At 57.9% G+C, this 55614-nt stretch carries 60 protein-coding genes (2 of these 60 cut by a window edge); 24 read left to right on the forward strand and 36 right to left on the reverse strand.

Annotated features, from left to right (window positions below):
* The 4 genes from ACR0AG_RS13625 to ACR0AG_RS13640 form a co-directional block, all read right to left on the reverse strand.
* Window positions 1-90: the 5' portion of a phage portal protein gene (locus ACR0AG_RS13625; protein ID WP_480839731.1), read on the reverse strand. It extends 1071 nt beyond the left edge of the window; only the first 90 of its 1161 coding nucleotides appear in the window; the start codon lies at window positions 88-90; its stop codon lies beyond the left edge, outside the window.
* Window positions 91-298: 208 nt separating this feature from the next.
* The gene (locus ACR0AG_RS13630) at window positions 299-874 is read right to left on the reverse strand and encodes a hypothetical protein (RefSeq protein WP_480839733.1); all 576 of its coding nucleotides are present in this window, start codon (window positions 872-874) and stop codon (window positions 299-301) included.
* A 122-nt stretch (window positions 875-996) separates the two neighbouring features.
* Complete coding sequence (locus ACR0AG_RS13635) at window positions 997-2367, reverse strand: DNA-packaging protein (protein WP_480839865.1); 1371 nt, start codon at window positions 2365-2367, stop codon at window positions 997-999.
* A gap of 433 nt (window positions 2368-2800) precedes the next feature.
* Entirely contained in the window at window positions 2801-2980 is a 180-nt protein-coding gene (locus ACR0AG_RS13640; RefSeq protein WP_480839735.1) for a hypothetical protein, read from the reverse strand.
* 132 nt (window positions 2981-3112) lie between these two features.
* Here ACR0AG_RS13640 and ACR0AG_RS13645 point away from each other — a divergent pair, with 132 nt between their 5' ends.
* Together ACR0AG_RS13645 and ACR0AG_RS13650 are read left to right on the forward strand one after the other, a co-directional pair.
* Window positions 3113-3355, forward strand: coding sequence for a hypothetical protein (locus ACR0AG_RS13645; RefSeq protein ID WP_480839737.1), 243 nt, complete (start codon window positions 3113-3115; stop codon window positions 3353-3355).
* A 242-nt stretch (window positions 3356-3597) separates the two neighbouring features.
* The gene (locus ACR0AG_RS13650) at window positions 3598-4860 is read left to right on the forward strand and encodes a DEAD/DEAH box helicase (RefSeq protein WP_480839739.1); all 1263 of its coding nucleotides are present in this window, start codon (window positions 3598-3600) and stop codon (window positions 4858-4860) included.
* 57 nt (window positions 4861-4917) lie between these two features.
* Here ACR0AG_RS13650 and mltG read toward each other — a convergent pair whose 3' ends face one another.
* The 7 genes from mltG to fabD all read right to left on the reverse strand — a co-directional run bounded on the left by mltG (window position 4918) and on the right by fabD (window position 11237).
* Window positions 4918-6075: an endolytic transglycosylase MltG gene (mltG, locus tag ACR0AG_RS13655; RefSeq protein ID WP_480839741.1), complete on the reverse strand. Its 1158-nt coding sequence runs from the start codon at window positions 6073-6075 to the stop codon at window positions 4918-4920.
* Window positions 6076-7341, reverse strand: coding sequence for a beta-ketoacyl-ACP synthase II (gene fabF, locus ACR0AG_RS13660; protein WP_480839743.1), 1266 nt, complete (start codon window positions 7339-7341; stop codon window positions 6076-6078).
* Window positions 7342-7524: 183 nt separating this feature from the next.
* Window positions 7525-8268, reverse strand: a complete 744-nt coding sequence (locus ACR0AG_RS13665; protein WP_480839745.1) for a 1-(5-phosphoribosyl)-5-[(5-phosphoribosylamino)methylideneamino]imidazole-4-carboxamide isomerase — start codon at window positions 8266-8268, stop codon at window positions 7525-7527.
* Window positions 8269-8391: 123 nt separating this feature from the next.
* Window positions 8392-8931, reverse strand: a complete 540-nt coding sequence (locus ACR0AG_RS13670; protein ID WP_480839747.1) for a GNAT family N-acetyltransferase — start codon at window positions 8929-8931, stop codon at window positions 8392-8394.
* A gap of 142 nt (window positions 8932-9073) precedes the next feature.
* Window positions 9074-9307 carry an acyl carrier protein gene (locus ACR0AG_RS13675; RefSeq protein ID WP_008756330.1) on the reverse strand — a complete coding sequence of 78 codons (234 nt, stop codon included), beginning with the start codon at window positions 9305-9307 and terminating at the stop codon, window positions 9074-9076.
* A gap of 211 nt (window positions 9308-9518) precedes the next feature.
* Window positions 9519-10256 (reverse strand): 3-oxoacyl-[acyl-carrier-protein] reductase, encoded by a 738-nt coding sequence (gene fabG / locus ACR0AG_RS13680; RefSeq protein WP_480839749.1) that lies wholly within the window; start codon window positions 10254-10256, stop codon window positions 9519-9521.
* Window positions 10257-10298: 42 nt separating this feature from the next.
* The gene (fabD, locus tag ACR0AG_RS13685) at window positions 10299-11237 is read right to left on the reverse strand and encodes an ACP S-malonyltransferase (RefSeq protein ID WP_480839751.1); all 939 of its coding nucleotides are present in this window, start codon (window positions 11235-11237) and stop codon (window positions 10299-10301) included.
* A gap of 170 nt (window positions 11238-11407) precedes the next feature.
* Between fabD and ACR0AG_RS13690 the strand changes: the two genes are divergently transcribed.
* On the forward strand, window positions 11408-12634 hold the full coding sequence (locus tag ACR0AG_RS13690; protein WP_480839753.1) for a cytochrome b/b6 domain-containing protein: 1227 nt from the start codon (window positions 11408-11410) through the stop codon (window positions 12632-12634).
* 67 nt (window positions 12635-12701) lie between these two features.
* Here the strand turns inward: ACR0AG_RS13690 and ACR0AG_RS13695 are convergent, their stop codons facing one another.
* Together ACR0AG_RS13695 and ACR0AG_RS13700 are read right to left on the reverse strand one after the other, a co-directional pair.
* The gene (locus tag ACR0AG_RS13695; protein ID WP_480839755.1) at window positions 12702-13274 is read right to left on the reverse strand and encodes a YceI family protein; all 573 of its coding nucleotides are present in this window, start codon (window positions 13272-13274) and stop codon (window positions 12702-12704) included.
* 127 nt (window positions 13275-13401) lie between these two features.
* Entirely contained in the window at window positions 13402-13911 is a 510-nt protein-coding gene (locus tag ACR0AG_RS13700) for a hypothetical protein (RefSeq protein WP_480839757.1), read from the reverse strand.
* Between the two features lie 276 nt (window positions 13912-14187).
* Between ACR0AG_RS13700 and rpsF the strand changes: the two genes are divergently transcribed.
* From rpsF to ACR0AG_RS13730, 6 genes are all read left to right on the forward strand, one after another.
* Window positions 14188-14541: a 30S ribosomal protein S6 gene (gene rpsF / locus ACR0AG_RS13705; RefSeq protein ID WP_480839759.1), complete on the forward strand. Its 354-nt coding sequence runs from the start codon at window positions 14188-14190 to the stop codon at window positions 14539-14541.
* A gap of 27 nt (window positions 14542-14568) precedes the next feature.
* A complete protein-coding gene (rpsR, locus tag ACR0AG_RS13710; RefSeq protein ID WP_005608650.1) occupies window positions 14569-14796 on the forward strand; it encodes a 30S ribosomal protein S18 in 228 nt (75 codons plus the stop codon).
* 12 nt (window positions 14797-14808) lie between these two features.
* Window positions 14809-15429, forward strand: a complete 621-nt coding sequence (gene rplI / locus ACR0AG_RS13715) for a 50S ribosomal protein L9 (protein WP_170793201.1) — start codon at window positions 14809-14811, stop codon at window positions 15427-15429.
* Between the two features lie 152 nt (window positions 15430-15581).
* Window positions 15582-16061, forward strand: a complete 480-nt coding sequence (locus ACR0AG_RS13720; RefSeq protein ID WP_480839762.1) for a transglycosylase SLT domain-containing protein — start codon at window positions 15582-15584, stop codon at window positions 16059-16061.
* Between the two features lie 269 nt (window positions 16062-16330).
* Window positions 16331-17032: an autoinducer binding domain-containing protein gene (locus ACR0AG_RS13725; RefSeq protein WP_480839764.1), complete on the forward strand. Its 702-nt coding sequence runs from the start codon at window positions 16331-16333 to the stop codon at window positions 17030-17032.
* A 97-nt stretch (window positions 17033-17129) separates the two neighbouring features.
* Window positions 17130-17984 (forward strand): acyl-homoserine-lactone synthase, encoded by an 855-nt coding sequence (locus tag ACR0AG_RS13730; protein WP_480839766.1) that lies wholly within the window; start codon window positions 17130-17132, stop codon window positions 17982-17984.
* A 98-nt stretch (window positions 17985-18082) separates the two neighbouring features.
* On the opposite strand, the gene tig is transcribed toward ACR0AG_RS13730, so the two are convergent.
* The 3 genes from tig to ACR0AG_RS13745 form a co-directional block, all read right to left on the reverse strand.
* Window positions 18083-19414 (reverse strand): trigger factor, encoded by a 1332-nt coding sequence (gene tig / locus ACR0AG_RS13735; protein ID WP_480839867.1) that lies wholly within the window; start codon window positions 19412-19414, stop codon window positions 18083-18085.
* Window positions 19415-19599: 185 nt separating this feature from the next.
* Complete coding sequence (locus ACR0AG_RS13740) at window positions 19600-20721, reverse strand: porin (protein ID WP_480839768.1); 1122 nt, start codon at window positions 20719-20721, stop codon at window positions 19600-19602.
* 273 nt (window positions 20722-20994) lie between these two features.
* Window positions 20995-22782, reverse strand: a complete 1788-nt coding sequence (locus ACR0AG_RS13745) for an NAD(P)H-hydrate dehydratase (RefSeq protein WP_480839770.1) — start codon at window positions 22780-22782, stop codon at window positions 20995-20997.
* A gap of 168 nt (window positions 22783-22950) precedes the next feature.
* On the opposite strand from ACR0AG_RS13745, the gene ACR0AG_RS13750 reads away from it, so the two are divergent.
* The 5 genes from ACR0AG_RS13750 to ACR0AG_RS13770 all read left to right on the forward strand — a co-directional run bounded on the left by ACR0AG_RS13750 (window position 22951) and on the right by ACR0AG_RS13770 (window position 27426).
* Entirely contained in the window at window positions 22951-23289 is a 339-nt protein-coding gene (locus ACR0AG_RS13750; protein ID WP_480839772.1) for a P-II family nitrogen regulator, read from the forward strand.
* 33 nt (window positions 23290-23322) lie between these two features.
* Window positions 23323-24729, forward strand: a complete 1407-nt coding sequence (glnA, locus tag ACR0AG_RS13755; RefSeq protein WP_480839774.1) for a type I glutamate--ammonia ligase — start codon at window positions 23323-23325, stop codon at window positions 24727-24729.
* Window positions 24730-24830: 101 nt separating this feature from the next.
* The gene (locus ACR0AG_RS13760) at window positions 24831-25475 is read left to right on the forward strand and encodes an MSMEG_1061 family FMN-dependent PPOX-type flavoprotein (protein ID WP_480839776.1); all 645 of its coding nucleotides are present in this window, start codon (window positions 24831-24833) and stop codon (window positions 25473-25475) included.
* Between the two features lie 66 nt (window positions 25476-25541).
* The gene (locus ACR0AG_RS13765) at window positions 25542-26330 is read left to right on the forward strand and encodes a lytic murein transglycosylase (RefSeq protein ID WP_480839778.1); all 789 of its coding nucleotides are present in this window, start codon (window positions 25542-25544) and stop codon (window positions 26328-26330) included.
* A 196-nt stretch (window positions 26331-26526) separates the two neighbouring features.
* Window positions 26527-27426, forward strand: coding sequence for a hypothetical protein (locus tag ACR0AG_RS13770; protein ID WP_480839781.1), 900 nt, complete (start codon window positions 26527-26529; stop codon window positions 27424-27426).
* A gap of 19 nt (window positions 27427-27445) precedes the next feature.
* Here ACR0AG_RS13770 and ACR0AG_RS13775 read toward each other — a convergent pair whose 3' ends face one another.
* Window positions 27446-28204, reverse strand: a complete 759-nt coding sequence (locus tag ACR0AG_RS13775) for a heme-dependent oxidative N-demethylase family protein (RefSeq protein ID WP_480839783.1) — start codon at window positions 28202-28204, stop codon at window positions 27446-27448.
* A 123-nt stretch (window positions 28205-28327) separates the two neighbouring features.
* Here ACR0AG_RS13775 and dddP point away from each other — a divergent pair, with 123 nt between their 5' ends.
* Window positions 28328-29671, forward strand: coding sequence for a dimethylsulfonioproprionate lyase DddP (dddP, locus tag ACR0AG_RS13780; protein ID WP_480839785.1), 1344 nt, complete (start codon window positions 28328-28330; stop codon window positions 29669-29671).
* 102 nt (window positions 29672-29773) lie between these two features.
* Window positions 29774-30991: a bifunctional alpha/beta hydrolase/OsmC family protein gene (locus ACR0AG_RS13785; RefSeq protein WP_480839787.1), complete on the forward strand. Its 1218-nt coding sequence runs from the start codon at window positions 29774-29776 to the stop codon at window positions 30989-30991.
* 13 nt (window positions 30992-31004) lie between these two features.
* Here the strand turns inward: ACR0AG_RS13785 and ACR0AG_RS13790 are convergent, their stop codons facing one another.
* The 5 genes from ACR0AG_RS13790 to ACR0AG_RS13810 all read right to left on the reverse strand — a co-directional run bounded on the left by ACR0AG_RS13790 (window position 31005) and on the right by ACR0AG_RS13810 (window position 33509).
* Window positions 31005-31391, reverse strand: coding sequence for a hypothetical protein (locus ACR0AG_RS13790; RefSeq protein ID WP_480839789.1), 387 nt, complete (start codon window positions 31389-31391; stop codon window positions 31005-31007).
* Window positions 31392-31401: 10 nt separating this feature from the next.
* Window positions 31402-31953, reverse strand: a complete 552-nt coding sequence (locus ACR0AG_RS13795; protein ID WP_480839791.1) for a hypothetical protein — start codon at window positions 31951-31953, stop codon at window positions 31402-31404.
* 140 nt (window positions 31954-32093) lie between these two features.
* Window positions 32094-32681: a biotin transporter BioY gene (locus ACR0AG_RS13800; RefSeq protein ID WP_480839793.1), complete on the reverse strand. Its 588-nt coding sequence runs from the start codon at window positions 32679-32681 to the stop codon at window positions 32094-32096.
* A gap of 76 nt (window positions 32682-32757) precedes the next feature.
* Window positions 32758-33180: a DUF6314 family protein gene (locus tag ACR0AG_RS13805; protein WP_480839795.1), complete on the reverse strand. Its 423-nt coding sequence runs from the start codon at window positions 33178-33180 to the stop codon at window positions 32758-32760.
* Window positions 33177-33509 carry a hypothetical protein gene (locus ACR0AG_RS13810; protein ID WP_480839797.1) on the reverse strand — a complete coding sequence of 111 codons (333 nt, stop codon included), beginning with the start codon at window positions 33507-33509 and terminating at the stop codon, window positions 33177-33179. Before ACR0AG_RS13810 ends, ACR0AG_RS13805 begins: the two co-directional genes overlap by 4 nt.
* Window positions 33510-33598: 89 nt before the next feature.
* On the opposite strand from ACR0AG_RS13810, the gene purB reads away from it, so the two are divergent.
* The 4 genes from purB to ACR0AG_RS13830 all read left to right on the forward strand — a co-directional run bounded on the left by purB (window position 33599) and on the right by ACR0AG_RS13830 (window position 38040).
* Window positions 33599-34903: an adenylosuccinate lyase gene (purB, locus tag ACR0AG_RS13815; protein WP_480839799.1), complete on the forward strand. Its 1305-nt coding sequence runs from the start codon at window positions 33599-33601 to the stop codon at window positions 34901-34903.
* 381 nt (window positions 34904-35284) lie between these two features.
* The gene (locus ACR0AG_RS13820) at window positions 35285-35827 is read left to right on the forward strand and encodes a tetratricopeptide repeat protein (RefSeq protein ID WP_480839801.1); all 543 of its coding nucleotides are present in this window, start codon (window positions 35285-35287) and stop codon (window positions 35825-35827) included.
* 68 nt (window positions 35828-35895) lie between these two features.
* The gene (locus tag ACR0AG_RS13825; RefSeq protein ID WP_480839803.1) at window positions 35896-36993 is read left to right on the forward strand and encodes a flagellar motor switch protein FliG; all 1098 of its coding nucleotides are present in this window, start codon (window positions 35896-35898) and stop codon (window positions 36991-36993) included.
* Between the two features lie 123 nt (window positions 36994-37116).
* The gene (locus tag ACR0AG_RS13830) at window positions 37117-38040 is read left to right on the forward strand and encodes a lysophospholipid acyltransferase family protein (protein ID WP_480839805.1); all 924 of its coding nucleotides are present in this window, start codon (window positions 37117-37119) and stop codon (window positions 38038-38040) included.
* Here the strand turns inward: ACR0AG_RS13830 and ACR0AG_RS13835 are convergent, their stop codons facing one another.
* Entirely contained in the window at window positions 38041-38742 is a 702-nt protein-coding gene (locus ACR0AG_RS13835) for a DUF1223 domain-containing protein (protein ID WP_480839807.1), read from the reverse strand. It abuts the gene before it with no gap.
* Window positions 38743-38971: 229 nt separating this feature from the next.
* Here ACR0AG_RS13835 and acnA point away from each other — a divergent pair, with 229 nt between their 5' ends.
* Both acnA and ACR0AG_RS13845 read left to right on the forward strand, forming a co-directional pair.
* On the forward strand, window positions 38972-41662 hold the full coding sequence (gene acnA / locus ACR0AG_RS13840) for an aconitate hydratase AcnA (RefSeq protein WP_480839810.1): 2691 nt from the start codon (window positions 38972-38974) through the stop codon (window positions 41660-41662).
* A 95-nt stretch (window positions 41663-41757) separates the two neighbouring features.
* Window positions 41758-42459: an SDR family NAD(P)-dependent oxidoreductase gene (locus ACR0AG_RS13845; protein WP_480839812.1), complete on the forward strand. Its 702-nt coding sequence runs from the start codon at window positions 41758-41760 to the stop codon at window positions 42457-42459.
* A 48-nt stretch (window positions 42460-42507) separates the two neighbouring features.
* Here the strand turns inward: ACR0AG_RS13845 and ACR0AG_RS13850 are convergent, their stop codons facing one another.
* The 11 genes from ACR0AG_RS13850 to yajC form a co-directional block, all read right to left on the reverse strand.
* Window positions 42508-43470 carry a phosphotransferase gene (locus ACR0AG_RS13850; protein WP_480839814.1) on the reverse strand — a complete coding sequence of 321 codons (963 nt, stop codon included), beginning with the start codon at window positions 43468-43470 and terminating at the stop codon, window positions 42508-42510.
* 397 nt (window positions 43471-43867) lie between these two features.
* Window positions 43868-44410, reverse strand: coding sequence for a DsbE family thiol:disulfide interchange protein (locus tag ACR0AG_RS13855; RefSeq protein WP_480839816.1), 543 nt, complete (start codon window positions 44408-44410; stop codon window positions 43868-43870).
* The gene (ccmD, locus tag ACR0AG_RS13860; RefSeq protein ID WP_480839818.1) at window positions 44403-44561 is read right to left on the reverse strand and encodes a heme exporter protein CcmD; all 159 of its coding nucleotides are present in this window, start codon (window positions 44559-44561) and stop codon (window positions 44403-44405) included. Before ccmD ends, ACR0AG_RS13855 begins: the two co-directional genes overlap by 8 nt.
* Window positions 44558-45331 carry a heme ABC transporter permease gene (locus ACR0AG_RS13865; RefSeq protein WP_480839820.1) on the reverse strand — a complete coding sequence of 258 codons (774 nt, stop codon included), beginning with the start codon at window positions 45329-45331 and terminating at the stop codon, window positions 44558-44560. The genes ccmD and ACR0AG_RS13865 overlap by 4 nt, the downstream gene beginning before the upstream one ends.
* A 61-nt stretch (window positions 45332-45392) precedes the next feature.
* Complete coding sequence (ccmB, locus tag ACR0AG_RS13870) at window positions 45393-46049, reverse strand: heme exporter protein CcmB (protein ID WP_480839822.1); 657 nt, start codon at window positions 46047-46049, stop codon at window positions 45393-45395.
* Window positions 46046-46660: a heme ABC exporter ATP-binding protein CcmA gene (ccmA, locus tag ACR0AG_RS13875; protein WP_480839824.1), complete on the reverse strand. Its 615-nt coding sequence runs from the start codon at window positions 46658-46660 to the stop codon at window positions 46046-46048. The genes ccmB and ccmA overlap by 4 nt, the downstream gene beginning before the upstream one ends.
* A gap of 132 nt (window positions 46661-46792) precedes the next feature.
* Window positions 46793-47146: an Mth938-like domain-containing protein gene (locus ACR0AG_RS13880; protein ID WP_480839826.1), complete on the reverse strand. Its 354-nt coding sequence runs from the start codon at window positions 47144-47146 to the stop codon at window positions 46793-46795.
* Window positions 47147-47154: 8 nt separating this feature from the next.
* Window positions 47155-47901, reverse strand: a complete 747-nt coding sequence (locus ACR0AG_RS13885) for a TSUP family transporter (protein WP_480839828.1) — start codon at window positions 47899-47901, stop codon at window positions 47155-47157.
* Window positions 47894-48868: a protein translocase subunit SecF gene (gene secF / locus ACR0AG_RS13890; protein ID WP_480839830.1), complete on the reverse strand. Its 975-nt coding sequence runs from the start codon at window positions 48866-48868 to the stop codon at window positions 47894-47896. Before secF ends, ACR0AG_RS13885 begins: the two co-directional genes overlap by 8 nt.
* 1 nt (window position 48869) lies before the next feature.
* Window positions 48870-50537: a protein translocase subunit SecD gene (gene secD, locus ACR0AG_RS13895; protein ID WP_480839832.1), complete on the reverse strand. Its 1668-nt coding sequence runs from the start codon at window positions 50535-50537 to the stop codon at window positions 48870-48872.
* Window positions 50538-50570: 33 nt separating this feature from the next.
* The gene (yajC, locus tag ACR0AG_RS13900; RefSeq protein ID WP_480839834.1) at window positions 50571-50855 is read right to left on the reverse strand and encodes a preprotein translocase subunit YajC; all 285 of its coding nucleotides are present in this window, start codon (window positions 50853-50855) and stop codon (window positions 50571-50573) included.
* Window positions 50856-51057: 202 nt separating this feature from the next.
* On the opposite strand from yajC, the gene ACR0AG_RS13905 reads away from it, so the two are divergent.
* Complete coding sequence (locus tag ACR0AG_RS13905) at window positions 51058-52722, forward strand: mechanosensitive ion channel family protein (protein ID WP_480839837.1); 1665 nt, start codon at window positions 51058-51060, stop codon at window positions 52720-52722.
* 72 nt (window positions 52723-52794) lie between these two features.
* Window positions 52795-54087: a serine--tRNA ligase gene (gene serS, locus ACR0AG_RS13910; protein WP_480839839.1), complete on the forward strand. Its 1293-nt coding sequence runs from the start codon at window positions 52795-52797 to the stop codon at window positions 54085-54087.
* Between the two features lie 48 nt (window positions 54088-54135).
* Here serS and ACR0AG_RS13915 read toward each other — a convergent pair whose 3' ends face one another.
* Together ACR0AG_RS13915 and ACR0AG_RS13920 are read right to left on the reverse strand one after the other, a co-directional pair.
* Window positions 54136-54717, reverse strand: coding sequence for a helix-hairpin-helix domain-containing protein (locus ACR0AG_RS13915; protein WP_480839841.1), 582 nt, complete (start codon window positions 54715-54717; stop codon window positions 54136-54138).
* A 51-nt stretch (window positions 54718-54768) separates the two neighbouring features.
* Window positions 54769-55614, reverse strand: partial view of a fatty acid desaturase gene (locus ACR0AG_RS13920; protein ID WP_480839843.1) — the 3' portion only. Its footprint extends 141 nt past the window's final position; only the last 846 of its 987 coding nucleotides appear in the window; the start codon falls outside the window, past its right edge; its stop codon occupies window positions 54769-54771.

Below are 55614 nucleotides of genomic sequence, written 5' to 3' on the forward strand. Positions count from 1 at the left end.
TGTCTGCCACGCCACCACAGGCCCCGCCGCGCTCGCCTTCGCCTCGGGCGCTGCCTCAGCCGATCTACGACGCAAGAAATCGAATACCATCTGTGCTCCTTTCTGCCGCCGCTCTGCCCGGCTTGTTGAAAGGAGTTATGACGGAAAGAAGTTTAAGCCTTGGGAACGGGGCGTACGGGGGTTGGGCAACGGGAATTTGTTTTCTGAACAATCTTTCAACATCCCGAAAACTACCAATCCTATACTATTGATCCTTGGCCGCACCACTCCGCAGAAGCCCCAAGTAACAGAAAGCCGACTATAGCTGTTTGTGATCTATGTACTTATCAATAGCGTTTAGTATTTCAAATTCGACAAACGACTTTCCACTAGTTGTGGGTTTGAACATCCAAAAAACTTTATCCTCTTTCCGAATGTAAATAGAATAAAAAATCATCCCAATCATACTCAGTATCAAGCCGTTATTCCCAAACACCAAAAGAGGTAAAGCAAACACTAGGAAAATCGCGAACCAGTCTTCACCACTTTTTTCCAAACGCTCTCGCGTAATTACTTTTAAGCGGATCAGCTCATTAAACGACTTATCGTCAATAGAGGCAGTATGTTTACCCTTAACTAAAAAGTCTTTGACTACCTCACCATCGAGTTTTCCTAAACTATCCCATATTTCCTTTTTTGTTATTCTTTGCTCTGAGTCAGCGGCGAATTTTGTGATCTTTGGCCAATGGGCTTTCCAATCTAGGTTTTCGTATGCCAGCCGGTTGCTCTCGGAGATACAGTCGTTTTGCTTTGGAATAACAGAATCTCGAAGGCGGTTACCCAAGGCTTCCGAAGATGGACCGAGAAGTCCTTTAATTATCTCGCCTATAGCCATGGTTGATCTAGCTTCTAACCTTGTAGTAAAAATCGCTCTTTAAATTGGTCTTCTATTATCGCACAATCTGACTTTTTTGACAACGAAGTGAGATGTTAGTCAGCATTGGTTGGCTGGCACTATCACAAACTCCGCACCCTCGGCCTTTTAAACACCCCAGCAGGCCCAACGACCAACTCATGCAAAGCCCAGACTAACGCATCCACTCGATCCGGTGAGCCCTGCCCCTCGAACCCGCGCGCGGTCATTTGGCACATCTGCTCCTCCAGCGCGTCCAGACCCGCCACGTGACGCACCCGCCCCTGCTCGTACAAGGCCGCCACAGGCTCGGCCCGCGCGACCTTTCCGCGTGACGCCCGCACCGCCCGATAAGGGACCAGAGGGTCCACCTGCCGCACGACTTCTTCCACCAGTTGCCCGCCCTGATTGACCTCGGCCACCAGCCGCTCGGCCCCGAATTCGTCCATCGCGTCAATCGCCGCCTGCGCCCAGCCCGCCGGGCCCACGCCCTGCACCGTCCGGTCGGCCAGCACATAGGCGCGCCACGCCTCGGGCGGCCCCTGTAGCTGAGCGCCCACAACCACGATCCCGCAAGCATCCGCATCCGCCCCCGCCGTCACCGCCGGGTCCAACGCCACCACGATGCGATTCAACGCAGGCACCTGTGTACTCCGCGCCGCCTCTAGCATCGAGCCCGTCCACAGCGCCCCCTCGGCATCCGACAACAGCACCCCGTCCAACTCCTGCCGCCCCAGCCGCGTGCCCGCGTACCGCGCGCGCACCTCATCCAGAAACGAATCCGCCAGATTGGCCCGGTTCGCCTCGGTCGGCGCATGGGTCTGCACGGTGGACGGGGACGCCAGCAAATCCTTCAAAACCTTCACATTGCGCGGCGTGGTCGTCACACAGACCCGGGGCCGCTCCCCCAACCGCAGCGCAAACTGCAACATATCCCAGGTCTCGCCCGCCTTTTTCCACTTGGCCAGCTCATCCACCCAGGCCGCATCGAACTGCGGCCCACGCAGCCCCTCGGGATCATGCGCCGAAAACGCCTGCGCCTCGGCCCCGTTGGGCCAGACCAGCTTGCGCTCGGATGCCTTCCACACAGGTCGACGATCCAGCGGTGAGCATTGCAATATCCCGCTGTCGCCAAAAATCATCACGTCGCGCACCTGATCAAAGGTCTCACCGACCAGTGCTACCCGGCAGGCCTCACCGCGATCCAAAGGCAATGATCCTTCAACCATTGACCGCACCCATTCGGCCCCGGCCCGCGTCTTCCCTGCGCCGCGCCCCCCCATGATCACCCATGACCGCCAGTCCCCTTCGGGCGGCAATTGATGTGGCAGCGCCCAGAACTCGAACAGGAAAGGGAGGGCGCACAGCCCTCCCTCCCCGATCTCACTCAGAAATCTGTCCTGCACCGCAACAGGTGCGGAGGCGAGCCAACCTGCACCCGACCTCAAACCGAGCGCGCTCAAGGTCGAGCGCATACCCCCCTTGGGCAATTCCGGCTTGTCTGTGATGTTGTTCGACAAAGCTTGTCTCCACTTTCTGGCAAGTTCGGATCAGCCCCTCTAACTGCCCGAGTTGCTTGGCTGAACCAGCAAGATCTGCATCCTCCCCGGTCCCGATCTGTTCGCGCAGGTCTTCCGCCGCTTTCCGCAGATCGTGAATGGATCTCTCAAGCGACTGCAGTAAGTCAGCCGTCCGGGAAATCCGCTCTTCCGGGGTAATCAAAGTCATGTGTGCCTGTGACCTCATGCGTGAGTTTTCTCCGCACGAGAGAAACGAAAAACGACCGCCGGGCTTCCCCGGGGCCGTTGCCCACCTCTTCTAGCATGACATAACTTATACGTGATTAAGGTCGCAAAGTCAATGAGTTACGCAACACGGGCGCAACAGGCACCGAACGCAGGGTTAAGATCAACCGCCTGATAAATCCTGCGCCAGCATCATCGCGTTCCGATCCAGGTCATAGAATGTGGCGGTGCTGACCATCCCCTCAATCGTTTCTGTCGGACCATCAAAAGCCAACCCGGCGGCTTCCAAAGCCTCGCGCGCCGAGGCGATATCGACCGCCTCATAACCGGGACGCAATTGCATGGCGACGGCTCGATCTGTTCGCCCAACCCCCGGGTGACCCCTGCCACATTGGAGCACATCTCGCTCCACCCGGCCTCATCAATGTGGTGCAGCAGTTCGAAGCCCAGCATATCACGATACCAATCCGCACTGGTGTGGCGGCCCCGGACCGAAATCGCAAATGTGATCGTATTCTCCGGTGAAACGAGCAGCATCGACCGGGCCATCTCCTCCTCGCTGCACCAGCTCGAAGATCGCGACTGGATCAAGCGCGAAATCGAGACGTCAGTTCGGATGCCTTTCCTGACCTATCGCGCCATCCACACCGATTTAGCGATCCATCAGGCGGCTGGCCTGACCCACTCCGAGCCTTCGTCCGGGAAACTACAGGCTTGACTTTCACCCGTTGAACCCGCATCTGCCACTCAAACAGCGCTGCTGCGTGAGCATCCAGGCCATCCTAGGCCCACAGCGCCCAATTCACCCATAGTTCCCCATCACGCAGGGTTCTTGACGCGATGACCGGAAGATGCAGGAGCCGCCTGCTCGTCCTGAGGTTTCGCACAACCCCTGCCGGTCGCGGATGCGGCCTGCTTTGCCCTCTGCGCCGACGCACGGGGGCCACAAAGGAATACGATTTGTTCGACTTTGACATGCTGGGCCTTGCGCCCGCTTTGAATGAGGCACTGAAACGCGCCAAGCTGACGCAACCGACGCCAATCCAGAACCAGGCCATCCCGTTGGCGCTGAACGGGCACGACATTCTGGGTCTGGCACAGACCGGCACCGGCAAGACGCTGGCCTTTGGGTTGCCCCTGGTGGACCATCTGCTGGCACAGCCCGGCAAGCCCGCACCCAAGATAGCCAAAGCACTGATCCTTGCGCCCACGCGCGAACTGGTCAACCAAATCGCCGAGAACCTGCGCAACCTGACTGGCAAGACCAAACTGCGCGTTGCCACGGTGGTGGGCGGGCAATCCATCAACAAACAGATCTCGTTTCTGTCGCGCGGCACCGACATTCTGGTGGCAACGCCCGGACGTCTGATTGACTTGATGGAGCGTAAGGCGGTCGATCTCAGCTCGGTCAGGCATCTGGTTCTGGACGAGGCCGATCAGATGCTGGATCTGGGTTTTATCCACGCCCTGCGCAGGATTGCCCCTGCCCTCGGCACGCCGCGCCAGACCATGCTGTTTTCGGCCACCATGCCGAAACAGATGGAAGAGCTCAGCCAGGCCTATCTGAACAACCCGCAACGCGTTCAGGTCTCGCCACCGGGTAAGGCCGCAGACAAGATCACCCAATCGGTTCATTTTGTCAGCAGACCGGAAAAGCCTGCCAAACTGCGCGAGGTCCTGTCTCAGGACATGGACGCGCTGACGTTGGTCTTTTCCCGCACCAAACATGGGGCGGAAAAGCTGATGAAAGGGTTGGTGGCGGACGGCTTCAACGCGGCATCAATCCACGGCAACAAAAGCCAGGGGCAGCGCGACCGCGCCATCAAGGCCTTCCGCGCGGGTGAGATCAACGTGCTCGTCGCAACCGATGTTGCAGCCCGCGGCATCGACATTCCCGGCGTGGCCTATGTGGTCAACTATGATCTGCCCGAGGTCGCCGACAATTATGTCCACCGCATCGGTCGTACCGCACGGGCCGGGCGCGAAGGTGAGGCCATCGCCTTTTGTTCGGCGGAAGAGGTCGATCTGCTGCGTCAGATCCAGAAACTGATGAAGATCGACATTCCTGTGGCCAGTGGCGAGATGCCAGAGGCAATTGAGCCCAAAAGACCCGCACGTCGTCAAAACCACCGCCGCCGCGGGCCCAAGCCACAAGGCGCTGGTAATGGTGCAAAGCCTCAGGGCCAAAAACGCCGCCGTCCGCGTCGTCGCTCTGCAGCCTAAACCAACGAAAAACGGCGGGCCCAACGACCCGCCGTCTTTTTGTAACCCGTCAGGTTATCAGTTGCCCGAGTTCCGCTCGGCCTCGATCTCACGCCACTTAGCAACGTTACGATTGTGTTCCTGCAGCGTCTCCGCAAAGGCATGGCCACCAGTTCCGTCGGCCACGAAGAACACATAGTCTGTGTTGTCCGGTGAAACTGCCGCCTCAAGGCTCGCAAGACCGGGATTGGCGATCGGTGTCGGTGGAAGCCCATCAATCTGGTAAGTATTCCAGGGCGTTGGCCTGTTCAGTTCACTTCGACGCAAACCCCGGCCCAACGCACCTCGTCCCTTGGTGACGCCATAGATCACGGTTGGGTCCGTTTGCAGGCGCATACCCTGGTTCAGACGGTTCACAAAGACGCTGGCCACCTGGCCCCGCTCTTCCGGGACGCCGGTTTCTTTTTCGATGATCGATGCGAGGATCAACATTTCTTCGGGGTTTTCCAACGGCAGATCGCCTTGGCGTGCCGCCCACGCGGCATTGATACGCTGCTGCTGCTTCGCTTGCATATCGGCCAGAACCGCGTTGCGATCATCGCCCGGCGAAACCTCATAGCTATCCGGTGCCAGCATGCCCTCTGCCGGAATTTCGGCAATCTCACCGCCCAGGAAATCCGCTGATTTGAGCGCTTCGACCACTTGCCAACTGGTTACGCCCTCGGCAAGCGAAACGCGATACCGCGTGTCGGCTGCATTGCGCTTTTGGCCATAAACATCAGGCACGTCGTCTTCGCCAACGATGAACGAGGCGACCTCGACAAAGTTCAACGTTGCCGGATCCAGCTCGCGTACACGGGCCTGCGCGCGCGTCACACCGATCCGGTATTCGATCTCTGTCCCGCAGGTGCTGGCACCGCTGCTGGTGATCTCGTCAACGATCTGCGCCATTGACGAGCCCTCGCGCACCAGAAAGCTGCCAGCTTTCAGTTGCTGCGATTTGTCGGTGTAGTCCGCGCCCATCCGAAAGATCGTTGAGCTGCTGATCGCACCCTGATCTTCAAGATCGCGACTGACCAGCGTCATGTTCGACCCCGGCCTTACCTGCAAGCAAATCGCGGTTTCCAGCGGCCCTTCGGCTTTGAACTGGGATTGCCCCCACAAGACCAATCCGCCCATCAGAAACATGCCAACCACCAGAATGGTCAGCATGTTTGATGCCAAAGCACGCCACATTTAGCTGGCCTTTCCGAAGATCACGCTTGCGTTGGTGCCCCCAAACCCGAATGAGTTCGACAGGGCCACGTTGATCTCACGCTCGCGCTTGGCGTTTGGGGCCAGATCAATCTGCGTATCCACGGCCGGATTCTCCAGATTGATGGTCGGCGGGGCAACCTGATCCCGAATCGCGAGGATCGAGAAGATGGCCTCAATCGCACCAGCGGCCCCCAACAGGTGACCGGTTGCAGATTTGGTCGACGTCATTGTCGCATGGGGGGCGTGATCGCCCAGCAAACGCTCGACCGCACCCAGTTCGATTGTATCCGCCATGGTCGAGGTGCCATGCGCGTTGATGTAATCCAAATCTTTCGGCTCCAGCCCAGCGCTGCGTAGCGCTGCCCGCATGGACCGTTCCGCCCCGTCGCCATCTTCGCTGGGTGCTGTGATGTGATAGGCGTCCCCGGACATGCCATAGCCCAGAACCTCGGCATAGATCTTCGCCCCGCGGGCCTTGGCATGTTCGTAGTCTTCCAGCACCACGATGCCAGCGCCCTCACCCATGACGAATCCATCGCGATCCACGTCATAGGGTCGGCTGGCTTTCTTCGGATCGTCCGCATATTTCGTCGACAACGCCTTGCACGCGTTGAAACCTGCAATGCCGATCTCGCAGATACAGCCTTCGCCGCCACCGGCGATCATCACATCGGCGTCGCCTGCCCGGATGATCCGGCTCGCATCGCCAATCGCATGCGCGCCGGTCGAACAGGCCGTTACAACCGAGTGGTTTGGCCCCTTGAACCCATGCCGGATCGAAACCTGACCCGAGGCCAGATTGATCAACGCGCCGGGAATAAAGAACGGCGATACACGGCGCGGACCCTTGTCGCGGATCAGGTTGGCTGTGTTGGCAATGGACCCCAACCCGCCAATACCCGATCCGATCAGAACGCCGGTACGCTCGCGGTCTTCTTCGCCTTCGGGCAGCCAGTTAGCGTCTTTGCAGGCCATTTCGGCCGCCGCAATGGAATAAAGGATAAAGTCCTCGATCTTGCGCTGCTCCTTTGGCGGCATCCAATCATCGGGATTGAATGTCCCGTCGGTCCCGTCGCCACGCGGAACTTCGCACGCATATGTGGTGGTGACACCGCTTGCTTCGGCATCGAACAAAGTGATCGGCCCTGCGCCGGATTCTCCGTCCAAAAGACGTGACCACGTTTCCTCGACTCCGCTGGCCAAAGGAGTGACCAATCCCAGACCGGTAACAACGACTCTGCGCATGAAGTGCCTCTTGCCTGCTTCCTGTTATGAGAACCGTCCTTACCCCGGCCGGGGGTGCGGGGGCAAGAGCAACAGCATGTTGCACCCCGGCATTGTGTCGCCGACAGCGCCTGAAAGCTTGTGGTTTTCGGTGTTACAGCGCCCGAGGCACAGGCCTTGGCGTCGGGAACACCGGATCTTGTGTTATTGAAACTGAGCCACCGGTTCGTGTGCCGCAGAGGCAACCGACAAAGCTTCTTTCAGATCAAGCGTTTTGCGGAACAAGGCCCGTCCAACAATCGCGCCCGAGATGTTCGGGATGTAAGCCAAACGGGAAATATCGTCAGCCGACCGAACCACACCGCTGGCGATGATCGGCGTGCGGGACTTCTCGGCCAGCCCCGAAATCAGACCCAGCTGCGCTTCGACATCCTCCATGTCGCTGTCAATGTCGGTCACCAGAATGGCCGCAAAAGGAGTACCCTCAAAAGCTTTGATAAACGCATCGGGCGTAAAGGCACTTTGGCTGCGCCAGCCTTCGGTCATCACCAGCCCCTGCCAGACATCCACTGCCAGAACAATCTGGTCAGGATATAGCTTGGCCAGTTCCTTGACCAGAATCGGATCACGTGCCGCCAGGGTGCCGATCACGACGCGTCCTGCGCCCTTGTCGATCCAGTGCTCGACCTGTTCGCGGCTGCGCATACCGCCCGCAAGCTGCACGGGCATTTCGGCCGAGCGAATGATCTCATCCACAAGGTCAAAATTGGTGTCGCGCCCCTCGATCGCATCGAAATCAGTCAACTGCATCCACTCTGCCCCGGCAGCCGACCAGCCCCGAGCCGTTTCCACCGGGTCGACATGCCAGATCATGGCATCCTCAAGACGGCCTTTGTCCAACGTGACACAACGGCCGTTCTGCAATTCCATAGTCGGATAAATCCTCATGAGCACGCTCCTTCGCCCTGCCGTTCAGGAAGTTCAGGATACCATACTCCTGCGACCAACCCACGGTTTCGCCAGGATCGGCATACAAAGCTTCATTTGCGGCATCGCATTGCGCGACATGTTTCAGGTCCGCGCCGGGGGACCATCCCTTCGAAACAGATGTACCGGAGTGTCATTGAACTCGGTTTCGCGCAGAGGTTTATAGCCAAGCTTGGCCGCAAGACTATGAGAGGCTGTGTTCGCCGCATCTATCATTGCAACCAGAGGACCCGGGATCACCCGGTCAAACCAGTCATGCGCAGCCTGCGCGGCCTCGAACCCGTACCCATGCCCCTGGCCTTCGGGCGAAAGTGCCCAGCCTGCCTCGGGAAAGGAATCAAAATCGGGGCCCAGATTCCGGTTTCCATAAAAAAAGCCGGACTGGCCTATCAAACGCCTGGTCGATTGAAGAACGACGGCCCATTGGCCAAACCCGGTCATCTGCCAATGCCCAGCATTGCGCAGAAAGGAATCCCAGGCTTCGCCCCTGGTTTTTGGCTTGTTGCCGATATGACGAACGACCTCCGGGTCGCGCCAGATTTCCGCGAACCGCTCAAAATCCTCGGGTCGCATTGCGCACAGCGTCAGACGCGCTGTGTTTATCATCGGGGTGGATCTTATCATGCCCTTGCCCGCTCGTTTTTAGTCTGCCTCATCCCGCAGACTGCGAAGGGCCCCAGTATCAGGCAAGCACAAATTTCCCGCGCACAAAAAAAACGGCACCTCCGTTGCCCGGAAGTGCCGCTTTTTGTCCGATTCGAAGCGTTTAGGAAGCTTCGCTGATAAACTTGACCGCGTCGCCGAAGGTCTGAATGGTTTCGGCTGCGTCATCGGGGATTTCGATTCCGAACTCTTCTTCGAAGGCCATAACCAGTTCAACCGTGTCCAGGCTGTCTGCGCCCAGGTCGTCGATGAACGAGGCGTTTTCAGCAACCTTGTCCTCTTCTACACCCAGATGCTCAACAACGATCTTCTTTACGCGATCTGCGACGTCGCTCATGTCTATTCCTCATTCCTTTTCAGGGCGGTCTGCCCGGTTCTGCCCTTGCCCGCTCGGGGTGGCCTTGATGTGCCCGTTCCGGGCGGTTTGGGTCCCGGAACCCCGGGAAACTTTGAGAACCGGCCAAATCGACCGGCTCTTTTGCATGTGCGCCGCCTATAGCACAGACAACGCGCAAGGCAAACGCTTTCGCGCCCGCCCCAAACTGCGATTACAACATGGCCATACCGCCGTTTACATGCAAGGTGCTTCCGGTGACATAACCTGCCTCGGGGCTTGCAAGATACAGAACGGCCGCTGCGATTTCCTCGGGGTCGCCCATGCGCCCGGCGGGAACCTGCCGAAGCAGCCCTGCCTTTTGCTCCTCGGTCAGTTTTTGGGTCATCGCAGTGGTGATAAACCCAGGTGCGACGGCGTTTACGGTGATGCCGCGTGTGGCAACTTCGTGCGCCAACGCTTTGGAAAAGCCCACCATTCCGGCCTTGGAGGCGGCATAGTTCGCCTGCCCGGGGTTGCCGATCGACCCGACAACGGACGAGATGTTGACGATCCGGCCCCAGCGCGCCTTCATCATGCTGCGGATCACGCCTTTGCACAGCTTCATAGTCGCCGTCATGTTCACGTCGATGACGCTTTGCCACTCTTCATCCGACATCCGCATGAACAGGTTGTCGCGCGTGATGCCAGCATTGTTGACCAGAATATCAACCGAGCCCATCGCCTCAGCGGCTTGCTTTGGCAGGGCCTCGACCGCTTCGGGATCGCCCAGGTTACACGGCAGGACATGCGCGCGTTCACCCAACTCGTCCGCCAGTGCCTGCAGCGGCTCGACCCGCGTACCCGATAGGCCAACGGTGGCACCGGCGGCATGCAAGGCGCGTGCGATATCACCGCCAATACCACCCGATGCGCCGGTAATCAGGGCATTTTTTCCCGTCAAATCAAACATCAACAATACCTCTCTTGGGGCCGTTCCCGGCCACGATCCTGTTTATTCGCCCGCCGAAAGGGCGGCTTTTACATCATCCGGCGTGCCGACGGCCTGACACCCGACGGCGCGGTCAATTTTGCGGATCATACCTGACAGCGCTTTGCCCGCGCCGATTTCCCAGACACTATCCACACCCTGTGCCACCATGTACTGAACGCTTTCCCGCCACCGGACCGAGCCTGTGACCTGCTCAACCAAAAGCGCACGAATCTCATCGGGGTCGGTGACCGCCCCGGCACGGACATTTGCCACCAGCGGCACCGCAGGGGCATTGATCTGAACTGCAGACAAAGCCTCAGCCATCGCATCCGCCGCAGGCTGCATCAGGGCACAATGGAACGGTGCGCTCACGGGCAACATCACGGCACGCTTCGCACCTTTTTCCTTGGCAATCACGGCGGCACGTTCGACGGCGGCCTTAGCCCCTGAAACGACGACCTGTGTGGGGTCGTTGTCATTTGCCGCCTGACACACCTCGCCCTGCGACGCCTCTTCGGCAACAGCGCGCACAGCGTCCAGGTCAAGACCCAGAACAGCCGCCATCGCACCTTCGCCGACCGGTACGGCACTTTGCATAGCCTGCCCGCGCGTGCGGAGCAGCCTTGCTGTATCTGCAACTGAAAACGCGCCCGCGGCGGCCAGCGCCGAATACTCGCCCAGCGAGTGCCCTGCCACAAAAGCCGCATCCGTGATCGATACGCCCTCGGCCTCCAGCGCGCGCATCGCAGCGATCGACGTGGCCATCAACGCAGGCTGCGCATTTTGCGTCAGCGTCAATTCTGCGATGTCGCCTTCCCAGATAAGCGCACTCAGCTTTTCGCCCAGTGCCTCATCCACCTCGTCAAAGACGGCCTGAGCTGCTGGGTATGCCTCGGCCAAAGCTTTGCCCATTCCGATGGTTTGGGCACCCTGCCCCGGGAAAACGAACGCGCGTGTCATTGCTGCCTCTTGGATGACGTCAAGTTGCGGCGCGGTGTAAACCGACTGACCGCGCGGCACAAGCTTTGCCTGCGTTCTGCATTGAGGCACCGATATTGTGCATTACTCTGCCTTGTGTCCCTGCCACATGCGGCTACGGTAAGGCCAACCACCACCCCGGAGCTCGCCCCATGCCCCTTAGCAACACGTTCTCTCACTACGGCAGCGTCACCAAAAGCTTTCACTGGCTGACAGCATTGCTGATATTGACGGCCCTGCCGCTGGGATGGATCGCCAATGATCTGGCTCACGCGATCTATAATCCGGACATCGCAACGGATGAGGCCGATATCGCACGGGCCGCCCGGCTGTTTTCGCTGCACAAGACAATCGGCGTCGCCGTCTTCTTTGTAGCGCTGGCCCGCATTGTGTGGGCGCTGACCCAACCCAAGCCTGGCCTTCTGAACGCCGACAACAAGCCCGAGGCTTTTGCGGCCGAAACCGTTCACTGGTTGCTTTATGGCTCGTTGGTACTGGTCCCTCTCAGCGGCTGGGTTCATCACGCAGCCGCCGAAGGCTTTGCACCGATCCTTTGGCCCTTCGGGCAAAATTTGCCGTTGGTTCCCAAATCCGCTGCGTTGGCAGAGTTTACCGCAAGCCTGCATTGGCTGTTGATGTGGGTTCTTGTCGGCTCACTGGCCGCGCACATCGCGGGGGCGCTAAAGCACCATGTGGTTGACAAGGACAGCACACTCCGCCGGATGCTGCCCGGGCACTCTGACGCGCCGACCCCGCCTGAACAAAGCCACACAGCCACCCCGGCGATTGCGGCATTGGTTGTCTGGGCAGCCGTTATGGTCGGCGGTTGGTCTCAAGGTGTCTTTTCCCATCACTCCGGCGCTCAAGCCGAAGCAACCGAGCTGGCCGAGGTGCAATCGGATTGGCAGGTTCAGGGTGGCACGCTTGACATCACCATCAGCCAGTTGGGCAGCCCGGTCACCGGGTCATTTTCCGACTGGACGGCTGCAATTACGTTTGACGAACCGGACGCACCCGGGCTTGCCGGATCAGTGGATGTCACCATCTCGATCGGATCGCTCAGCCTGGGCACGGTCACCGATCAGGCGATGGGCGCCGACTTTTTCGACAACAGCCTATTCCCGACCGCCACGTTTTCTGCGGACCTCTATAAAACCGAGACCGGGTACGAGGCGCGCGGGCCGCTCACCATCCGCGACAAATCCGTCGACATCGTCATGCCCTTCAGCCTGGATTTGCAGGACAGCACCGCTACCGTTTCCGGCGAAGTTCAGCTGAACAGGATGGATTTCGAAGTCGGCACATCTCAGCCCACCGAAGCCTCGCTTGGTTTTGCCGTCACGGTATCCGTGAACTTGACTGCCAACCGCGAGAGGTAAGCCCCAGGCACAAAAAAACCGCCAAAGGATGCAACCTTTGGCGGTTCCGTTTCAGATCAGCGCAGGATCACTCGGCTTTCTGGGCCTCGACCGAGATGTGGATCTGAACCTCATCGCTCACAAACGGGGCGAATTGGCCAAGATCAAACTCACTTCGGACCAGCGTTGTGGTCGCGTCAAAACCAGCCCAGGGCTTACCCGCCATGGGGTGCTCGCCGACCTGGTTCAGCTTGGCGTCCAAAACAACGGATTTGGTAACGCCATTCATGGTCAGATCGCCGGTGATGTTCGCTGTGTTCTCGCCCGTCACTTCAATACCGGTCGAGGTGAAGGTCACCAGATCGCCTTCGGCAGCACCAAAGAAATCCTCGGTCATGAAATGATCTTCACGCGGCTTCCAGCCTGTGAACATCTCAACAACCGGCATCGATACGGTCACGCTGGATGCGGCCGGGTTTTCCTGGTCGAACATGATCTCGCCCTCAAAGCCTGAGAACATGCCGTATGTGGTCGAAAAACCAAGGTGGTTATAGTTGAAGATCACCTGGCTGTGGCTGGGGTCCAGTACGTATTTCTCTGCGCTGGCGAAAGCTGTGGTCGCCGATACGGCCAAAGCAGCGGCAAGTAGGGTGGATTTCATGACAAACTCCGCAATAAAGGTGTGGCAAACCGAGGGGCCGGTCGCCCCAAATAAAATGTGCCGCCAGAAGGCGGCACACAAGTCTTTTCGGTTCACAACTTCTGTTCTTTTTTGAACAGAATAGAATTCAGCCGAAAATTGTTACATTCTGGCTCAGTTGCCCCTTGAGTGCTCGGCTGACATCCGCCGAGTCCAGTGGCAGTTTCATCAGCAGGCTGCCATCGACATCAAACAATTCAACCTGATTGTCGTCAAACCGGGCACCGCCAAGCGACTCGTAGCTGCGGCGCAACACCGTTTGCGGACGGCCGTTTTCGTTCTTTTGCAGGATCCGAACCTCGCGGCGGATCGGGTCAAAATATGCGTCTGGGCGCGCGTCCATCACCTCGATAGTCAGCAGGCTGCCACCGGCAACAAGGAACACCAGGGATGCCACCAGTTTGATCGGCCAGACCTCGGCCCCCATTACGGATCCCGGCATCAGCCACATCGAAAAGGCCGAAAGGATCATAAACGCGCCGATCACACGGAACAGCACCATCCGTGCTTTCCAGTTCGGTGCGAAACTGATCAGCAACGGAACGGATTTGTCATATGCTGCCTTTGTCGAGGCTTGCTCAAATGTATTAGTGTTCATCACGGCCATTGTCTCGCCCTGTCTGTGATTTCAATCTCCGGGTAGTTCCGGCTTCATGAACAACCTCGGGGTGAAAAGCGTCAGGAATTGGGCACCTCAAAGGAAATAGGGCGGCGTCTTCTTGACGTATAAGGCAGGGCTTGCCCCTGATGGATAAACGTGTATACGGGGCCATCCTTCGCAGAGCATATGAATCGCGCAGCCTCTCGTGGCAGGGTCGCGAAGGACATCATGACCCCGCCTTTGAAATGCGCCTTGATAGAAACAGGAGTGCACATGCCACTGTATGAGCATGTAATGATCGCGCGTCAGGATCTGTCCAACGCGCAGGCAGAAAGCCTCGTCGAACATTTCGGCACCGTTCTGGCTGACAACGGCGGCAACGTCGTCGACAGCGAGTACTGGGGCGTCAAGACGATGGCTTACAAGATCAACAAAAACCGCAAAGGCCACTATGCCTTCCTGAAAACCGACGCCCCCGCTGGCGCCGTTCAGGAAATGGAGCGCCTGATGCGCCTGCATGACGACGTGATGCGCGTTCTGACCATCAAGGTCGACGGTCACGCCGAGGGCCCCTCGGTCCAGATGCAGAAGCGCGATGAGCGCGAAGGCCGCCGCGAGCGCCGCTGATCAACGCCTGACGAAAGGACATATACCATGGCCGCAAAACCATTTTTCCGCCGCCGCAAGGTTTGCCCGTTCTCGGGCGAGAACGCGCCGAAGATCGACTATAAAGACACCCGTCTGCTGCAACGCTATATCTCTGAGCGTGGCAAGATCGTTCCTTCGCGCATCACCGCCGTTTCGGCAAAAAAGCAGCGTGAACTGGCCCGCGCAATCAAGCGCGCCCGCTTTCTCGCCCTGCTGCCCTACGCCGTGAAGTAAGGAGAGACTGATATGCAAGTTATCCTGCTGGAACGCGTTGCGAAACTGGGTCAGATGGGCGACGTCGTTGACGTCAAGCCCGGCTTTGCCCGCAACTTCCTGCTGCCCCAGGGCAAAGCGCTGAGCGCGTCTGAGGCCAACATTGCCTCGTTTGAAGCCCAGAAAGCGCAGCTTGAGGCCCGCAACCTGGAAACCAAGAAAGAAGCTGAGGCCCTGGCTGAAAAGCTGGACGGTCAGCAGTTCATCGTGATTCGCTCGGCATCGGACGCCGGCGCTCTCTACGGTTCGGTCACCCCGCGTGACGCCGCAGACGCCGCGACCGAAGCTGGTTTCACCGTCGACAAGAAACAGGTCATCCTGCTCGCTCCGATCAAGGAACTGGGCCTGCACACCGTCGCGGTCAAACTGCACCCCGAGGTCGAAGCCGAAATCAAAATGAACGTCGCCCGTTCGGAAGAAGAAGCCGAACTGCAGGCCTCGGGCAAATCGATCCAGGAACTGGCCGCCGAGGAAGAAGCCGCCGCAGAATTCGAAATCGCCGAGCTGTTCGACGATATCGGCTCTGCCGCGTCCGACGACGACGAGCTGGTTGCAGAAGAAGCACCTGCCGAAGAAGACGAAGCCAAAGCCTGATCTTTCCGGCGCGTAAATTCGAAAAGACCGCGCCTTTTGCGCGGTCTTTTTTTTGGCTTGTCGCGTGACGAGCAAATTTTGGCCGGATTCTATTCCTATGGTTGCGCAGCCAACGCCAACCAATATGATCCCCGGAACTTCGGAGTACCCCTATGGCCAACCCCCTACGCCGCAGATTGCTTGCCCTTCTTCTGGTTGCCCCGCTCGCCGCGTGCAGCGGACCGGACACCGCCTCGCGCAATCAGACCTTCGACCCGCCGCTCTATCCCAATGAAACGCCGGAACTGCGCGCGTCGATCAACAAATGGGCAGACCACTATGAACTGCCCCGCGAACTGGTGCATAAACTTGCCATTCGCGAAAGCACACATCGCCCCTGGGCTGTAAACCGCCCCTATTACGGATTGCTGCAAATATTACCCGCGACCGCACGATCCATGGGATACAAAGGCAATGCACAGGGCCTTTTGGATGCCGATACCAACCTTGAGTTTGCTGGAAAATACCTTCGCGGAGCCTGGCTTTTGTCGGATGGCGACCAACAGCGCGCCATTTTCCTTTATGCCAAAGGGTACTGGCCCGAAGCCAAAAAACGCGGCATGCTGGTCGAAACCGGATTGGTTTCCGAATAACGCAGGCCTTTGTTAAGTACAGACAAATACGTCCGCGAGTGAAAGTCCAAACCCCAAGAAATGTCCCAAAAGCCCGAGAAAAACGGGCATTGTGCCACAAAATAATATGCAACAAAGGCACATTATTAACTAAAAGGCAGACATTTCTCCCATGTTCTTGTCAATATGGGCAAAATATGTTGTCCTAGTTTCCGTCGGGGAATACCGGTACTGTTTTCCTGGCCGAATTGGGTTCCACTCGCAAAGCGGGTAAAACTGGTCGTAGCCAAATGGAAATAGTTGATCTCAGCACTCTGCCTCAGGAGGACACTCGGTACGACGAGTTCCTCAAGCAGGTCTGTGACAAACTTGAAATGGATCATGCTGCTTATGCAGGCATGAACCCCGCTGCGGGCTCCATTCATGGACACGTAACCTATAGTGACGAGTGGAAGGTCCACTATCAGGAGCAAGGCCTGCACCTGATCGACCCGACACTTCACAAAAGCCAGCGCAGTATCGCTCCGGTTGACTGGAGTCGTCTGGAGCGGGGCAAGGATTTTCAACGTGTTTTCCGCGATGCACATGACTTCGGGCTTCCGGACCAGGGCATCACAATCCCCGTTCGCGGCCCCTACGGAGATATCGGCCTGCTGAGCGCCACGCGTGATTGCAGCCGGGAAGAATGGAAAAAGCTGGTGGGCAACGTGATCACCGAGCTTCAGTCGCTTGCCGTACACATCCACGACAATGTCATGGCGTCGGACGCGATCAGCAGAATGCTGTATCACCCGACACTTTCCAGCCGCGAACTGGAAATCCTGCAATGGGCCGCAGCCGGAAAATCGCAGCAGGATATTGGTGATATTTTGTCTATCTCTCACCGCACGGTTGAGGTACACCTGCGCTCATCCCGCGAGAAGTTGAACGCCCTGACGACACCTCAGGCCGTCGGTCGGGCGATCGGAATCGGGCTAATTTACCCAGGGTAAACCAAAAAAACGCATTTCTACGGGAAACCCCCAATAGATTTGGTGTGATTTAAGGGTAACGATTGGGTTACCGACACACCACTCGAAGGGGGATAACATGATCTTGGTAGTTGATGGGCTGAACAGACACCTGTTCAGCGAGGTACTTGACGAGATGTTCGAACTGAGGGCCCGGGTTTTTGGCGGGCGTCTTGGATGGGACGTTAACATCGAAGATGGCAAAGAAATCGACCATTTCGATCATCTGGATCCTGCATATGTAATCGGTCTCGACGACGGGGGAAATGTCGTAGCAGCCGTGCGTGCACTTCAGACCACTGGTCCGCACATGCTTTCGGACGTATTTTCAGCGATCCTGTGCGGTGAGGCGCCGATGCGCAGTGCCACGATGTGGGAATCGACCCGCTTCTGCGTCGATACGCAACGGCTGACGCGCGGCAAGGAAAAGAATTCCGTCTCCTACGCAACCTGCGAATTGATGATCGGATCGTTGGAATATGCACGCATGGCCGGTATTCAGGACATCATCACCGTGATCGATCCGGTTATGGACCGTGTTCTCAAACGGTCGAACTGCGCGCCTTATGATTACGTCGGACAGACAGTCCCGATGGGCAAGGTCCCCGCGCTGGCCGCTCTGCTGGATTGCACCGAAGAACGCATATCCGGAGTCCGCGACTTTGCAGGCATTCACCACGATGTCTTCATCGACGAGGATGCGGCCCTGGAAATGTTCGAAGAAAAGAAAGCCGCGCAGAAAAGCCCTGCGAATCGCGATCACAAACCGCTCACCGAGCTTGAGAAGTATTTTGTCGAACAGATGAGTGCGGCAAAGACCGAGAGCGAGCGGCAAGACGTTCTGAGATTGATCGAGACGTTGACCGACAAATTCACGCCAGAGCAAAAATCCGCTCTGCTAGGAACCCCCCGTGCTTTTGCTCATGAGGCTTGACCCCCTCTCCTCATAGTAGAAAGCCACCCACCGGAGCCGTCTGATCGCAGGCGGCTCCGCTTTTTTGTGCCCAATACCGAGGGATGGGCGGAAGAGGATTATTCCTCTTCCAGTGCCTCAACGGCTTTTTGCAGGTCGTCCTTGCTGACTTCCTTGTCGCTGACCTGAGCCAGTTCAAAGACATAGTCGACAACCTTGTCCTCAAAGATCGGCGCGCGCAGCTGCTGCTGCATTTGCGCGTTCTGCTGCACGAATTCAAAGAACTGACGTTCCTGCCCCGGGTACTGACGCGCCTGGTTCATGATCGCCTGAGTCATCTCGGCATCAGAAACTTCAACCTCGGCCTTCTGGCCCAGCTCGGCCAGCAGCAGGCCCAAACGGACACGGCGTTCAGCCAGTTTGTTGTGCTCATCCGTGGGCTCAACCTCACCGTGGTCGTGACCTTCGACATCAGGGTTTTCCTCGTGGAACAGCTGATGCGCGATCTGCTTGGCCTCGGCTTCTACCAGCGACGGTGGCAGGTCGAACGACACTTTGGTGTCCAGCGCATCCAACAGCCCACGTTTCATGACAGCGCGCGAGGCACCGGCATATTCGGCTTCCAGACGCTCGGAAATCTGACCTTTCAGGGCTTCCAGATCTTCGGCACCGAATTTCTTGGCCAGCTCATCATTGACCTCGGCCGCGACAGGTTCCTTTACCTCTTTGATGGTGCAGGTGAACACAGCGTCTTTGCCGGCCAGATGCTCGGCACCGTATTCGGCAGGGAAGGTCACATTGACGTCTTTCGCTTCTTCGGCTTTCACACCGACCAGCTGCTCTTCGAAGCCGGGGATGAAGCTGTTCGAGCCCAGAACCAGCGGATAGTCTTCTGCCGAGCCGCCTTCGAACTCTTCACCGTCAACCTTGCCGACAAAGTCGATGACAACCTGATCGCCATCCTTGGCTTTCGAACCTTTGCGACGCGCTTTGAAATCCTGCGCGGTTTCGGCCAGGTTGTTCAGCGCTTCTTCAACAGCCGCATCGTCTGCCTTGACGACCAGCTTTTCCAGTTCAACCGATTTCAGATCAACCTCGGGGATCGCGGGCAGCGCTTCATAAGACATCGAGACCTCGACATCGTCGCCCTCTTTCCAGTCCTCGTTGGTCATCTTGACTTCGGGCTGCAACGCGGGGCGGTCACCGCTGTCCTCGAAATGCTTGTTCATCGCACCGTCGATGGTTTCCTGCATCGCTTCGCCCAGCAGACGCTGGCCAAACTGCTTTTTCAGCAGCGCCATCGGCACCTTGCCTTTGCGGAAACCCTTCATCTCGACTTCGGGCTGCGCCTCGGTCAGCTTTTCGTTGACCTTTTCGTCCAGCTCGGCGGCGGTGACGGTAATATTGTAGCCGCGCTTCAGACCTTCGTTCAGCGTCTCTGTTACCTGCATTATGGTAGTCCCCATAGGATTCGGGGCGCGCAAAACGGCGCGCCGGGCAAATTTGACGCCTTCTATTTGCACAGCCGTCCGCGTGCAAGGGGCAATGGCCGGATCAGCCCGGTTTTGCCCCTGATTACATCAAAAAACGCCCCGGAAAATGCCCGAGGCGTTTCAGCTGTGACAACGAATGTCGTTCAGAACCGCCAGCGGGCGCCAAGGACCCAGGCTTCGTTCTTGTCGAAATCGGTCACATCGTCAAATTCATGGCTTCGGTATTTCAGATAGGCGTCCGTATTGATGCTATCGATGCGCTGAACCACAGCGACGCCCCACGCGCTGGTACTGGACCCTTCATTCTCAAAATCAGACCCGTCGAAATAGTCGATGCCGATACCGGTCTTGCCCCACGACACCCAATCTGCCTCATAGGCGATTTTTCCATACCAATAGTTCGGGTCGCTGGCCCCGTCGCTTGTGACGTCCCGCGTTCCGGCCGCAGCGGTAAAACTGAATCCGCTGGGCAACAGGACCGAGGCCGAACCGATCGTGTCCTTTTGCTCTCCTGGAACGCCATCAAAATCGCGTACCGCATAGGCGACACTTGCGGCGAACTCGACACCATTTGCAAACGTGTTGTTGTAGGACACCGCCAGATCGTAATAGTTGTCATCATCACTGCTGGACAGAATGTTCTGACCGTAGGCGATGCTGCCCGAGAATCCATTGAAATCCGGCGTGTCATAGCGCACGCGACCCCGGCGCGCGCCATCGAAGTTGCTGCTTGAATCGCCTACAGTCAGATCGCTCAGCATTCCGTCCGGGGCGCGATAAAAGAACGCTCCGTTTTCATCATTGGTGAAGGAATATAGCGCTGTGCCGACGTAAGACAGATCAACCTCTGCGGCGCCGTCTGACGCCATACTGCCCTGACCGGCAGAGAATTTGCCGTAACTGCCCTTTAGTGCGAAATCGACATGCCGAATGTCCGTGCGTTGCCACCCGTCCGAGTTCGTCCCATCCTGGCTCGCCGATCCCGTGCTGGGCAGCCCCAGTCCGGTTTCAAAGCGAAAGGTGAATTCGCTGCTGCCATAGGGCTGCAACAACCGCAATCCGACGCGACTGTTGGACAGGTCATTGTCCAGCAGGCGCGTTTCGGTTTCCTCGCCGTCATCCACCGAAACAATCGCCGGGTTGAACTGCCCGTAAAGTTCGACATATCCGCCAGAATTGTTTTCGTATTTCAGCTCCGCCGCTGCGGGCAGTGCGGTTACCACCGCCAAAGCTGACGTTGAAATGAGTTTCAAGTTCACTGTCATGTCTGTCACCAAAGTAGTTGATGTAATGATTTGCTCAGATCACCCCGAAAGGGCTACTTGACCTGCGTCACCTCGCGATCGGCACTTCTGGACTGGTAAAAAACGTTGTTTCTCAGAGGACTGAGTTGCTTTTGCGGCAAATACTCAGCCCCCGGGGGTTCAGTGTGACGCCGCATCCTGCTGCTTTCAATTTCTCGCAACACGCCAGCACACAAAACAGCGGCGGCAATGTGCCGATAGCCTCCGCTAACGGCCACTATCCGCCTGAAAAAGTCAAATATCAAGTTGTTTGAATACTGAAGGTAGCTGTTCCGGCAGGTCTTCGGCGATCAACCCTGGACCAAAGTGCCGCGCGCATTCAACGTGCAACCAAGCTCCGGTTTCCGCCGCCTGCATCGGGGCAAAGCCACGCGCCAGCAGGCCTGTAATGAACCCGGCCAGAACGTCACCTGACCCTGCCGTCGCCAACCACGGGGCAGCGCGCTCATACTGGGCCGAGTTTACAGCACACCGCCCATCTGGCGCCGCAATCACCGTGTCCGGCCCTTTGAACAAAACAACGCACCCTACCCGTTTCGCGGCCTCACGCGTCGCGTCAACTTTGGAGTAGGCTGGTCCAATGGTGGGCGCATCCGTCAATCTCTCGGCAATATCCGGAAACAACCGCGCAAATTCGCCCCCATGCGGGGTCAGAACACAATTCTCATGAAGCTGCTGGGACAGGTCCGGGAACTCTTCCGCAAGAGCGGTCAGCGCATCCGCATCCAGCACCGTTGCACGCCTGGCGTGCAACGCCACCGGCAGCAATTCCCGCGCCCGTTCCACCCCCAATCCGGGACCGAGACACAGGGCATTCAACCGCTCATCTTCCAATACGCCCGTAAGGCCCTCGCCCCCCTCAACCCGCCGCACCATGACGGCGGCCAACTGTGCCGCCACCTCCATCTGTGCTGCTGGAGGCACCCCGACCGTCACCAACCCAGCCCCAATCCGCAACGCCCCCCGCGCCGCCAACCGCGCTGCGCCGGTTTTGGCCGGGCCGCCGGACAGGACCAGTGCGTGACCGTGCGTGTATTTGTGGTGCTGCGTGTATTTGACCAAGCAATAAAGTGGCAAGCCACCCCATGATCGCTCGTCTTCCACACGGCCCCGAGGCTCGGCAAGGGTCAAAGACGCAGGACGGATCGCCCCGCGCGGTGATTTGGGGCCAGGTGTAAATTCAACATCATATGGTTCGCCGTTGTAGCGGCAACGCTCCTTGGAAAGACCGATGTCCTTAACGACAATCTTGCCGCACAAATCGGGCCCTTGGCTCAAGAAATGTCCAGGCTTTGGGCTGTCGAAACACACGGTCAAACGTGCAAATCGATCATGCAAAGCACGAGCGCCGCCTGCCGAGGCAACCTTGCCTCGCATCTCCGAAGGAAGATGTTCGAGAAACTCGCGAGGAAACAAATTCAGCGGTTCTTGCTGCAGCACCCGACCACTGTCCAAACACAAGCCCGATGGTGCGTCGATGCTGATCATGCGATCAGTGTAGTTGTCTCCATTTACCCCAGAAAGATGCCGAACAACGTTGAACAGTTCGCCATCCAATCCACGTTTCAGCCCTGTTCCAAACAAAGCGTCGACATAGATATCTGCAAAACCGCCTTTGCGTATTTCCCGCTCAGTCAGCGGTACAACCGTACCCAGCCCACACCACCGCTCATAATTCACCCGTGCGTCCGGTGGCAGTTTTTGAGCATCGCCATACAGGAAAACCTCAATTTCCCAACCTTGCGCGTGCAACAGTCGCGCCACGACAAACCCGTCGCCGCCGTTGTTTCCGGGTCCGCACAAAACGACAGCACGCGCAGCGCGAACTTCATCTTTTTGAAAATACTCCGGGGAGCGCGAGGGGCTGGCCCCTCGCCTGTCCAACTCTGGCCACTCCTCAAAAATTGCGTCGACGACGCCCTGCCCGGCCCGCTCCATCAACTCCAGCCCGGTCACCTCACCAGACTCGATTGCAGCCTGTTCGATGGTCCGCATCTGCGCCGCTGTCAGCAATTCTGTCATCGTAGGTCTCACCCGATTCAATTCTGATTACTTTTTGTGCAAATCGCCCAAAAATTAGCGCAACGATGATTTTCGAGGCATCGCGCACCCCCCGAAACCGCAATCACATTGCTGCTCGATCTTAGACGTGATCACTGCCCCTGAGACAACCATTCAAGGTGGGCCGAAATGAAAAAGATCGAAGCGATCATCAAGCCGTTCAAACTGGACGAGGTGAAAGAGGCGCTGCAAGACGTGGGCGTGCAAGGCCTCAGTGTGATCGAAGTCAAAGGTTTTGGCCGTCAGAAAGGCCACACCGAACTTTACCGTGGCGCAGAATACGTGGTCGACTTCCTGCCCAAAGTGAAGATCGAAGTGGTGCTGGACGACGATCAGGTTGATGCCGCCATCGAGGCCATCGTCGGTGCCGCAAAAACCGACAAGATCGGCGACGGCAAGATCTTTGTCTCGACCGTCGAACAAGCCATTCGCATCCGCACCGGCGAGACCGGCTCGGACGCATTGTAATAGAACGCACTCAAACCAGAGGAATACAGAGTTATGAGCAAGGACGCAGTTCTTCAGCTGATCAAGGACGAAGGCGCCGAATATGTCGACGTCCGTTTCACCGACCCGCGCGGCAAGTTGCAGCACGTCACGCTGATGGCCGATCAGGTTGACGAGGATTTCCTGGAAGAAGGCTTCATGTTTGATGGCTCGTCCATTGCGGGCTGGAAATCCATCGAAGCCTCGGACATGAAGCTGATGGTCGACACCGACAGCGCTTATGTCGATCCGTTCTACGCGGAAAAAACCATCTGCGTGCATTGCTCGGTGGTCGAACCCGACACCGGCGAAGCGTACGAGCGTGACCCGCGCGGCACCGCCCAAAAAGCCGAAGCTTACCTGAAATCCTCGGGAATCGGTGACGCAGCATTCTTCGGCCCCGAGGCCGAATTCTTCCTGTTTGACGACGTTCGTTTCTCGAACAGTATCAACAAGGTATCCTACGAAGTTGACGCAACCGACGCATCGTGGAACACCGACACCGAATACGAGATGGGCAACATGGGCCATCGTCCGGGCGTCAAGGGCGGTTACTTCCCGGTCAACCCGATCGACGAAGCACAGGATCTGCGCTCGGAAATGCTCAGCACCATGAAACGTCTGGGTATGAAGGTCGACAAGCACCACCACGAGGTTGCCTCGTGCCAGCACGAGCTGGGTCTGATTTTTGACAGCCTGACCAAACAGGCCGACGAGCTGCAGAAATACAAATACGTCATCCACAACGTGGCGCATGCCTATGGCAAGTCGGCCACCTTCATGCCGAAGCCGATTGCAGGCGACAACGGCACTGGCATGCACGTGAACATGTCGATCTGGAAAGACGGCAAGCCTTTGTTCGCCGGCGACAAATACGCTGACCTGTCAGATGAGGCACTGTACTTCATCGGTGGCGTTCTGAAGCACGCCAAAACGCTGAACGCCTTCACCAACCCGTCGACCAACAGCTACAAGCGTCTGATCCCCGGTTTCGAAGCCCCCGTTCTGCGCGCCTACTCGGCCCGTAACCGCTCGGGCTGTGTCCGTATCCCATGGACCGAAAGCCCGAAAGCCAAGCGCGTCGAGGCCCGCTTCCCAGATCCAGCCGCAAACCCCTATCTGGCGTTTGCCGCGCTGCTGATGGCCGGTCTGGACGGCATCAAGAACAAGATCGATCCGGGCGAAGCCATGGACAAGAACCTCTACGATCTGCCCGCCGAAGAACTGGCCGACATCCCGACCGTCTGTGGCTCGCTGCGCGAGGCGCTGGAGTCTCTGGCGGCCGATCACGACTTCCTGCTGCAGGGCGACGTGTTCACCAAAGACCAGATCGACGGCTACATCGCGCTGAAGATGGAAGAGGTCGAAACCTACGAGCACACACCCCACCCGGTTGAATACGGCATGTATTACAGCTGCTGATCCGGTTTTAGGGTTTACCAAGACAAGGGCGCTCCCTCGGGCGCCCTTGTTTCGTTTGGCAACCTCTTCCAAAATGGGCGCACCGGATCAGGAGAGTTCGCATGTCACCAGACGACCCCTTCGCGCAGTTTTCAGATTTCGTCGCCTCGACCGAAGACCTGGAAGCCGTAACAGGCGCCCCTCTGCCTCAGATCATCGGCAAAGAGATCCCCGCATTGGACCAGATGTGCCGCGATTTTATTGCGGCCTCTCCCTTTTGCCTGATTGCGTCGGCCAATCCCGACGGACATCTGGACATTTCACCCCGGGGCGATCCGGCGGGCTTTGTAAGCGTGATCTCGGACACCCTGATCGCCATCCCCGACAGGCCGGGAAACAAACGCGTCGACACGTTCCACAACGTTCTCAAGGACCCGCGCGTCAGCGTCATTTTCTTTGTACCCGGAAAAATGGAGACCCTGCGGATGCGCGGCACGGCCCGCATCTGCGCCGATCCGCGATTGCTAGAGACCATGTCGGTCAACGCGCATGCGCCAAAACTGGCACTTTTGATCCATGTTGATACGGTCTTTGCACATTGTCCAAAATGTGTGATCCGGGCGAACCTCTGGCAGCCCGAGCAATGGCCGGACTCGTCGGGTTTGCCAAACATGAACGCGATGATGGTCAAACACGCTAAAATCGACAAAACACCGGACGAATGGTTCGAAAGCCTCAAATCCAGTGGCGAGTTGGACCTCTACTAACCTCTTTGCGGATGCTTAAAGGGCGCGTAGTGTCGGATCAGTCATTCATTCCTCTGGATTTCTCTGATGTTTCGATTTGCCCTGATATTTGCACTCACCTTCCCGGCGCTGGCCGCAGCAGCCCCTTGCGGCAACACAAGCGCTGGTTTTGAAGCGTGGAAGGCGGATTTCGCCAAGACCGCCAAACGTGCCGGTGTAAAAAAGAAAGGTCTGCAGGCATTGGCCCAGACGCAATATGCAACGGGCACCATCGCGGCGGACCGCAATCAGAAAAGCTTCAAATACTCACTGGACAAATTCATGCAGGTCCGTGGCGCGAACACGATCGTGGCGCAGGGCCGCAAGCGCAAAGCAAGAAACCCGCAATTCTATGCCGCTTTGGAAAAGCAATACGGTGTCCCGGCCGGGGTGCTGATCGCCATTCACGGAATGGAAACGGGCTTTGGCAATTTCATGGGCGACAGTCAGGTTGTTTCCGCAATCACAACATTGGCCTATGATTGTCGCCGGTCCGAGTTCTTCATTCCCCACGCCATCGGCGCGTTGAAGCTGGTGGACAAAGGCAGCATCACGATGGCGACAAAAGGGGCGAAACATGGCGAGTTGGGGCACACTCAGTTCCTGCCGGGCAATGCGCTGGAATACGGTGTTGATGCCACCGGTGACCGCCGCGTGGACTTTTACAACATGACAGATGCCATGGCCTCGACCGCAAATTTCCTTCGGAAGAAAGGGTGGAAGCCCGGAAAGGGCTATCAGCCCGGTCAGCCTAATTTTGCGGTTATCCAGCAATGGAACGCGGCGACGGTCTATCAGCAATCCATCGCCATAATGGCGTCACGAATCGATAACTGAGGGTTTTCGGGGATTAGCTCAGTTCCCCCCAATTCCGCCACATTGTCGCCACAGAATATAAAGAAAACGCCAAGAACCTAAGTTTCCAAAGCGTAATCAATAGCCGATTTTTTCGACTTTTTTGTAAATTCGCCAAATTTCGTACCAGTTTTCCACATAGAATGACCCATAAGGTTAACGCGAAAAGGAATGCGCTGTGACTGCGAAGCAGAAGTACCACGGTGGTCTTCAATTCAATGGCGATGCTGATGGCGCGCTGGAACGGTCGTGCAATGTCGTGGCCGCGACGCTTGAAGATTACGGGCATCTGGTCGAACGCAAGACGCTGCTGAGCCAACGCGAGGCCAGCGTTGTGACCAGCCAGTATCTGGTGCGCATTTCCCTTGAGGTTTCACAGAACGATCAGGCCGATCGATATGACCGCATGGACCGGGCTGCCGGGCTTAACACTTTGGTACGCCCCTCGGTCACGTTGCCCGACAATCGCCTTGTCATTACCGTCTGCCCTGTTTCGGACCTTTTGGACGACAGCGAAATTTCCGAATTGATGCTGGTCGTTATCCTGTATCGGATGGTGGACATTTGCTCGACACAACGCGTGGAATGGCTGGCGCCAAACACCGTACTGACCGTTGAGCAATTCATGGGCGCATTCGACTCGATTGCGCCCCGCAGACAGCGAAACCACAAAGAGATCTTTCAGGCTGTGAGCGGCCGGTTTGCCGGCCTTGACCTGGCAGATCCGGATTTGCCCGAGTTCGACAAACCCGGTGCCCGCCCGATCAAGTTGAGCGATGATCAACTGCTGAGCATCGCGTTCAGGGCAGACCCGGAGCCGAACCTGCTGGCTGACGCGCCCGATGCCGAGATCGAGGATGACGACCGGCCCAGCGACATTCTGCGGCTGACCAGTTGGGGCATGACCGGCGCGCTTGCCAGCGTCTCGATGCCGGTTGCAGTGTCGATGGCTGCGGTCAACTTGATCCGTGGTGAAGATTTTCGGCTGAACACGCAGGTGCTGGCCTTTTCGACCGCCCTATTCGGGCTGAACACAACGAATGCCTTTGCCGAGGTCGCCAGCGCCATCGGCTTGTAAGAAATTACCAAAGACCCTCCTAGGAGGCCCCGCCAACCGGCGGGGTTTTCCATTTTTGGACCACATGTGCGGGCAATACATAAGTGTGAATCGCAAACACCACCGCACGCGTTTCAGGAAGACGCACAAGGGTCTGGCGTTCACTGCGCAGAAAAGCAGCCGCATTTGCATCCGTAGGCTCGCGGCGGTCGTTGGTGGCGCGTGGCTGGAACAGCTCGGCATCGCGGTACCACAACGCATTGAACCGCCACAACGGACGGCCGGGTTGGATCCCATCAAACAGCCGCTGCACACGCCGTGCGACATTGTCGTCGTAAGGCGCAACCGTTTCATGGATCCCGACCAGCGGGCGCATGAATTTTTCAGACAGTTTCCAACTGGCAGGAAAGCACAGAACCGCACCGGTAAGGATGTGCTCGTTCCCCTGTTTCTGCAGGATGCAAAAATCTTCCTGAACCAGGTGCCCTAGCGTTTCCAACGGCTTGTCGGCATCAATAGCAACTTCAACCCCATCGGGCCGAACCACCCGATCGGATGCGCCAGCATATATCTGGTCTAAGATAAGCTTCAGCAATTCCTGCGCGGGCTCCAGTGCGGATGGGGCCATGGCCAGGACCTCGGCACGGTGATGAGCCAACAAATCGGCCCGCCGTTGCATTTGCTGTGCAAACGCGTCGTCAGCGTGCAGCCAAACCTTGGGATCAGCAGGGCGAATGCCAGGAAGCGGGTTTTCCACCGTCGGGTCGTAGGGGATATCGTGCTGCACAATTTCAGTCATGGCTTTGCTCTATCACCTGAAACACAACAAATCCGCCACAAAGCGACACAACACGGGTCGCATTTCAGTTCGACGGGCGTCTCAGATTGCCGCAGGCTGACAATGCTAGCACGGAGGTCAGCCATGAACATTTCCTATCGCGACACGCGCAAGATTGACCCGACCAAAGGCCCCAAACTGGGCGACGGCACGCCAAACGACAATGACCGGATTGAGATCGGACCGACACAACTGGCGTTCGAGGAATGGGCCGCCGCTGGCCTGACTTTGCCAAATCTCGAAAAGATGCGCGAACACCGTTGGAAGCGCCTGACCAAGGCCATCAACGATCGCGGCTATGGCGGCCTGTTGGTGTTTGACCCTCTCAACATCCGCTATGCCACTGACAGCACCAATATGCAGCTGTGGAACACGCATAACCCGTTTCGCGCGGTGCTGATCTGCGCCGATGGCTATATGGTGATCTGGGACTACAAGAATTCTCCGTTCCTTTCCACGTTCAACCCGCTGGTGCGCGAGCAACGCTCGGGCGCGGATTTGTTCTATTTCGACCGTGGCGACAAAGTGGATGTGGCGGCGGACGTCTTCTCGAACGAGGTGCGGGTCCTGATCGAAGAACACAGCGGCGGCAACCGGCGGCTGGCCGTGGACAAGATCATGCTACACGGCCTGCGTGCGCTTGAGGCGCAGGGCTTCGATGTCAAAGACGGCGAGGAGCTGACCGAAAAGACCCGCGCCATCAAGGGCCCGGACGAAATCCTTGCCATGCGCTGCGCCAGCCATGCCTGCGAAACCGCTGTGGCCGAAATGGAGGCATTCGCGCGTGCAAATGTCGGCAATGGCAAGACCTCAGAGGATGATATCTGGGCCGTCCTGCACGCCGAAAACATCCGCCGTGGCGGTGAATGGATCGAAACCCGTCTGCTTGCCTCGGGCCAGCGCACCAACCCCTGGTTTCAGGAATGCGGCCCGCGCATCACGCAGCAAAACGAGATCATTGCCTTCGACACCGATCTGATCGGATCCTATGGCATCTGCATCGATATCTCGCGCACATGGTGGATCGGTGATCAGAAGCCGCGCGAAGACATGATCTATGCCATGCGTCACGCCCATGAGCACATCATGACGAATATGGAGATGCTGAAACCCGGTGTCATGATCCCGGAACTGACGGCCAACACCCATGTGCTGGATGACAAGTTTCAGGCTCAGAAATACGGATGCCTGATGCATGGTGTGGGCCTTTGCGATGAATGGCCGTTGGTCGCTTATCCCGATAAGGCGGTCGAAGGCGCCTATGACTATCCGCTGGAACCCGGGATGGTCTTGTGCGTCGAGGCGGCTGTGGGCGAAGTCGGTGGTGATTTCTCGATCAAACTGGAGGATCAGGTGCTGATCACCGAGGATGGCTATGAGAACCTGACCACATACCCGTTTGATGCCGCTCTGATGGGCGAGGCGTAACAACTTGCCTCATTCTGTCACCTCCGCGTGAGGCACCCGTCATTCGGGTTGTGGCCCGGCGCTGTCGTGCCCAATCTGGAGTGGACGATTCAGGAGTGATCTATGCCCACCGAACGTATTACATTTGCCGGCCATGACGGAAGTCGGCTGGCCGCGCGGCTTGACCTGCCGGACGGGCCGGTCCTGGCGACGGCATTGTTTGCCCATTGCTTCACCTGTTCCAAGGATATTCCCGCCGCACGGCGCATCTCGGCGCGGTTGGCGGCGATGGGTATTGCCGTTCTGCGCTTTGATTTCACTGGCCTGGGCCATTCCGAGGGTGAGTTTGCGAACACGACCTTTACCTCGAATGTCGAAGACCTGATCGCAGCCGCGCAATACCTGGCGGGGCGCGATATGGCACCTGCCCTGTTGATCGGGCATTCGCTGGGCGGTGCTGCGGTCCTGCGTGCGCGGGTCGGAATCCCGTCGGTCAAAGCCGTCGTCACCCTGGGTGCGCCCGCAGATCCGGGTCATGTTTCGCATCATTTCGAGGCCGCGTTACCCGAAATCCAGACAGAGGGCAGCGCAGAGGTATCGCTGGGTGGCCGCCCCTTCCGCATTGGCAAGGCATTTGTCGATGACATCTCGGAAACCGCGCTTGCCCCTGCAATAAAAGAGCTCAACGCAGCGCTTTTGATCCTGCACGCCCCGCGCGATGAAACGGTGGGCATCGACAATGCCAGCACGATTTTCATGGCTGCCAAACACCCCAAAAGCTTTGTGACTCTGGACGGTGCAGATCACCTGATTACGCGCGCCTCGGATGCCAACTACGCTGCAGACGTGATCTCGGCCTGGGTGTCGCGCTATGTGAAACTGTGCCCGCCTGCCCCGCCGATCGGAGCGCCCGAAGGGGTCGTGCGCGTGACCGAGGCCGACCCCTCGGGCTTCTTGCAAGATATACAGTCAGGCCCGCGCCATCATGTTGTGGCGGATGAGCCGGCCTCATACGGCGGGACGGACAAAGGCATGTCGCCTTATGGTTTCGTGTCCGCTGGTCTTGGCGCCTGTACGTCGATGACCATCCGAATGTATGCGCGCAGAAAGCAATGGCCCCTGACAAGCGTTTCCGTTGATGTGTGCCACGACAAGGTTCACGCGCAGGATGCTGGCCTCGCCAGCGAGGGAAAAGTTGACCAATTTCGGCGAAAAATCCGCCTGAACGGGCCACTTTCTCAGGAACAGAAGACAAAACTGCTGGAAATTGCCGACAAATGTCCCGTGCACCGCACGCTTGAAGGCTCGGCCCACATCACGACCGAGCTGCTTCCCTCGTAATAGTCCTGTTAGCTCAGCGCCTGCGTCCTCCGCCCGACGGACGATGTATCGGCGGGCGTGCTGATGGTGGGCGCGCCACCGGTGGCCGTGGCCGCGACGGCGGTTTGGACACCGGCGGTTTCGGGCGCGAAGGCGGCTTGCCTGCGGGCGGCTTCGGGCGATCCGGTTTTGCCGGGCGGTCCGGTTTGTTGGGGCGATCCGGACGGTTCGGTCTGTTGACATCGACATCCACATTCACGTCGCGCCGGTAATAGTCGTTCCACAGCATCGAGTCGTAAAACGGATCATATCCGTAACCATACCCGACACCGACCGAGACGCCTTCGCACCCAGACAGCGCAAAGGCCGACCCTCCAAGGCCGAACACCAGAACCGAGCGTTTCAAAAGCTTGAACTTCATCCCTGCGCCCTCACTGCAATGCCCGGAAAGAGTCGAACACCGCATTCAGGTCATCGACATATGACGGATCCGCGCCATCCCTCAGGATCGCCACGGCAACAGCCACGCGGCCTTTCGGCAAATCAATAACTGTCGCGGTAAAGTTCACCCCGCGGCCATCTCGGCGACCCGTGCCGCGAAAGACTTGTGCGGGCAACCCGGCGACAGAGCGGCGACTGGACCCTGTGATCTGGGGTTCCTTGACAAGAAACTTGTCAATGTCGCTCAGGTATTCGACACCGTCCTCAATCGACGTCACGCCTTGGGGGGAAACAAATCCCATCCAGACAGTATCGTCAGTCACGGGCCGCATGCCCATCACACGCGCAACCGCACGGGCGTCGCCAAGGCTTGTGTCCTCAATCTCGCGCGGGCCGCCAACACGCAGGGCCCAATAGTCAGGGACAATGAATCGAAACAGCGGTTGGCCTGCATCGGTATAGGTCACCGGCGTATCCGCCAGTGCAGGCACGACCCCCAGGGACATCACCGCCGACACCGCAGCTGAAAGAAGAAATCGCATATCACATTAACCTGATGCCAATACTTTAATCAGCTTGGCCTGCGACTTGGGGTCTTGTCCAGCACCTCTTTGGTTTGACACAAAAAAACCCGCGACCGGATCACTCGGGTCGCGGGTTGGATTTGGGTGTGATCAGTTGATCAGCTGCGGGCGTTGCCCACCAGTTTCCAGACAGCCGGGATCAGCAGCGCAGCTAGCGCCAGCTTGATCGCATCGCCCAGCAGGAACGGCGTCAGGCCCCACTCCAGGATCGGCTTGTCCCAGCCATAAAGCTGACCCAGCCACAGCAGGCCGGGCACATAGATCAGTACGTTGGCCAGAACCAGCGCCAGTGCCAGCTTGCCGACCGAACGGTCCCAACCGCGCGCCGCCAGGGCACCCAGCAAAACCGTGGCCAGCAAGTAGCCAACCAGATAGCCGCCTGTGCCACCCATCATGTAGGTCAGGCCGAATTTCTCAGCCGACGAGCCGGCAAACACGTCAAAGCCCAACGCGCCAACCAGCATGTAACCCAGCATCGTGACCAGCCCCAGACGCGCGCCGTAGGCGGTGCCAATGGTCAACACTGCGAACGTGCCCATGGTGATCGGAACCGGCCACATCGGCACCTTGATTTTGGCTGCAACTGCCAGGGCTACGATGCCCAGAACAACCAGAACGGCCTGCTTGACCAGCAGCGCAGTCCCCTCGCGCGGGCCAAAGGCGTTGGCCAGTACGTTAGCATTCATCTCTTATTCTCCACATTCGGACCTGTTTGCTGATGCAGCAATGCCCGTTCCCACCCCATGCTGCAAGGTTTTTACGCTAACAGCGGGTATATTTGGTCTCCATTTCATAGGATTTTCGCGGCCCAGACACTGTCCAACGCACGGACCAAGCAGGCCATCCCAGGAAATCATATTCTGCATCATAGCTGTCGGGCGCGCAATCGTGATGATCCTTTGGCCCCGATTGCCCCAGGCAGAGCGCGTGAAAATAGCGGTCGTCGTCAAAATGAATGGCGATCCGATCCCCTGCATCGCGCCACAAATAGCGGCGCGTGCCGGTCATGTCCGGTTGACCAGGGATGCGCATGGTAACCGTTTCGTCATAGACCAGCACGTCCCCGTCCCAATCCAGTACCACATGCCCATCCGCATGGATCACCTGCCCTGCCCGCGCGTCGCGGATCACCCGCGTCAACGCCCAGCGTCCGGCAAAATCGGCAAGACGCGTCGGCAGAGTCACTTGGCAAAGACCCCATCCGTGATGCCGCCTCGGTCATCCACAAAACGGATCGTGTCGTCCTTTTGCAGCACGTCGTAACAGGCCCACAGGTCAGAGGGCGGCCAGATCGAGCAATAGCGCCCGTCACGCACTGCCCATGTCCCCGTGCTGGGACCGCCCGAGAAATAGTGGGTCTGCATATTCTCTTCGAACGTCTGCCAGACACCCTGCCCATACCCCAGCTTCTGCCCCGTCAATGCCGCCAGAATTTCAGCGCCGGACAGGGCTCGGAACTCCTCTGCCGCAGCAAAGCCCGGCAGGAACGCTAAAATCAGGGCAAACCGTCTCATCCCGGCACTCTCGTCTTGTTCCCAGAACGGCGCGGGTTTAAACCCCGCTCCAACTCCTCCAGCCAAAACACAATAAGGTGCTGCTGCCAATGATTCCTCGCTATTCCCGCCCTGACATGGTGGCCATCTGGTCGCCCGAGACCAAGTTCCGCATCTGGTACGAGATCGAGGCACACGCCTGTGACGCGATGGCCGATCTGGGCGTGATCCCGCGCGAAAACGCCGACGCGGTTTGGAAGGCCAAGGACGTTGAGTTTGACGTGGCCCGCATTGATGAGATCGAGGCCGTCACCAAGCATGACGTCATCGCATTCCTGACCCATCTGGCCGAGCATGTGGGCAGCGAAGAGGCACGCTTTGTCCACCAGGGCATGACCAGCTCGGACGTGCTGGATACCTGTTTCAACGTGCAACTGACCCGTGCAGCTGACCTTCTGATCTCGGATCTCGAAGGGCTGCTGGCGGCGCTCAAACGTCGTGCCATTGAACACAAAGACACCGTCCGCATTGGCCGCAGCCACGGCATCCATGCCGAACCGACGACCATGGGTCTGACCTTCGCGCGGTTCTATGCCGAAATGGACCGCAACCTGTCCCGCATGCGCGACGCGCGGGCTGAGGTTGCCACCGGTGCGATCAGCGGTGCGGTCGGCACCTTCGCCAATATCGACCCGGCAGTCGAAGAACATGTCTGCGACAAGCTGGGCCTGGTGCCCGAACCGATCAGCACGCAGGTCATCCCCCGCGACCGTCACGCTGCGTTTTTTGCTACGCTGGGCGTCATCGCCAGCAGCATCGAAAACATCGCCATTGAAATCCGCCATATGCAGCGGACCGAGGTTCTGGAAGGGGCTGAATTCTTCTCGATGGGCCAAAAGGGCTCGTCCGCCATGCCGCACAAGAAAAACCCTGTGCTGACCGAGAACCTGACCGGTCTGGCCCGCATGGTGCGCTCGGCGGTGATCCCGGCGATGGAGAATGTGGCGCTGTGGCACGAACGCGATATCTCGCATTCCTCGGTTGAACGCATGATCGGGCCGGACGCCACGATCACACTGGATTTTGCGCTGGCCCGCCTGACTGGCGTAGTCGACAAGATGCTGATCTTCCCCGAGAACATGCTTGAGAACATGAACAAGTTTCCAGGTTTGGTGATGAGTCAGCGTGTTCTGTTGGCCCTGACCCAAGCCGGTGTCAGCCGCGAAGATGCTTATACCATGGTACAGCGCAACGCGCTGAAGGTCTGGGAACACCGGACCGATTTCAAAGAAGAGCTGCTGGCCGACGCCGACGTGACCGCCGCTCTCAGCCCCACGGAAATCGAAGAGAAATTCGATCTCGGCTATCACACCAAACATGTCGACACGATCTTTGCCCGGGTGTTCGGCGAATAACACGTAAAGACGCATCACAACAAAACTGCTGGCCCGGAGCATTCCATTGTTCCGGGCTTTCCTTTGTCAGAAGCGCAAAAACCGGCTATGCTTTGCTCATTGCATTCTGAACGGGAGAGACATGATGATCCGAACCCTTCTCTGCAGCGTCGCGCTGGTAATGACCGCTTCAGTCGGGCTGGCCTGCACAGGACATTCCAAACAGACACAATCCTGCGCCCAGGGCACGATCTGGGACACCGACACTCAAACTTGCGTGAAGTTGGTCAGCAGTTGACGAAAATTTTGCCTACCCGTGAATAATAATGACCACCCGGTTGTTAGAATTTCTGAGGACCGCGCTATTGTTTCAGAAAGCGCCCAGAAAACGGAGTAGGATTTATGCGTCTCGTACTAGCTTCAGCAATCGCCCTTCAAGCCTTTGTGCTCGCGCCCGCTGCATTTGCGGCTGGCGGCGGTGACAGCAGCCCGCCGAAACCCACGAACACGACAAAGAAGTGCCTGTTTGGCCGCGTCTATGACGAGGCGGCAGGTAAATGCGTCAAGCCCAACAAAAGCAATTTCTCCGACGATCAACTGTACGATGCGGTGCGCGAACTGGCCTATGATGGTCAGTATGAGAACGCGCAGGGCATCCTGCGCATCATGGATCAGGACGATGACCGCGTTCAGACCTATTGGGGCTTTACCTATCGCAAGATGGGCGAGCTTGAGATGGCCAATGTCTTTTATGAAAAGGCGATCGAGGCCAACCCCGATAACCTTCTGGCCCGCAGCTACATGGCGCAAGGCTTTGTCGCCGAGGGCAAAACCGATCTTGCCATCGAGCAATGGCGCGAGATCAAGGCCCGCGGCGGTGAAGGCACCTGGGCCGAGGCGTCGCTGCGCGAAGCGATCCGCACTGGCCTGACATATAGCTACTGAGGTTCAGGGAAAATTTACCCGACTCTCTCTAATCTGCCCGTAACGCAGCATTTTGGCATTACGGGCAGATGCAGGACACACAAGCACTTATCGAAGTGACCTCGGGCGCGCAGGCGCGGACGGTCCAGGACACCGAAGAACCAGCGCGCGTCGTTCCGCGCGCGTTGAGCAATCGTGAGAAAGCCGCCGTGGTGGTGCGGTTGCTTCTGAACGAAGGTGCGGACATTCCACTGGAAGACTTACCCGATGCGCTGCAGGAAAAGCTGACACATCAACTGGGTCAGATGGGCCTCGTGGATCGCGTCACATTGGCTGCGGTTGCCACGGAATTTGCCGACGCTCTGGACAGCATCGGGTTGTCGTTCCCGCATGGACTTGCGGGTGCGCTGGATGCCGTCACCGACAAGATCGCCCCTGCCACGGCCGCCCGGTTGCGAAAAGTTGCCGGGGTGCGCCAGATCGGTGATCCCTGGCAGCGATTGCGCGAAATCCCGGCCGAAGATCTGGCCCGAATGGCGCAGGCTGAAAGCACCGAAATTGCGGCCGTCATGCTGTCCAAACTGGACACGGCCAAAGCGGCCCAATTGTTGGGGCATCTGCCGGGTCCGATTGCGCGGCGCATCACCTATGCAGTCTCAAGAACCACCAATGTCACACCGGAAGCCGTGGAGCGCATCGGCTGGTCCCTGGCCGCGCAGCTTGATCAACGCCCAACGCCTGCGTTCAAGGACGGTCCCGGCGCCCGGGTCGGCGCGATCCTGAACCAGTCGACAGCAACAACACGCGACGGGTTGCTGACCGCGCTGGACGAAGAGGACGCAGATTTTGCAGACAGCGTTCGCCAGTCGATTTTCATCTTCTCTCATATCCCGGCACGCATCCTGCCCCGCGATGTCCCGGCCATCTTGCGTGGTGTCGAACAGCCTGTTCTGGTGTCTGCTCTGGCTGGTGCAGCGGCACCAGAAGATCAGGAAACGGTCGACTTCATGCTGTCCAACATGTCCTCGCGGATGGCAGAAAACCTGCGCGAAGAAATGGCGGAACGCGGCAAGGTTAAACAGGCCGAGGCCGAAGAAGCGATGTCGCAAATCGTGGTCGCCATCCGTAATCTGATGGACGAAGGCGCCATCACCCTGATCGAGTCCGAAGAAGAAGAGACGCAGTAACACCGGATAAAGAGTTGATAATCCGCGCAGCCGCAATAGTGATCCCGTCGGCAAGCTCTTGAGATAAGTCCATGGGGGCACTATGTCTTGCATCGCAATTCACAACACTCAGTGAGTCTCCCCATGCCCGTCGAAAAGTCGGAACTGAGCCGGTTGGAGCTTGGCAAATACTACGTCACAAACCTTTTTCTCAAAGGTGTGATCGGCGGTATGCGCCTGCTGCCATACGAGCGCCGAATCGCGACAATGGGCAAGGTCGTACGCTTGCTGGCCCCAATTGTGGGCTATCGCACCCGCGTGCGTCGCAACCTCAAGCTGGCCTGCCCTGATCTGACGGATGCTGAGGTGGACAGGATTTGCAACGCCGTTCCCGACAATGCCGGGCGCGCGATTATGGAGCATTTTTCCTCGGACGGGTTCATCGAACGCCAGTCCAAAGCCAAGGTCACCGGCCCCGGCCTCGCCGCATTTGACGCAGCCGCGGCTGAGGGCCGCCCGATGATGATTATCACTGCGCATTTCGGGCATTACCTGGCCGCCCGCGTGGCCTTGCAGAAACGCACCGGCAAGCCGATCGGATGTCTATACCGCCGCATGGCCAATCCGTACTTCAACGAGATGTATGTCAACGCTTTCTACGAAACCGGTGCGCCCATGTTCGAGCAGGGCCGGCGCGGCATGGTCGAGATGGTGCGCACGCTTAAAGGTGGTGGCATCATTGCCATTGTGTCCGACCTTCACGCGCAAGGCGGTGAGGAACTCACCTTCTTCGGCAAACCGGCAGTGACCTCGGTGCTGAACGCCGAGCTTGCGATCAAGTACAATGCGATGCTGGTTCCCTGTTACGCCGTGCGCCAGCCCAACGGTATCGACTTTGAGATTGTTCTGCACGAACCCGTCCCGCACTCCGACCCCAAGACCATGACGCAGTTTACCAATGATGATCTTGAGGCAATGGTGCGCAAGAATATGGGGCAGTGGTTCTGGATTCACCGCCGCTGGAAAGCCTGGAAAGGTTTGGGTGTTCAGCCCGAGGATATGCCCTGATTACTTGACGCGCGTTGCGGCAACGATCGGCCCGTGGCCAGCCCGTTGAACCAGAACAATGCTGGGTAAATCTGCTGTCAGAGATGCGGTAAAGGTTTGCGGGGCGACCCCGTCCCACTGACCCGCCACCTGCCAGTTCTCAACGACATTTGCATAGTCCAGATCATGCCCGGCCAACTCTCCCCGCCGGATCGAGGCATGGCGCATGGGCGAATACTGCACGACGCGGATATCGTACTCCTCACCCTCGGGCAGTTCGATTGGCGTGACGTTTACAGTGACCACATCGCCAGACCGAACCGCGTCCACTTCGGCCTCGGGTGCTGCGGTGAGATGGGCGTCAATAAGTCGTTCAACCTCACCCCCTTTTGCGCCCACCACATCCTGCTGGCCGTTGATCACCATCTGCGGAGTGTAGATCATGCTCCGACCGCCTTCGCGTGCATAGGCCCTCTGCCGGAGGGTATGGTTCGGATCGGCATATTCGTCCTTCCACCCAATGTAATCCCAGTAATCCACATGCAATGCGAGGCCAATGACGTCGTCGCGTTTGGCAAGCTCTTGCATGATGAGATCGGCTGGGGGACAGGATGAACAGCCCTGCGACGTAAACAATTCCACCACCACCGGGTCTCCTTCGGCCAAGACGGATGACGCGAAGATAAGAGAGAGGGCTGTGGAAATTGCGGCAGGTTTGAACATCAAGTTTCTCAATCTGTTTGGGTGCCAAAATGGTTTATACCGTATTCATCAATTCCGCTAATCAAGGTTTCTTGAGACCGTGTTATTCGAATTTTCGGCTTTTTGTGTGCAATGGTATACAAAAATACAACCTCTCGGCCCTTGTCCCCCTTGATCCGAACGCATTCGTGATACAGATACGCAGAAGCGAATCCCGTTTTTTGACGTCATTTCCAAGGGAGGCCACGTAATGCCCATCAAAGTTGGACAGGACACCGCCAAGACACGCCGCAACCTGAGCGTAAATGGCAAATCCATTTCCTATTATTCGATCCCCGCCGCACAAGAGGCCGGTCTGGGTGATTTTTCTCGGCTTCCAGCCGCACTGAAGGTGGTTTTGGAAAACATGCTGCGGTTCGAAGATGACGGGTTCTCTGTCTCGGTCGACGACATCAAGGCCTTTGGCGAATGGGGGGCCAATGGTGGCAAGAACCCGCGCGAGATCGCCTATCGCCCTGCCCGCGTGCTGATGCAGGATTTCACAGGTGTTCCGGCGGTTGTCGACCTCGCAGCGATGCGCGACGGCATCAAAGCCCTCGGGGGTGATGCCCAAAAGATCAATCCGCTGAACCCGGTCGATCTGGTCATCGACCACTCGGTCATGATCGACGAGTTCGGCAACCCTCGTGCCTTCCAGATGAATGTGGATCGCGAATACGAGCGCAACATGGAACGCTATCAGTTCCTGAAATGGGGTCAGAACGCCTTTAACAACTTCCGCGTCGTGCCCCCCGGCACCGGCATTTGCCACCAAGTAAACCTTGAATATCTGGCGCAGGCGGTTTGGACCGACACGGATCAAAGCGGGGATGAGGTCGCCTATCCCGACACATTGGTCGGCACCGACAGCCACACCACCATGGTCAACGGTATGGCCGTTCTGGGCTGGGGCGTCGGCGGGATCGAGGCTGAGGCAGCAATGCTGGGTCAGCCGATCTCGATGCTGATCCCCGAGGTTGTGGGTTTTGAGCTGACCGGTGCGCTGGTTGAAGGCACCACCGGCACGGACCTTGTTCTGAAGGTCGTGGAAATGCTCCGCGAAAAAGGCGTGGTGGGCAAGTTCGTTGAGTTCTATGGCGAAGGTCTGGATCGTTTGCCGCTGGCGGATCGGGCGACCATCGCAAACATGGCGCCCGAATACGGCGCGACCTGCGGTTTCTTCCCAATCGACGGCGAGACCCTGCGCTACATGCGAAACACGGGCCGCGACGAAGACCGGATTGCGCTGGTCGAAGCCTATGCCAAGGAAAACGGGTTCTGGCGCGACGAAAACTATGCCCCGATCTATACCGACACTTTGTCCTTGGACATGGGCACCATCGTCCCTGCGATCTCGGGCCCGAAACGTCCGCAGGACTATGTCGCACTGACCGACGCCAAGGCCGCCTTCACCCGTGAGATGGCGGAAACATTCAAGCGTCCGATGGGCAAGGAAGTGCCCGTCAAAGGCGAAGACTACACCATGGAGTCGGGCAAGGTCGTGATCGCCTCGATCACCTCATGTACCAATACCTCGAACCCCTACGTCATGATTGGCGCGGGCCTTGTGGCGCGCAAAGCCGCCGCTCTTGGCCTGGATCGCAAGCCGTGGGTCAAGACCTCGCTGGCACCGGGCTCGCAGGTTGTGTCGGCCTATCTTGAGGCGGCGGGTCTGCAGGACGATCTGGACAAGATCGGATTTAACCTTGTCGGCTACGGCTGCACCACCTGCATCGGCAACTCTGGCCCGATCCAAAAGGAACTGTCCGAGGCGATTGCCGAGGGCGATCTGGTCGCAACCTCGGTCCTGTCTGGGAACCGTAACTTCGAAGGCCGTATCTCGCCCGACGTGCGCGCCAACTATCTGGCCTCGCCCCCGTTGGTCGTCGTTTACGCGCTGGCCGGGACACTGGATATTGACCTGACATCGGAGCCGATCGGCCAGGACCAAGACGGCAACGACGTCTACATGAAAGACATCTGGCCTACTCAAAGCGAGATTGCGGAACTGGTTCAGCAAACAGTGACCCGTGAAGCGTTCCAGACCAAATATGCGGACGTCTTCAAAGGTGACGACAAATGGCAAAGCGTCGAGGTGCCTCAGCAGGAAACCTATGACTGGCCACCAACCTCGACCTATATTCAGAACCCGCCCTATTTCCAGGGCATGGGGCCAGAGCCGGGCACAATCTCAAACATCGACGGGGCGAAGGTTCTGTTGATCCTGGGCGATATGATCACCACCGACCACATCTCGCCCGCCGGGTCGTTTGCGACCACAACACCGGCTGGTCAGTATCTGATCGAACGCCAGGTGCAGCCGCGCGAGTTCAACTCCTACGGCTCGCGGCGCGGCAACCATGAGGTCATGATGCGTGGCACCTTCGCCAATATCCGCGTCAAGAATGAGATGCTGGATGGCGTCGAAGGCGGGTATACCAAGGGTCCAGATGGGCAGCAGGCCTCGGTCTATGAGGCATCGATGGCCTATCAGGAACAGGGCGTTCCGCTGGTTGTCTTTGGCGGCGAACAATATGGCGCGGGCTCTTCCCGGGACTGGGCAGCCAAGGGCACGGCCCTGCTGGGCGTCAAGGCGGTGATCGCCGAAAGCTTTGAGCGTATCCACCGGTCGAACCTGGTGGGCATGGGTGTGATCCCGCTGGAATTCACCGGCGGCGACACGCGCAAAACGCTGGGCTTGAAGGGGGACGAAACCGTCTCGATCGATGGGTTGGACTCGGTCGAACCGCTGCAAGAGGTGCCTTGCACCATCGTTTATGGCGACGGGACCGAAAAGACGATCAGCCTCAAGTGCCGCATCGATACCGCGCCCGAGATCGAATACATCGAAAACGGCGGTGTCCTGCAATATGTGCTGCGCAATCTTGCAAAAGACGACTAAGGCTTAGTCGCTTACATGAAGGGGCGCCCACATGGGCGCTCTTTTTCTTTTCCGGCTCTGTTGTCTTCCGGTCGCAATCAGGCTCTTTTGGGCCGATGGACAAAGTTGCTTTGATCACCGGCGGCGCGCGTGGCATTGGGCGCGCTATCGTCGAAGACCTGCGCCGCGATCACCGCGTTGCCTTTACGCGGTTGTCGACCAAGCCGGACGAGGCGCTTTTCGATCAGGACACGTTGGCCATTCAGTCAGACCTGACTGAACCGGATCAAACGGCCAAGGTCGTGCAAGATGTCATCCATCGCTTTGGCCGCCTGGATATCATCGTCAACAACGCAGGACTTGTGCGATCCACCCCGAAGGAAAGTTTTGACCCCGAAGATCACAGGGCCATTCTTGACCTCAACCTGCTGGCCCCGATGGCCCTGCTGACCGCGGCCCTGCCCCATCTGCAAAGCGGCGCGAGCATAGTGAATATCTCGTCGATGAACGCGTCTCTGCCGCCGCGCGATGCTGCCACCTATGGAGCCAGCAAAGCGGCGCTGAACCTGTGGACCCGCGCAATGGCCAAGGAACTGGGGCCGCAAGGTATTCGCGTCAACGCCATCGCCCCTGGCGCCATCAACATCCCCGAAGCCCCGCGCCCCGAGGAATTGACCGCTCTGTTTGTGGAAAACACCGCCCTTGGGCGTGCGGGCAGACCCGAAGACATCGCGGGTGTTGTACGCTTTCTAACCTCCGACGCCGCCGGTTTCGTAACCGGAGAAGTACTGGGCGTGACTGGCGGGTATCGGCTATAAGGCAAAGATTCAAGAAATCCCCATGTTTTTCTAGAAGCGAAAACTGATTCACCCCTTACTCGGAATCGCGTGTGAATCCGCAAATTCCAAAACTTGATCGCAAAGGGCTACAAAGTTGCCTTTTGGAAAATGATCCAATTCACTACCAAGTCTTCCCATGGCTACGAAGCAGTAAACTTGGAAATCGTATGTCGAAATACCCAAAGCGTTTGAATACGCCAGAGTAAATTCGCTATTCTTGCGAGATCCGATTTTGAACAATGATGCGCACAATCTCATCCAATCGATACATGGGTAACCGTCCGGACGCGCACCTTTCCAATCAATAACAGAGAAGGCGCCCAGTGTAGGGTTTATGTTTGGAAACAACCTCCGTTGAAAGAAAACGTTTCCAATCCAAAAATCTCCATGCTGAACGACGGTAAACAGATCAGCGCGCCCGTCGCGCAAAAATTCTAGATACTCATCCGCTCTTTTTCTTACATTTTTGGAAAGATCCCTATCATCGCAAAGAGCCACCAGTGGCTGAATAAAGTAGCGTTCAAACTCATCTGGCGTATTTCTGTGCTGCTTTGTTTGCTTTGCAAATTCTACTAGCCATGGAAGAATGCTTGATGCTGCCCGGCGTTTCTGCATTGCCCTTACCAACCGGAACTCAGAGAGTGGACTTAATCTTGAAAAAGCCGCATATGTTTGCGTCCCCAAAGTGCCCTCGCTCACCGGTGCTACGATGTTCTGGCCGACCTCCTGTTCGACGCGAGCCGCCATTCTCCTAGCTTGCAAGACATCAGCTTGAACTTCACCGGGGAAACCCGGGTTAGAAATGAGAAGAACAAGATCATCATGCCTCTTTTTTCCGTCAACATAGAACGCAAGCGTGGCATCTTTTACGCGTTCGTTTCCGACGGGACGATTGATCCAGCGCGTTGTTGAAACATCAAGCGTGTCGCCCATGGACTTTGAAACGTCCTCAGCGATGTCGAGTACGTAGTCTTCAAAGTCGAAACTCAATTGAGTCTCCCAAGTGAACTAGAATCTGCCCGGCAACAATCATTTAGTGATGTATATCATTCGTCTTTCTTTCGATCATTTCCTTTTTTGTGTATGCGAGCCAAACCCGTTGCATTTCTTTAAATGTATCTGCGATATAAAAATTGACGCCTGCGACGGTCGGAGGTTCAGGAGAATTTGACCAAACCTTTGGGGCTGACTATGCGATGGAATTGCACTGAGGCAAGCACTCGGCTGCGATTGCTTTCCACTTGAAGCTTTCGAATGTTCGCCAGAATGCATAAACTGCTCTTAAGAATAGGCGTGCAAAAGCGGTGAAGTTTTCAGAGGTTCCGAGGATCTCTGGAACATAAGCTACACATTTTTAACTACCCGAAACAAACATATGGCAAGTCACTTAACGGATCTGGGCCGCTTTCTCCAGCGCGGGTCGGATTGTGCTTTGGATCACTCGCTGCGTAATCGGACCGGCAAAGCGCAGAACAATAGTTCCGTCGCCGGCAATCACATAGGTTTCGGGCACCCCGTAAAGCCCCCAGTCCAAAGCCATGCGGCCCTGAGCATCTGTACCAATGCCTGTATAAGGATCACCCAGTTCTTTCAAAAAGGCCTCGGCGTTCTTGGGCTGGTCCTTGTAATTGACCCCGTAAACCGGGATGCCCTCGGCCGCCAATGCTTCGAGGTTTGGGTGTTCCGCCCGGCATGGTGCGCACCAGCTGGCCCAATAGTTGACCAGTTTTACCTCACCGTCCCGCAAGGTCTCGTCGTCGAATTGTGGCTTGTCGGCAAACGGTGTCAGAACAACCGCAGGCGCGGGTTGCCCTTCGCGTGCTGAGGGCAGCGCATTTGGGTCGTCGCGAAACATGCCGATGCCCGCCAGCACGGCAAAAGCGCCAAAGATCAGCGGTGGCGCGATCATCAGGGGCGAGATTTTAGCCATTCCGCGACATCCTCTGTTCGACCTTCTCCATCTCGGCCCGTATTTTGCGGCCACGCAGAACGCTGAACACAACCAGCCCGATCAGCAGAACGATCGACGCAGCATAGGCGGACAAAACAGCATCTGCGTATTTTCCCAGATCGGGGATCATGAGCCCAGCCTTTCCCGCGCCAGCAGCGCGTTGATCCGGCGTGCGCGAATTTCGGTGCCTGTCCGGTAAAGAACAAGCGCAATGAACAGCAGGACAAAGCCGATGATGCAGGCCAGCAGCGGATAGAAAAACACGTTGCTGACCTTTTCTTCGGTATCGGTTCCCGTCACTGCCCCCGCCCGCATGACCGAGGCGCCCTGATGCAGGCCTTGATTCCAGAAATTCACCGCATACCGGCTGAGAATTGCAAAAACCGACCCCACAAGACACAGGACCGAGGTCAGATCCGCTGCTGTGTCCGAATCCTCGATCGCCTGCCAGAGGGCGACATAACCCAGATAGAACAGGAACAGGATCAGGAACGAGGTCAATCGCGGATCCCAGGCCCACCAGGTGCCCCACATCGGCTGCCCCCAGATGGCCCCGGTCGCCAGGGCGATCAGTGTCATGACAATGCCAACGGGGGCTGCGGCGCGTGCCGCCAAGGCGCTGACATGGTGCCTGCGCACCAACCAGACCAGCGAAGTCGCCAGCATCATCAGCCAACAGTTGATGGCCATCAGCGCCGCCGGAACGTGCAGATAGATGATCTTGACCGTCGAGCCTTGTTTGTAATCGTCCGGGGTAAAGAAAAAGCCCCACACTAGACCAACAACCAGACACACCGCCGCGCTGAGCCAGAAGAACGGCAAAACCCGTTCACTGGTCGCAAGGAATTTGCGCGGATTGGCGTATTCCCAAAGGGAGTTGGCTTTGGCTGCGATGGTCATGGGCCCTATCTAGTGCGACTCGGTTCGGTTCTCAATTGACATCCATCAAACTCCGCGACGGTTACCGAAGATTGATACGCAGGACCGCCGCGCTGGCAAATGGCATCAGGGCGATGGTAGCGGCCGTGATCCCGGCCAGCATCAGCAGCGGGGTCTGCACATCGGTCCCGGTTGCGCCGCGCCGGGCGACCTCGGCCCCGAAAATCAGCGTTGGCACATAAAGCGGCAGCACCAGCAGCGACAGCAGCAAGCCGCCGCGTTTCAGGCCAACCGTCAGCGCCGCACCAAAGGTGCCAATAACGCTGAGAGCGGGGGTCCCGATCAGAAGCGAGGTCATCAACCAGAAAAAGCCCGGCCCCGGCAGGTTCAGCAAAACGCCAAGCAAAGGCGCGGCAAGAACCAATGGCAGGCTTGTGGTCAGCCAATGGGCTAGCGCCTTGATCGTGACCACAGCCTCCAGCGGCAGCGGTGCGGTCGCCAGCAGGTCGAGCGAGCCGTCCTCCCAATCCAGGGCCAGCAGACGGTCCAGCGATAGAAGGCAGGCCAACAACGCGCCCAGCCACAGAATGCCCGGCGCGATGGTAGCCAGTAGCGCCGATTGCGGCCCGACCGAGAACGGAACCAGCACCGTCACGATCAGGAAAAAAGCAAGCCCCAGGCCAAAGCCCCCACCTGCGCGGAAGGCCAGTAAAAGGTCGCGTTTCAACAGAGCAATCACAGGAAACCTCCGTCAAAATCGTCCAGAGGCTTGGGTTTGGCCTTGTTGGCAGTGACGTCCAGCACCGCGCCCTCAAGCCCAAGTTCGATATGCGTGGCAATCAGGGCCGATCCGCCCTGCCCCAGATGCGCGCGCATGGTGTCTGCAAACATCTGAACAGCCGAGCTATCCAGTGAAACGGTGGGTTCGTCCAGGATCCAGATCGGACGCCCAGTCACCAGCATCCGCGCCAGACCCAGCCGTCGCTTTTGGCCCGCCGACAGGTTACCGGCATGGCGATCTTGCAGGTCACCAAGCGCAAAGGCCTCTAGCGCGGGCTCAATGCTGTACGTACCAAAGACCGAGGCCCAGAACCGCAGGTTCTCGGCCACCGTCAGCGTCGGTTTCAATCCGTCGGAATGCGAGGCATAGGCGATCTGGTCTTCGGCCCCTTCGATCTGGCCCTGCAAAGCCGGTTGAAGGCCCGCCAGAGTTCGCAGCAATGTCGTCTTGCCGATCCCGTTTGGCCCACGCAGGATCAGCGCCTGGCCGGGTTCCAGCGCAAAGCTGAGCCCTTCGAGCACCGGGATACCACCACGTGCAATGGACAGATCGGAAACCTTCAACGTCATGAAACCCGCTTAGCCGATTGTGTTCGCGCACAAAAGGCGGGATTTGCCGCAGCGTCCTTGGGTCGGGTTGCCCTGCGGTGCCGGCCTCTCAGACATCCCCGCACGATTTCCGTCAGAAGACGGCTGATCTGATCACACGGGAATCAGAGCCAGCGCGATACGGCGCCCCTCGGACAAAAGCACGTTATACGTCCGGCACGCAGCCGCTGAACTCATGATATCGACGCCCAGCCCTGCCCCTTCCAGCGTGGCGCGCAGATCCTGCGGAATATGCGCCACCTCAGCTCCGGTGCCTATGAACAGGACATCAACGTGATCGGCCAGGCCAAGCAGGGATTCTGCATCCTCGAACCCACCCCAGGCTTTCGTTCCGGTGGGGCCGGTCAGAACGGGCCCCTCGTGAACCTGCCCGCCGATGCGGAAAAAGCCCGGCCCGTAGCCATCGACGGGCTGGGCGTCGGTATAGGTGATCTCATTCAGTCGCATGGTGTCTTTTAGCCCCAAAGGGGCAAACCGAACAAGGCTGCGGCGGCGATCACGACATAGGCCGCGCCGCGATAGAGGGTTTCATAGTCTGGTTTGAAAATCCTGGCCCCGATCAGGTTGCCCGCGAGGTTGGGCAAGGCCAGCGACAGACCCACGGCCACGCTGGCCCAACTGATCTGCCCCATTCCGGTCAGATAACCGAGGATGAGGAAGTCAAAGCCAAACAGGAACAACAGGATCGTCGCCCGGATCATGGCAACAGGTATGGGGCGAGACATGTAGAACAGGATCACCGCAGGGCCTGGCAAACCCGCGATCCCACCCAAAAAACCGGCCACCGCGCCCGTGCCATAGACCATGGGGCGGCCAACATGACCGCTGTAGCGTAAGCCGAAGATCAGGATGATCAGCATCACAATCGAAAGGCCGCTGACGGCATATCGGAAAACCTCTGGGTCTGTCCGTTCCAGCAACCACAGACCAAAGGGCAAGGCGATGCCGCATCCCAAAAGCAGCCGGATCAGATCGCTGCGCTTCACTTGCGCCCAGGCCCGGCGCAGGTTGGGCAACGGTCCAAAGATATCCATGATTGTCAGGGCAATGATGGCCCCGAACGGCCCCAGAAACGGGCTGGCCAGCGGCAAAAAGACCAAGGCAGTACCAAACCCGGAAAAGCCCCGAACAAGGCCGCCCAACAAGGCCGCACCAACAAGGATGGCCAGCCCCAATGGGGACTGGCCAAAGAGATCAGGCATCAATATTGGCGAACTGGTTGCCGGCCGTATTCGACGGCTTGGACCAGTCGCGTTTGACGCCCAGCCACAGCAGGATGGTCGACGCGACAAAGACCGAGGAATAGGTCCCCACGATCACGCCCCAGATCATCGCAAACACAAAGCCCCGGATCACGTCGCCGCCCAGTACATAAAGCGAAATCAGCGCCAGCAGCGTGGTGACCGAGGTCATAACCGTCCGGCTGAGCGTTTCGTTGATCGAGATGTTCAACACCTCTTTCAGCTCTTTCTTTTTGTACTTCCGCAGATTTTCACGCACTCGGTCAAAGACAACCACCGTGTCGTTCAGCGAATAGCCGACAATGGTCAGAAGTGCTGCGATAATGGCTAGGTCAAAGCGGATCTGAAGCTCGGAAAAGATACCGATGGTCAAGATCACGTCATGCACAAGCGCGGCCACCGCCCCCAGCGCAAACTGCCACTCAAAGCGCAGCCAGATATAGACCAGCACCGCCCCGATCGCCAGGACGACCGCGATCACCGCGGTCTGGATCAGTTCGCCAGAGACTTTGGGGCCAACGGATTCGACAGATTCGAATGGCAGTTGCAGACCAGGATCGGCAGCGGCAAGCACCTCACCCACCTGATTGACGATATCCGCGGTCACCGCCTCGGCATCTTCCTGTGCCTGAATCCGGATCATCGCGACGTGTTCGTCTGGGCCGAAACTTGGATCGAAAATCTCGGTAATCGTTACATCACCCAACTCCAACGGCGTCAGGGCATCGCGGTAGACGCCCACATCGATCTCTTGCGTGCTTTGGGTGCGGATCGTGGTGCCGCCGCGGAAGTCGATGCCGAAATTCAGGCCCTGCAGCAGGAACGAGACAAATGCCACAACCATCATCAAGCCAGAGATGCCGAGCCAGATTTTCCAGCGGCTGAAGAAATCGAACGAGGTTTCCTGGGGTACGAGTTTCAGTCTCATGTCAAACCTCGATCATTTTCGGACGGCGGCGTTCAAACCAGATGACGATCATCAGACGCGTCACGAAGATCGCGGTGAAGACCGAGGTCAGAATGCCCAGACCCAGCGTAATTGCAAAGCCACGCACGGGGCCGCTGCCCATGGCAAACAGGATCGTCGCGGTGATGAATGTGGTCACGTTGGCGTCCAGAATGGCCGACAGTGCCTTTTCATAGCCAAGCTCGATTGCGCGCGCCGGGCCTTTGGCCGATTTCAACTCTTCCCGGATCCGTTCAAAGATCAGCACGTTGGCATCCACCGCCATACCGACGGTCAGCACGATCCCCGCGATACCCGGCAGGGTGAGCGTGGCCCCAATCAGGGACAAAAGGCCGAACAGAAGGCCGACGTTGATGATCAGTGCAATGTTAGCAAAGACGCCAAACAGACCATAGCTAAGCGCCATGAAGGCCAGCACCGCAACAAAGGCCACAATGGTGGCAACCTTGCCCGCGTCGATGCTGTCCTGTCCCAGTTCGGGCCCGATGGTCCGCTCTTCCAGGAACTCAAGCTCAGCCGGTAGGGCACCGGCGCGCAGCAAGACGGCCAGGTTGGTGCTTTCTTCAACTGTAAAGTTGCCGGTGATGATGCCAGAGCCGCCGGGAATGTGGCTTTGGATTACAGGGGCCGAGATCACCTCGTCATCCAGCACAATCGCGAACGGCGCGCCGATGTTTTCCAGCGTGTAGTCGCCAAACTTTCGGGCACCGGATGTGTTAAATCGGAAGCTGACCGCAGGGCGGCCGTTTTGGTCGAACGAGGGCTGCGCATCAACCAGTTCCTCGCCTGTCACCACCGGAGCTGAAGCGATAGTGTAGTAGACACCTTCTTGATCTAGCGAAGGTACGCGCTTTTGCCCCAACTGGACCTGCGCATCCGGTTCTGTACTTGTCGGGCCGGTTACGGCGTTGAACGTCAACTGCGCCGTGGTTCCGATGATCTCTTTCAACTCACCGGCACTACCGATACCGGGCACCTGGATCAGGATGCGGTCGGCACCTTGACGCTGAATTGTGGGTTCACGGGTTCCGACCTCATCGATCCGGCGGCGCACGATTTCCAGCGACTGCCGAACCGTGCGGTCATCGGTGGCCAGTTTTTCAGCCTCAGACAGTTGCACGACGATCGTATCGTTGCCCTCGGCGCGGGCCTCGATATCCGTGGCGCCGACCCCGCTAAGGGTCTGCACCTGACGCGCCAGACCACGCACAACTTCCAGCGCCCGGGGCATCCCGTCGGGCTGACTGATGCGCAACCGAATCTCATCGGGCGGTGAATCTTGCCGGCGGATCGTGCCGACCGTGGCCCGCTCGTCCCGCAGGGCGTCGCGAATGTCCGGCCACAACGCCTCCATCCGGGATTCGTACACATCCTCGACCTGAACCTCGGCCAACAGATGCGCACCGCCGCGCAGATCGAGGCCCAGATTGACCAGCGATGACGGCAACCAGTTCGGCCATTCACCCGCTGCAGCCTGATTTTCCGGCGTATCCGCGCCCAGCTCGATCGAGGCCTTGGCATCGTTCGAAGTTTCGACCCGCGTGTAAAACGCGTTTGGCAGGGCAAGGATCAGACCGATCACGCAGACCGACCAGATCAGAACCCGCTTCCAGGTATCAATTTGCAGCATTACCCTGCCTTTTCAAGGAATTGTCGTGCGAAGTTACTTCGCCGGTTCCGTCTTGTTCAGCACCTGCGCAATAGTCGTCTGCACGACGCGCACCTTGACACCTTCGGCAATCTCAACCTCAAGCTCTCCATCATCCTTGACCTTGGCCACCTTGCCGATCAGGCCACCCTGGGTCACGACCTGGTCACCCCGGCGCAGCGCGCCAACCATCGCCTGATGCTCTTTCATCTTCTTCTGCTGCGGGCGGATCAGCAGGAAATACATGATACCGAAAATCAGGATCAGAGGGAGAAACTGGGCGATTGCGCCACCTTCCATGGGATATTCCTTTGTTCAGATGATGCAGAGGGCTCTCTGCAAATTTGGCGGGAACCTATGCTTTGGAATGCCTGTTTGCAAGCAATGGCGGCTCGTTAAAGCTGCATCTTTGTCCACCATGGGAAAAAGCGGCGCGCAATCGTTGCAGATATGCCCTAGGCAGGTCTTGTGGCCGGGTTATAGTCAAGCGGCAGGAGGACACATGAAAACCCGCTTCAAACCCTTCCAATCGTTGACGCATTTCCTGCTGGCTGTGCCGTTGATCCTGCTGCTTTCTTCGCCGGTCTGGGCGCAGGAAATAACGCAGGAAAACATTGAGGCCGAGAACGAACTAAACGCCGCGTACATGGCCCCGGTTATCGTCGACGGGGAAACCCTGTTTCGGCTACGCGGCTCCAGCGCCCTGCCCGCTACGGAACGGGCCGAGCGGGTACAGAACAATATTATAGGTGTCGCCGAAGCCTCGGACGCTGTGGATGTCGAGATTTCCTTTGAAAACTCCGATCTGGGGGTTTGGGTGCTGGCCGATGGCGTACAGGTCTCGATCGTGACCGAGGCCGATGCTGCGTTGGACCAGATGGATGTGAATGTCCTGAGCGTCCTGCACGGGGATGCGATCCACGACGCCATCGTCTCGTATCGTGCGAACCGGACGGAACAGGCACGCGTCAGCGGTGCAATCGAAGCGGTCGCCTGGACGGTCGGGTTTGTCCTGTTTGTTCTGGGCATCCTTTGGCTGCACCGCCGGATTCGACGCAAAACGCTGGAATTCGTCAAACGTCATCTTCGCGACGTCGAAACCGCAACCGCCAAAAGCGTTCAGGCCGAGGCCATTGCAGCACTGGTGCGATATGGATTGAACTTTGTTCTGCTGGTGACGTTCTTTCTGGGGTTCTACTATTATCTGTCCTTCGTGCTGCTCGCCTTTGCCGAGACGCGCTATTTCGCGCAATTGTTGCTGACGTATCTGACCGAACCGGTTCTGCTGATCTTCAAAGGCGTCATCAGCTATATTCCAAACCTGATCATGCTGGCCCTCATTACCTGGGTAGCACTGTATGTTATCAAAGGGATGCGGGTCTTCTTTGATGCGGTCGAGGCGGGTACTTTCGATCTGGGAGACTTTGAAAAACACTGGGTCAATCCAACCTTCAACATCGCCCGTGTCGTCGTCATCCTGATCGCGCTGGTCTTTGCTGTTCCCTATATCCCCGGATCGGATTCGGCTGCGTTTCAGGGGCTGACCATTCTGGTGGGCGCGATGCTTTCGCTGGGGGCGAACTCGGTCGTTTCGAACATGCTGGCGGGGCTCTTTGTGATCTATCGCCGCTCGACGTCAATCGGGGACCGTATTCAGATCGGTGAGCATATTGGCGATGTTGTCCAGATCAAGCTGATGGAAACCCATCTGAAATCCATCAAGAACGAGCTGATATCGATCCCCAACGCGCAGCTGATGAACTCGGATGTTGTGAATTTTTCGAAAAAGACGGACGGCAATGGTTTGCTGCTGCACACCACGGTGGGCATCGGATATGAAGAACCGCCCGAGAAGGTCGAGGCGATGCTGATAGAAGCCGCGCGGCGCACCAAGGGAATCAAGGCCAAGCCCGAACCCTTCGTGCTTTGGACCGCCTTGGCGGATTATGCGATCAACTACCAGATCAACGGATTTACCACGCGGGGCAGCATCATCCCCAAGATCCGGTCCGACCTGCACCGCAATATCGTGGCCGTGTTCAACGAGAATGGCGTTCAGATCATGACGCCCTCTTACATGGCCGACCCGCCCGAGCCGAAAATCCCGGTCGAAGATTGGGATGGCCATCTGGCGCATGAATCCCACGAGGGCACGGATAAACCGTAACCGGTGCTACACCCTGCCTTGCAGATGGTGCATAAGCGGTTTCAGTGATTCACGCATTCAAGGATCTAAGACATGCACGACATCCGCGCCATTCGCGAAAACCCCGCCGCCTTCGACGCCGCCCTTGCGCGCCGTGGGGACGCGCCGGTGTCGTCAGATCTGCTGCGTTTGGATGAAAGCCGCCGGGCCAAGATTCTGGCCGCTGAAACAGCACAGGCCGAGCAGAACAAAGCTTCGAAAGAAGTGGGTGCCGCTAAAGGTCGCGGCGATGAGGCCGAATTCGAACGTCTGCGTGCGTTGGTGGCCGAGAAAAAGGCCGAAATCGCCCAAATGCAAACCGAGGCCAAGGATCTGGACGCGCTGCTGGGCGATCAATTGATCCGCATCGCCAATCTGCCCGCCGAAGATGTGCCCGAGGGCGCGGATGAGAACGACAATGTCGAGATCAACCGCTGGGGCACCCCGCGCGAATTGGATTTTGCGCCGAAAGAACATTTTGAGATCGAAGCCGTGCAACACGGTATGGATTTCGAAACCGCCGCCAAACTCTCGGGCTCGCGCTTTGTACTGCTGTCCGGCGGTGTCGCCCGCATCCACCGTGCGCTGGCGCAGTTCATGCTGGACACGCATATCAACGAGAACGAACTGACCGAGGTTAACGGCCCGGTTCTGGTTCTGTCCGAAATGATGCAGGGCACCGGGCAGTTGCCGAAATTCGGCGAAGACAGCTATCAGACCCGCGAAGGCTGGTGGCTGATCCCGACATCCGAGGTGTCGCTGACCAATATCGTCAACGACACGTTGATCGAGGAAAGCTATCTGCCTCGCCGCTATACCGCTCATTCGCTGTGCTTTCGGTCCGAGGCCGGATCGGCAGGCAAGGATACGCGCGGGATGCTGCGTCAGCACCAGTTCGAAAAGGTCGAGATGGTCTCGGTCACGCACCCCGACAAATCCGACGACGAACAAAAACGCATGCTGCGCTGTGCCGAGGGAATTCTGGAAAAGCTGGGCATCCCCTATCGTACCGTGATCCTGTGCACCGGCGACATGGGCTTTGGCGCGCGGCGCACTTTTGATATTGAGGCATGGCTGCCCGGTCAGGACACGTACCGCGAGATCAGCTCGGTTTCGACCTGTGGCGATTTTCAGGCCCGCCGCATGAACGCGCGGTTCCGGCCCGAGGCCGGCGGCAAGCCGGAATATGTCCACACGCTGAACGGCTCGGGATTGGCGGTTGGGCGCTGTTTGATCGCCGTGTTGGAAAATGGTCAGAATGCGGACGGCACGGTCACCCTGCCCGAGGTTCTGTCGCCTTATCTGGGTGGCAAACTGACGTTGCAAACCGACGGCACGCTGGCATAAAAAAGGCGCCCGCTGGGGCGCCTGATGGTTTGAGGGGCGAAGAAGGTGTTACTTCTTCGCCTTTTTCTTGTCCTTCTTCTTTTTGCTCTTTTTGTCGGACTTTTTCTTTGCGTCTTTCTTTTTGCCGTCTTTTTTGGATTTCTTGTCCTTCTTGGACTTTTCCTTCACCTTTTCCTTGGCACTTTTGAAAACGGCCTCCATCTCGGATTTCTTCTTGGCGGCCTTTTCTGCCTTGGCCTTTGCCTTGGCTTTCTTGCGCGCCTTGGCTTCGGCTGCGGCCAGTTCAGCAGCGGCCTTTTCCTCTGCCGCCTTGCGCTCGGCTTCGGCCTTTTTGGCGGCCGCACTGGTGCGCGCTGGCGCCCGACGCGCAGCCGGTTTACGTGCCGCAGGTTTGCGAGGAGTGGCCGGTTTGCGGGCCGGTGCGCGTTTTCGCGTTGTTGCCGGCTTCACACTCGCCACTTCTTTCGCCGCAGCAATCAAAACCGGCGCGCGTGCGGCACCTATTCGAGGGACGTCAACCAGATCTTCCGGTTTCGCCTTGGCAAGGTCTTCGGCGGTCTTGATGCCTTTTGCGTTCAGCGCCTGTGCCAGCGCCGGTCCCACGCCACGCACCTCGGTAACTGCGGTCATTTCAGGTCCTTTCGTCTACTCGCGGCAACATGTTAATATCGTAACTTTCCATCATGCACTTTGCGCCACTTCTGAGCGCGCACCTTTTCTGGGAAACGGGACCAGCCGCTTGGCATCCTCATCCCAAAGCTTAAGGTTCAGCGCCGCAACAGCCTCGGGGAATTTGATCCGACGCGGTGTATATTCGGGCGGCAAGTTATAGTGGCACGCCCGCAGCCGATAGGAGGGGATGCGCGCATTGAAATGATGGATGTCATGCAGGGTGATGCAGGCCACCGCGTTGTCGAACCACCAGCCGAAATCAAGCGCTGACGACCCTTGAAGGGCGGCCAGCTTGGGGTCCAGATCGGGACGGCGATCCCAATAGGTGTCCTCGAAATTGTGCTGCAGATAGACAAGGAACACACCCAGCATTCCCCCCAGAAGCGAAAAGACAAGCCAGACCAGAATGCCCGTTGACCCTGCGATCAGGTACAGTAGCCCAAGGAACACCACGATTGACAGGTTGTGCAGCACAACTCCGGTCACGCCGAACCGAACTGTGTTTTTAGGCCAGCGGTATCGGATGAAATAAGTGAACAGCGCCCCCACGGGAACAAGGATGAACGGGTTGCGGTAGAGGCGGTAAAACAGCCGCGTTTTCCAATCCGCCTCATTCCATTCGCGCAGGGTCATGGTGTGAATCTCGCCCGTCTCGCGATGTTCCAGATTGCCGATGCCGGAATGGTGCAGGTTGTGGTTCTGCTTCATCACCTCAAAAGGTGCGAAGGTGAAAGGCGACAAGCCATGCCCGGCCCATTCATTCTGTTCGCGTGTCTCAAACAACGAATGGTGGCCGCAATCGTGTTGCAGCACATAAAGTCGCACGGCCGAAAAGGCGAACACGACACCCGCCGG

Source organism: Ruegeria sp. H6, assembly GCF_056532975.1.

Excerpts from the sequence above, each read along its gene's own strand:
- ACR0AG_RS13630 (WP_480839733.1), bottom strand. The coding sequence starts at position 874 with ATGGCTATAGGCGAGATAATTAAAGGACTTCTCGGTCCATCTTCGGAA.
- ACR0AG_RS13635 (WP_480839865.1), bottom strand. The coding sequence starts at position 2,367 with ATGCGCTCGACCTTGAGCGCGCTCGGTTTGAGGTCGGGTGCAGGTTGG.
- ACR0AG_RS13640 (WP_480839735.1), bottom strand. The coding sequence starts at position 2,980 with ATGCAATTGCGTCCCGGTTATGAGGCGGTCGATATCGCCTCGGCGCGC.
- mltG (WP_480839741.1), bottom strand. The coding sequence starts at position 6,075 with ATGTGGCGTGCTTTGGCATCAAACATGCTGACCATTCTGGTGGTTGGC.
- fabF (WP_480839743.1), bottom strand. The coding sequence starts at position 7,341 with ATGCGCAGAGTCGTTGTTACCGGTCTGGGATTGGTCACTCCTTTGGCC.
- ACR0AG_RS13665 (WP_480839745.1), bottom strand. The coding sequence starts at position 8,268 with ATGAGGATTTATCCGACTATGGAATTGCAGAACGGCCGTTGTGTCACG.
- ACR0AG_RS13670 (WP_480839747.1), bottom strand. The coding sequence starts at position 8,931 with ATGATAAGATCCACCCCGATGATAAACACAGCGCGTCTGACGCTGTGC.
- ACR0AG_RS13675 (WP_008756330.1), bottom strand. The coding sequence starts at position 9,307 with ATGAGCGACGTCGCAGATCGCGTAAAGAAGATCGTTGTTGAGCATCTG.
- fabG (WP_480839749.1), bottom strand. The coding sequence starts at position 10,256 with ATGTTTGATTTGACGGGAAAAAATGCCCTGATTACCGGCGCATCGGGT.
- fabD (WP_480839751.1), bottom strand. The coding sequence starts at position 11,237 with ATGACACGCGCGTTCGTTTTCCCGGGGCAGGGTGCCCAAACCATCGGA.
- ACR0AG_RS13690 (WP_480839753.1), top strand. The coding sequence starts at position 11,408 with ATGCCCCTTAGCAACACGTTCTCTCACTACGGCAGCGTCACCAAAAGC.
- ACR0AG_RS13695 (WP_480839755.1), bottom strand. The coding sequence starts at position 13,274 with ATGAAATCCACCCTACTTGCCGCTGCTTTGGCCGTATCGGCGACCACA.
- ACR0AG_RS13700 (WP_480839757.1), bottom strand. The coding sequence starts at position 13,911 with ATGAACACTAATACATTTGAGCAAGCCTCGACAAAGGCAGCATATGAC.
- rpsF (WP_480839759.1), top strand. The coding sequence starts at position 14,188 with ATGCCACTGTATGAGCATGTAATGATCGCGCGTCAGGATCTGTCCAAC.
- rpsR (WP_005608650.1), top strand. The coding sequence starts at position 14,569 with ATGGCCGCAAAACCATTTTTCCGCCGCCGCAAGGTTTGCCCGTTCTCG.
- rplI (WP_170793201.1), top strand. The coding sequence starts at position 14,809 with ATGCAAGTTATCCTGCTGGAACGCGTTGCGAAACTGGGTCAGATGGGC.
- ACR0AG_RS13720 (WP_480839762.1), top strand. The coding sequence starts at position 15,582 with ATGGCCAACCCCCTACGCCGCAGATTGCTTGCCCTTCTTCTGGTTGCC.
- ACR0AG_RS13725 (WP_480839764.1), top strand. The coding sequence starts at position 16,331 with ATGGAAATAGTTGATCTCAGCACTCTGCCTCAGGAGGACACTCGGTAC.
- ACR0AG_RS13730 (WP_480839766.1), top strand. The coding sequence starts at position 17,130 with ATGATCTTGGTAGTTGATGGGCTGAACAGACACCTGTTCAGCGAGGTA.
- tig (WP_480839867.1), bottom strand. The coding sequence starts at position 19,414 with ATGCAGGTAACAGAGACGCTGAACGAAGGTCTGAAGCGCGGCTACAAT.
- ACR0AG_RS13740 (WP_480839768.1), bottom strand. The coding sequence starts at position 20,721 with ATGACAGTGAACTTGAAACTCATTTCAACGTCAGCTTTGGCGGTGGTA.
- ACR0AG_RS13745 (WP_480839770.1), bottom strand. The coding sequence starts at position 22,782 with ATGACAGAATTGCTGACAGCGGCGCAGATGCGGACCATCGAACAGGCT.
- ACR0AG_RS13750 (WP_480839772.1), top strand. The coding sequence starts at position 22,951 with ATGAAAAAGATCGAAGCGATCATCAAGCCGTTCAAACTGGACGAGGTG.
- glnA (WP_480839774.1), top strand. The coding sequence starts at position 23,323 with ATGAGCAAGGACGCAGTTCTTCAGCTGATCAAGGACGAAGGCGCCGAA.
- ACR0AG_RS13760 (WP_480839776.1), top strand. The coding sequence starts at position 24,831 with ATGTCACCAGACGACCCCTTCGCGCAGTTTTCAGATTTCGTCGCCTCG.
- ACR0AG_RS13765 (WP_480839778.1), top strand. The coding sequence starts at position 25,542 with ATGTTTCGATTTGCCCTGATATTTGCACTCACCTTCCCGGCGCTGGCC.
- ACR0AG_RS13775 (WP_480839783.1), bottom strand. The coding sequence starts at position 28,204 with ATGACTGAAATTGTGCAGCACGATATCCCCTACGACCCGACGGTGGAA.
- dddP (WP_480839785.1), top strand. The coding sequence starts at position 28,328 with ATGAACATTTCCTATCGCGACACGCGCAAGATTGACCCGACCAAAGGC.
- ACR0AG_RS13785 (WP_480839787.1), top strand. The coding sequence starts at position 29,774 with ATGCCCACCGAACGTATTACATTTGCCGGCCATGACGGAAGTCGGCTG.
- ACR0AG_RS13790 (WP_480839789.1), bottom strand. The coding sequence starts at position 31,391 with ATGAAGTTCAAGCTTTTGAAACGCTCGGTTCTGGTGTTCGGCCTTGGA.
- ACR0AG_RS13795 (WP_480839791.1), bottom strand. The coding sequence starts at position 31,953 with ATGCGATTTCTTCTTTCAGCTGCGGTGTCGGCGGTGATGTCCCTGGGG.
- ACR0AG_RS13800 (WP_480839793.1), bottom strand. The coding sequence starts at position 32,681 with ATGAATGCTAACGTACTGGCCAACGCCTTTGGCCCGCGCGAGGGGACT.
- ACR0AG_RS13810 (WP_480839797.1), bottom strand. The coding sequence starts at position 33,509 with ATGAGACGGTTTGCCCTGATTTTAGCGTTCCTGCCGGGCTTTGCTGCG.
- purB (WP_480839799.1), top strand. The coding sequence starts at position 33,599 with ATGATTCCTCGCTATTCCCGCCCTGACATGGTGGCCATCTGGTCGCCC.
- ACR0AG_RS13820 (WP_480839801.1), top strand. The coding sequence starts at position 35,285 with ATGCGTCTCGTACTAGCTTCAGCAATCGCCCTTCAAGCCTTTGTGCTC.
- ACR0AG_RS13825 (WP_480839803.1), top strand. The coding sequence starts at position 35,896 with ATGCAGGACACACAAGCACTTATCGAAGTGACCTCGGGCGCGCAGGCG.
- ACR0AG_RS13830 (WP_480839805.1), top strand. The coding sequence starts at position 37,117 with ATGCCCGTCGAAAAGTCGGAACTGAGCCGGTTGGAGCTTGGCAAATAC.
- ACR0AG_RS13835 (WP_480839807.1), bottom strand. The coding sequence starts at position 38,742 with ATGTTCAAACCTGCCGCAATTTCCACAGCCCTCTCTCTTATCTTCGCG.
- acnA (WP_480839810.1), top strand. The coding sequence starts at position 38,972 with ATGCCCATCAAAGTTGGACAGGACACCGCCAAGACACGCCGCAACCTG.
- ACR0AG_RS13845 (WP_480839812.1), top strand. The coding sequence starts at position 41,758 with ATGGACAAAGTTGCTTTGATCACCGGCGGCGCGCGTGGCATTGGGCGC.
- ACR0AG_RS13855 (WP_480839816.1), bottom strand. The coding sequence starts at position 44,410 with ATGGCTAAAATCTCGCCCCTGATGATCGCGCCACCGCTGATCTTTGGC.
- ccmD (WP_480839818.1), bottom strand. The coding sequence starts at position 44,561 with ATGATCCCCGATCTGGGAAAATACGCAGATGCTGTTTTGTCCGCCTAT.
- ACR0AG_RS13865 (WP_480839820.1), bottom strand. The coding sequence starts at position 45,331 with ATGACCATCGCAGCCAAAGCCAACTCCCTTTGGGAATACGCCAATCCG.
- ccmA (WP_480839824.1), bottom strand. The coding sequence starts at position 46,660 with ATGACGTTGAAGGTTTCCGATCTGTCCATTGCACGTGGTGGTATCCCG.
- ACR0AG_RS13880 (WP_480839826.1), bottom strand. The coding sequence starts at position 47,146 with ATGCGACTGAATGAGATCACCTATACCGACGCCCAGCCCGTCGATGGC.
- ACR0AG_RS13885 (WP_480839828.1), bottom strand. The coding sequence starts at position 47,901 with ATGCCTGATCTCTTTGGCCAGTCCCCATTGGGGCTGGCCATCCTTGTT.
- secF (WP_480839830.1), bottom strand. The coding sequence starts at position 48,868 with ATGAGACTGAAACTCGTACCCCAGGAAACCTCGTTCGATTTCTTCAGC.
- secD (WP_480839832.1), bottom strand. The coding sequence starts at position 50,537 with ATGCTGCAAATTGATACCTGGAAGCGGGTTCTGATCTGGTCGGTCTGC.
- yajC (WP_480839834.1), bottom strand. The coding sequence starts at position 50,855 with ATGGAAGGTGGCGCAATCGCCCAGTTTCTCCCTCTGATCCTGATTTTC.
- ACR0AG_RS13905 (WP_480839837.1), top strand. The coding sequence starts at position 51,058 with ATGAAAACCCGCTTCAAACCCTTCCAATCGTTGACGCATTTCCTGCTG.
- serS (WP_480839839.1), top strand. The coding sequence starts at position 52,795 with ATGCACGACATCCGCGCCATTCGCGAAAACCCCGCCGCCTTCGACGCC.
- ACR0AG_RS13915 (WP_480839841.1), bottom strand. The coding sequence starts at position 54,717 with ATGACCGCAGTTACCGAGGTGCGTGGCGTGGGACCGGCGCTGGCACAG.